This is a genomic window from Paenibacillus sp. JT22N1 (assembly GCF_059692155.1).
Genome location: NZ_JCAUAW010000008.1, coordinates 115,343 through 173,013, shown reverse-complemented (window position 1 = coordinate 173,013; position 57,671 = coordinate 115,343). Strand labels below are relative to the sequence as shown.

The window sequence follows — 57,671 nt, the reverse complement described above, 5'->3', positions numbered from 1 at the left end:
ATGTAAAGGCTAATCTCAGCAAAGCTTCATGGAACGTTCTTCGACTGCAAATAAAAAACAAGTAGCTAGATTTAAACCTAAAAACCGAAGATTAAAAAGAAGATCGAAAGTAAGTAGTAACTGATCCAAGATATCCGCGTGGACGTACCCGGATTCAATCAACAAGAGTCTGCCACCATACAAAAAAACGCAGCCGAGTTGACTGCGTTTTTTTGTATGTGAAGCCTAGAGGGATCGAACCCCTGACCTCAGCTCAGTCATGGATCTGTCCGGCTGAAACCATCTTGCTTTATGCTAGTCGGAATAATTTCTAACCATTCAAGCCGAACGGGAGCACCTTTGGCTTGAACTATAATGCGATGTGTCCCTGGCTCAAGCGTAAACGGTTCTCTGATATTTTGGTTCTCGCCATCTACCGAGATTGCCAAACTTCCGTTTTCATCAAGCTCGTTAAGGTGTACATTGATCTCATAAACAGTATAATCCGTAAACTTAGGCACATAAATTTCATAAGCAAGCCAATCGCCTTCAGCTAAGTGTACTTCTAGGCGCTCGTCCTCCTGCCATGCTTCTCCTTTACCATGTTCGAAGTTTGCTGTCTCCCTTGCACTTGCTACAAACCGAATGTCCGTGCGGTCATTGATGCGAAAGCCAACATTCTGATTCGACGGCTGCTGGATGCCATAACTGACACCTTTTCCCCGATACCCGTAGAAAATAGCAGGTATTCGAACAGGAGGTCTGCCTAACATGGCGTCAACAACATCGCGGTAATACACACATTGGTCGAAAGCTAAATTAGTTAGATATTCCCATAAGATCCGTTGTGCAGTTATCTCATCTGGCTTCGGACCGCCTTCTAAGTACTCGACAAGTATCTCCCAATCGCGGGGCACCCTAACGCTGCAAGGTGAATTATCCTTGCCCATCTTCTTCCAAGTCCAGAAATTCCATGAGATATTGTAATCTTCAAAAAGGCGGAAAGCACCGGTGTACCATGCTTTGTTATTCTCGCCGCCTTCACCCATGTAAATGGGCACGTTCCACTCTTCACGCTTATCTAAGTAGACTCTGATGCTCTCCGTATCTGGATTATTCCAATATTTATGAAACTGCAGCATCAGATTATCATCGATTTTCTCATCAAAAATCGACCAATCCGTTGCCCAATGAGCACCTTCTAGAATAATCATGTGTCGATCGTCCACTTCTCGGATCGCCTTGACGATGTCCCGGTAAAGAGGCATTACCTCGCCGTTATAAGCAGAGAACCAGTTGGGCAGCGGCTCATTGAGCAGATCATAGCCGGCAACAATCCACTCATCCTTGTAGTGCTCTGCGAGAAAACGCCATAACTGAACCGTAAGACGCTTATTATGTTCTTCTGTAAACAGCTCTGGCAAGTCGCGTTCAGAGTCGTCAATATTCGTACCCGTCTGGCCCCCAGGTGCCCCGTGCAGATCTAGAATCACATAAAGGCTGTGCTTACGACACCATCCGATAAGACGATCAATGAGTTGCAATCGATGCTCTTTCACCCGAAGAGGCTCGCCGTCTTCAATTAAAAATCTTGCGTTTATTGGCACCCTAACCGAATTGAATCCTTCAGCGGCTATCTGCTGAATATCTGCCTCCGACGTGTGAACATCATAGTAAATGTTCCAAAATCTTTCGGCCTCCCGTTCGCCGATCAGCTCTTGTATCATCTTTTCAATACGGCTCGGACGATCCCCCTGCTCCGGAAACATCCACATGTAGCCCTCTGGGAGCAGCCAGCTTCCGAAGCCGACGCCTCTCAGCAGCACCTCGCGACCTTCACCGTTAACGAGCCTCTTCCCGTCAGCTCTAAGAAAGCCAACAACTTCTTTCTCACGAATTGAGCTCATAAGTTTTCACCCCTATCCCTTTATTGCACCGTCTGCAATACCCTTCATAATGTATTTTTGCAGTAATAAGTAGAAGAGAACGACCGGCAACATGGCCAAAATCAATGAAGACAAGATGGCAGACCAGTCATTATTCCCGTATTGACCGAACAGCATGTTAGTGGATAATAGCAAGGTATACGTCTTATAGTTGGTCAACATCAGTAACGGCAGAAGAAAGTCGTTCCATATCCATAACAAGTTTAAAATCGCAATCGTAGCCGTAATCGGCAATAATAACGGAAATATGACGACAAAAAATAATCGAAACTCACCACAGCCATCAATGACAGCCGCTTCATCCAGATCGCGAGGGATAGACTTCACAAAACCATGGTACAAAAAGATTGCAAAGGCGACACCTGTGCCTATATATATCAACCCTAGACCCGTCGTTGAGCCCTGCACGGATAGCGCTTTAGAAATTTTAGTCAGCGTTATCATAATAGAGTGAAATGGAATTAACGTGGACATAACGAACAGCAGAAATATAAATGCACTTAACTTCCCGGGTGTCCTAGATAGTTTATACCCAGCCATCGACGCGCAAATGATAATGCCTAACAAGCCAACCGATGCGATATATATCGTATTTCCTAAGCTTCTAACAAAATTAGTCTTATGGAATGCGCCAATATAATTTCCTACTTCCAGATGGGTAGGCAGCGACAAAATATTATTCATCATGGCGCCTTCCGTCTTAAAGGAGTTCAACAGTCCCATGTAAATCGGAAACAACGTAAATATGGCAGCAGCAATGAGGATGAGCAGAATCATAAAGGAACCGATTCGCTTCATGATTCCACCTCTCTTCTCTTCATCAACCACAGCTGAATCAAGGTGATCAAGAACACGACTAGAAACAAGATCATCGCCTTAGCATTCGCGTACCCATATCGATTACTTGATTTAAATGCTTCTTCGAAAATATTCAGCGCGATGACCTGCGTTGATCTGCCCGGACCACCGCCGGTTAACGAGTAGACGGCATCGAATGCTTTAAACGAGCCGTTAAGGGTAAGAAAGATACCAATCGTCAGAGCCGGATAAATCATCGGAAGCGTCACGTATCGAAACGTTTTAAAAGCATTCGCTCCATCAATCGCAGCCGCTTCTTTCAGATGCTGAGGCACACCCTGCAAGGAGGCGATATAGATCACCATCAGATAACCGACACCTCCCCAAAGGGACACGATGACGATGGCGAAGAACGAATAAGCCGGATCACCGATCCAAGATTTATCTAAAAAGGCGAATACCGAATGTTCGGCTATATACGGAAGTACTTTGGTGAAAATAAATAACCACATATAGCCTCCTATGATCAAGCTGATCATATTGGGCATGAAAAAAATCGTCCGGAACCATACCTTGCTGCGCCGTCTGGATTCCACGAGAACAGCCAGAAGCAGAGCGATCACATTCTGAAGCACAACCATGAACACGACATATTTAAGGGTGAAGCCTACCGACTTTAGGAAGAACGGGTCCGCCGTCAATGCCTCGATGTAATTAGCCAATCCCACCATCCGATACGTGCGATTCAGTCCGTTCCAATTCGTAAGGCTGTACCATGCGCCCCCGAATGCGGGGGCGAGTACGAATACAGCGTAGAATAATAGAGCGGGAAACACGAAGGCTAATAGGATGACCGTCTTTTTTCGTTTCGTTGTCATTAGCCTATTTTCACTCCCGGTCACCATATATAGCCATGCTATTGCTGAGCCTTAATCGCGTCTGCCCATTTCTTATCCAGCGCTTTGATAATCTCGTCTTTCGTTACTTGCTTCGCGTAGTAGCTTTGCAGCAGCTTCGCTTGTTCATCGGTGACGCCATTTGGAAGAGACAGATCCTGATAAGCCTTCCCTTGAGATACGTAGGTCATCGCTTCATCGATCCAAGGGAACGATTTATACGTGTGAACCTTAGATACGGGATTGAACTTCAATTCTTGGAACAAGGCTGATGAATCCTTCGGATCAAGGATGTAATTTAGAAGATCCATAGCAACCTCTTTGTTTTTGCTTGTTGGAGATACCGCTAGAGACGTGGACGTTGATAGGTTGATCATCGTACCTTTCGGGTTATTACTCACGGGAAGCGGTGCTACGCCGAATTCAATTTTCGGGTTAACCTTTTGAATGGCTTCTGCTTGCCATGGACCTTGAACCCACATAGCCGCTTTTCCGTTAGCGAAATCAGTAGAGCCCTGGGCACTGCCTACTTCGAATGGCTTATCTGTCCCATTTTGCATAACAATATCAATAATATTGAATACGTCCTGTACGTCTTTGTAGGAGGCTTCACCCTTGTTCATCTTCTGGATCCAATCTGGATGTTCCGAAGTCACGATTCCACCGAGCGACAGCGCCATAATCAGCTGCGGAATCCATGCCTCTTGGAAAGACAACTCGAAGGGTGTCACTTTATTCGCTTTCAGCTTCTCTACAACCACTTTCATTTCATCAACTGTTTGAGGAGCTTTCAGACCTAAATCATTGAACACTTTCTTATTGTACAAATATCCCCATTCCAAGCTTTCAAGGGGTAATGCTACAATTTTCCCATCAAAGGTTACCGTCTTTTTAACGTTATCGAACAAGCCTGCCGCAAATGGCTGATTGGATAGGTCACTCAAGTAACCGGCTTTGTAATAGCTGGGGACGTCTGCTACAGCGTGCAGGGTGAATAAATCCGGCGCATCATTGGAAGAAAGGCGAGTCTGCAAGATTTGCTTGGCTTGATCAGGATTCGGCATTTCAAGATTAATGGTGACATCAATATTTTTTTCAGCTTTTTCCTTTGCCTTAAATTGTTCAAAATATTTGTCAAATTGATCCTTAAACCGCGGAAAGCCCATAAATACTTTCAATTCTACTTTCTTAGCTGGAGCAGGAGCAGATGCTGCCGGTTTCGAATCTGCCGGAGCCGGCGTAGCCTCTTTTCCGCCATTACTGGAGTTGGTGTTAGTGCCACAACCGACCATTGCGCCCAATAAGGTAACACTTAGCATTAAGTGAAGCGCTTTCTTCATTCTTCATTTCCCCCTAAAGAAGATTTAGTAACTACAATTTCAGTATAGAGGAGAAGGGTTTTATGAATCATTTGATGTTATTAGCATTCGTTATTGCACTTTATTGATTTCCGAGCGAGTCCTTACGCATTTCCCCAGGGGTGAGTCCAAAATGTTTCTTAAACACGCGATAAAAGTAAGCAATATCGATATAGCCCGTTAGCTCTGCTACTCGTTTGATGGCAAGTCGTTGATCCATGATTAATTCCTTAGCTTTCTCCATTCTCTTACGAACGATATAGTCGGATAAATTTTCCCCGATGGAAGCCTTAAATGTTCGACTTAGATGCTCCTTGCTCACAAAAAATTGATGAGCGACCGTCTCAAGGGAAATCGTTTCTTGGTAGTGGCGGTCAATGTAAGCCTGTACGTCCTCGGGGGCCAAGCGATTTTTATTTTTACGATACGCCTCTATGGCATCTATTGCATCAATTAACCAATCACGCAGGATGGTATGAATTTCTCCTAAAGAGTACCCACTTAACAATGCAGCACGTTCACGTCGGTTTTCGATCCAAGCTGAATCCAAACCATAATCCGTACCAGCTGTAAACTCTTCCAACAAGTGCAGAAAATCATGCGCAATTCTAGCCGGTAATCTCCCGTCCTGTGTTTCTGTATAACCTTTGGATAAGAGGTCCTCTATCTTTTCCAGTGTGTTGAGCACTGCGGGGCGATTAAGTTCCAAGAGATATTCATAAACCTGCTGCCGGTAATTCAAATAGGTGTCAAGCATCTTTTTATCCGTAAAGACGTGCGTATCCCATGAATTTTGTATGTGTAGTGAAGCTTGCAGCTCCTCCACGCACCGAGAAAGGGCAGCGTTCAATTCAACTGGATTGATTGGTTTCAAAAGATATTCAATGGCACGGGAACGTATCGCCTGCTTCAAATAAACGAAATCGTCAAAGCCGCTCATCACGATTATTTTAACTTCGGGGTATCGTTCATTTAATACCTTCAGGAGCTCCACACCGTCCAGTCCCGGCATTCGCATATCCGTGATCACGATGCTCGGATGCAGCGTCTCGATTAGAACGATTCCTTCCCGCCCGCCATCTGCTTCCCCAATGATATTCAGTCCAAGTTTGTTCCAAGCTCCCAATGATCTAACGACTTGTCTGGCCCATAGCTCGTCATCGATGATCAATACGTTCAGCATCCGTTTTACCCCCTTCCTCCTGCGTAACAGCAGCCATTACTAATACAACCAAGGTCCCTACACCTGTCTTGCTAAATATTCGAACACCGCAGCCCTTGCCGAATTGCAGCTTGAGCCGTGCATGCACATTCCTTAATCCGATTCCCCTTTTCTTTCTTACATCGTTGCTTCTAGCTCGAGGCGCCAATCGTCCATCTCTCAAATCCGATCGCAAATCGCTTAAACGCTGCTCGTCAACGCCTACCCCGTCATCCTTAATGAAGATATAGACTCGTTTACCTATGAGCCTTATCCGAATCTCGATATTCCACTTGCCTTCCTTACGCTGCAGTCCGTGTTCAAACGCATTCTCGAGAATCGGTTGGAGTGTGAATTTAGGAAGCCTTGTAAGAAGTGCCCTCTCATCTGTAGATACATGCATAAAGCAACGATCTGCGAAGCGTTGTTCCTGAATATATAGGTAATTTCGCATATGCTTAATTTCGTCTTCCAGAGGTACTAAGTCACCGTCAGCACTGATGGAATAACGTAAAAGCTCCCCCATTACCCGGGTAATTTCATAAATTTCAGGCGCATCCTTCACCAATGCCATTCCCCCCATCAAATTCAGGGTATTATTGAGAAAATGCGGGTTAATTTGCGCCTGCAGAGCCATTAATTGCGCATTCTTCAGATCGATTTCCTGTTGATATTCAACCTCGATCAATTCCTTAATTCGCTTCATCATGGAATTATAACCGTTTTCCAGCAATCCGATTTCGTCCCTGCTTTGGACCGGTGACATTTTAAAATTATGAATATGTGTCATCTTCATTGTTTTGGCAAGCTTGACAATCGGCCTGCTAATCCGAAGCGATACGAAAATGGAAAGCAAAATAGAGGCTATAGCAAATAGGGTTCCGGTTAAAATCCCTGCTTGGATCGTCGGCTGCGCGCTTTGATTGACTGTGCGAAGTGGAATAACCTTCACCACCGTCAGTTGACCGTCTCCAACTCGTTTTAAGAAATAGAAATCCGTCTTGGTTCTACGAAATGCCAATTCAAAATCATTCTGATCGAGGCTTTGAAGTTGGGACTGAAGCTCTGCGGCATCCATTGTCTCCGTTGAACCCGACAAAAGCTCCCCTTGATCGTTAATCAAGTAGACCGAGCTTTCTGATTCTGATTTTAAAATATCGCTGACTTCCCTCCATACTTGCTTGTTTATACGAACAGAAATACCGCCTAACAACATACGATCCTCAAATCGGTTCATACTGTGATAAGCATAGATGGCACTGCCGGATTGTTTAAAATACATATTGATGGGTGTTTGAAGCATACGCCCCCAGTTACCTTCCTGAATGTTTAAGGAATAAACGGTTCCGCTGTTTGCATAACTGACTGAAAATGCCTTCTGGATCGGATGAATATATAAATTCAACTCGTCTATCTTTCTGGAGTTTGCATGAAAGGCAGACGTTAGTGTGTTTTTGATATAATTTTGCGTGCTAAATTGTACCCCGATATCAGGGTTGTTCATATCATTAAGTCCAGCCATGAGCATTTGATTAATTTGTAAGGAGTAAAACAGAATATCGATTTGCTGATGGAGCTCCTCCAAATATTGATCGGCCCATAACATCCTCGAATTGTTCGCATTAATGATTTCCTTCTCTACGGAACTCCGTGTATTATTCGTGGCAATCCATGTGACGGTGACAACCGGCAGCGTGGTTAAGCAAATCATTAGTACCATCAATCGAAGACGTAAGCTTGTTCGCATCGTAGTAGAATTCCTTTCTGAACGAAGATAGCGCTTACCTTCATGTTACTTTATCTTTTACGGAATAGCATTCCTATTTTACCACATAAGAAAGTATAAGCTTTCGGTTCCCGAAAACCGCTTTCTTATTGACGATAAAACCTACCACTAAACGCGGTCGCTCATCTTTGAATGGCCTCGATAGAGGTTTTCTCATAATTTTCATGCAAAAGGGAATAAGCGCAAGTATCTCTTGCGCTCATGAATTAATGGTGCTTATTTAAAAAGCTTTCATAGCTTAATTTTAGAGCTGCTGAATGCAGATGTCATTCTAATTTATTGATTAACACTATTAGAACATATTGATTTCGTGAAAATATAATGAGCTTTCCCAAAAGCAAATAAGTTCGCTTAGGGGCACAGAAAACAAAAAAAATGAGGTGGCAAGGTTATTGCCTTCTCATTTTTTCTGTCGAATGCCAGGGAACGTCACCCGATCTTTCGTTAGAGGAACGTAGAGCCGCTATTTCGGAAATTCTGCGCATAAAATCGAATAAGAGGAACGAGAGGACGTTATTTGATAAAAAAAGAACGATCCAAAGGCAAAAATCGCGAAATAGCGCTTCTACGTTCCTCTTTATCCTGATTTCGGGGTTTTTCGTCCAAATAGCGCCTCCTCGTTCCCCCTCTACAGTAAGCATGATCACCGATTATGAAATCACCGGCAAATGCATGATTGATTTCGAAACGAGACGTTTCGAAGATCATTCAAACACGGATCCAGACCAACATTTCACCAGGCTGTCTGTTGCCCCACAAGTAATAGGGTACGGCTTTAAGCTTTACCGGCTCAGACATTTGCTGCTGTGCAAGCGGACGGTACGCCGTATTCTCTTGCCAGGAAGCTCGTTCATCGGCGCGACCTTTCGCTTCAATGACGACTGCTCCACCGAGCAGCTCGGTGTCATAATACGATTGCAGCTCCGCTTGGCGATCGATTGACAAATTCGGAAGCAAGCTGCCGTTGTCCGCTTCCTCCAGACAATAAACAAGCGGACCGCGTTCAATAGCAGCTTTACCCGCATTAGCCCTGATCTCAGGATGCGAGGTAATCAACTGCGCCTCAAGCACCGGCTCCCATTCCACGATGTCTCCCTGTGCCCATTGCCTATTTACGGTCGCATATCCATTCTCAACATCGTATTCCGATATCATGCCGTTAATTTTCATCATTGCTTGCCCATAGCACCAAGACGGAATGCGCAGCGCAAGCGTGAATCCAGCATCCGGAACAGCAGTTAATTCAAATCGTACATAACCTTCCCAAGGAAGACGCGATTGCTGCTTCAACGCCACTTGACCGACAGCTAGATCGAACTCTGCTTCGCTGCCGATGAACAGATGCGTATACACTTTGTTATCCTCTGCGGAAGTTGTATAAATATAATCGTTCAAGGATGTCAGAAGCCGCGCCACATTCGGTGGGCAGCAAGAGCAGCCGAACCACTTCTGCCGCACTGACTTCACATGCCTACGGTCCGGATTATTTAAGGAAGCCTTCGGCCATACTTCCAGGGGATTGACGTAGAAGTAATGCTTACCGTCCTGCGACATACTGCCTAAAACATTGTTGAACAGCGCCCGCTCTAGGACGTCGGCGTACTCGCTCTTCGCCTCCAGAAGCAGCATGCGGCGAGCGAAGAAGATTAGACCGATGGAAGCGCACGTCTCCGCATATACGGTATCGTTCGGCAAGTCGTGGTCGAAGGTAAACGCCTCACCGTGATGCGTCGAGCCGATGCCGCCTGTAATGTACATTTGCCGCTTCGTTGTGTTATCCCACAAACGACGGCACGCTTCGGTCAGCTCCCGGTCATTTGTCAGGCTTGCAAGGTCGGCCATCGCCGTATACATATAGACCGCCCGTACGGAATGGCCTACAGCAACGTCCTGTTCACGTACTGGCAAATGCGCCTGATTATAGGCTATCTGTTGGAGGGTCGGAATCGACATCTCTTTCTTCATCCAATGACTGTAGCCACCCCTTTGCTTGCATTCCTCAATCAGAAAGTTCGGCGACTGGCCGCGCTCGTCGATGAAAAATTGCGCTAACTTCAAATAACGCTCCTCCCCCGTCGCTTGATACAGCTTCACTAGCGCCAACTCTATCTCCTGGTGGCCGTCATAGCCTCTCAGTTTGCCTGGCTCGCGACCAAATACGGTGTCGATATAATCAGCAAATTTGCACACGACATCAAGCAGTCTCCGTTTTCCCGTGGCTTCATAATACGCAACCGCTGCCTCCATCATATGGCCTGCACAGTAGAGCTCGTGCGCTTCATGAAGATTCGTCCACTCGTTGCCCGGTTCTTTGATCGAGTAATACGTGTTCAGATAACCATTCGCGTGTTGGGCCTTGGCAATTAGCTCAATCAACTCGTCCGTGGTTCGCTCCAGCTCGGGGTCGGGTTGGCTTGCAAGCGAGTATCCGACCGCTTCAATCCACTTCGCCAAATCGCTGTCTTGGAAAACCATCCCCCCGAATTCGCCTTCCTCCATCCCAGCTGCAATACGAAAATTACGGATCGCATAACTCGGCTCAGCATCTGGAATACGGTCGTTAAGTGCCTCCCATTGATAGGGAATAACAGTCCCCCGCACCAACTCTGTAAATTGATTCCAAAACCCGTCCTGTATGCGTACACGCCTACTACTCTGCCGCTCACTCATTGATATCCCCATATGAATATCCTCCTAGAACTGTACATGATTTATATGACATTTGATTATCGCTCTCATCCAGTTTATCCTTGAATATATGGATGAACTACGAATAAAACAAACCTATTTTTTATAATATTTCACACTGCACTCGGAGGGTATCGGGAATGAACGAATCGGGAATCATTTGGATGGAGCTGCCGCCAGTGCCCTATTACATTACGACCGGCTTATCGACCTTAAGCCCAGGAGAGCAGCACCCGAGCCGGCGAAATATCGGCATCTTCGATCTGCTTTGGGTTGTCAAAGGGACGTTATACATCGGAGAAGAGGATAGGCAGTGGGAGGTAACGGAAGGACAGACACTACTGCTATTACCCGACCGTTATCACTATGCGGTGAAGCCCTGCGAAACGGAGACTGTTTTCTATTGGAATCACTTCGACTTTAAAGGGAATTGGCTCCAGACGGCGGACAATGCTGCAAACCCAGCTTACCCGGTCCAGCATGCATGGGCAAACCCCTATACAATTCGGATTCGGCAATATGCCTCACCGCCGGAGTTTTCCCTTGCCGAGTGCCATCTTCGCAAAATGCTCGCGTCGTCAGACCAGCATCGCTCGGCGTCCTTTTGGAACGAGCAGCAGCTGTTCATGGAGCTGCTGCGTCTATTAGAGGAAGGGTATAGTGGAAGCGTCGCCTCCCCTGCTTTAAAGCTCGCAGAGAAAGCAGAAGCTTATCTTCGGCAGCACTATCAGACCGAAATGACGAATGAATCACTTGCGGAGGCCCTTCATTTTCACCCGAACTATGTTGTTAGGTGCATGAAAGAGATCTACCATTGTACTCCAATGGAATATCTGCACGAGTATCGACTGGAACAAGCTAAGCTGCTGCTGATCAAAACCGATTGGCCGATCGGACAAATCGCCGAACGCGTCGGTTTCCAATACGCCCCATACTTCTCCAACTGCTTCAAACAGTATGCCGGCATCTCACCCTTGCGTTTCCGCAAGCAGTTTTCACATTAGTTTTACTAATTGTGGACCTTATGCAGTTTAAATCAAGATCGAGCTGATTTCATTTCTGCTAGAACCGTATCTTCATAGGCATGCTTTTCACCTCGAATGATGTCTTGGACATTTACAGGCTGACCCGTATGTCCGGACTCCAGGGCGGCGAACACGACTCCCAATGCTTCGAGTCCACGTTCAGCGCTGGAAATAGGCTGCTTTTGCTCAGCAATCGCTTCCCACAATTCAATGTAAGAGTGGGCAAAAGGGTTTTCTACAACTTCAGGCGCGTAACGCTGGATGATTTCGGAATGGGTAACAATTGATTTGTCTTCAAGTGTTACGTGTTGACCAGGACGCAGGCATCCTTTGCTCCCATAGATCCATACCCCATCAGTGATTTCAATATACTCTGTTCCTTTGCTTAGAATTTTTCACAAAAAAAATCCCTTACCACTGCCTGCTGCGGCAAATGTAAGGGACATGTTACTGATTAATTCGAGATCCAGATAACATTCTGATAATAAGCTCTACCTCCAAAGAGATTAAGACCGAAATTACCACTGCTGAAATGCGAATCGTTGACATCTATTACCGGCATGGAACCACCGTCAAAGTAAACTTTGATGTTAGTCCCGCTGGTCACAATTTTCACGTGATAGGTTTTACCGGACTGCAGCAGCATCGGCACGCTGGCAATGATTTGCGAACTGGTAAAGCTGCCGTTCAGCTTGTAGAGTAAACGAAGTGTTTTCAGACTTGGATCGACATTAAAGTAATAGCCGTTCGAGCCTATAGCATCACCTCGGAAGATGATCGATCCGGCTCCTCCCAACGCATCCAGCTTCATATCGGCTTCATAAGTGAAGTTGCCGCCTGTTACCGTGGACATATAGTTGCTGTCCAGATCAAAATAACCTGCAATCCCGTCAGCCGTCGGAATCCATTGCGCTTGGTTGGTTGAAGTCCATCCTGTCAAATTCGTGCTGAATGCAGGACCAACCTGTATGACGGTAGTGCCTACAATCGAGCCGGACTGTGTCGTTGCCGTAATAACAGCGCGTCCAGGACTGATTCCGCTGATATTGGCACTGCGGGTATCCACAGCTGAAACGGTGGCAATAGTAGAATTGCTTGTGCTCCAAGTCAAATTCTTGTTCGTTGCGGTACGCGGCAATACAGTCGTGTAGAGCTGCTGCGTCGAGCCAACGCCGATCTCCAGCTTGGGTTTATCCATCACAACTTTTTGCGGAATGGTTCCGCTAGTCGGTTCGTCGCGCCATGTATTTGTTAGTGAATACACACTCATAGAAACTACAGTCACATTGCCGCCTGTCGCATAGAAATTCAAGCCGTCACGGGCCGAATCCGGCAGTATAATGTCGGAGAAGACGACCTTGCCGTCATTGCCGAATACCTCAACGGAGGATTCATCGACATAGATGTGCATTTTCACATGGTTGCTTACTGGACTCACGACTACATCATTTCGCGAAGCAAAATTAGCTGTGAAATCAGTCCGGCCCGCATTCACACGGTCCACGAACATTTTGGAAGAAGGCGGCTGATAACCTACAACGGTTTTTTGACTGCCAAGTTCTCTAAGACTAAGCCCGAACTCGGAGGCTGTGCCTGATGTAGGAATCAGGAAATCAGCATCGATTTCGTAAGCGTTGCCTGATAAGCCGGACAACAAATTCGTGCTCGTCGGTGTTATGGTTACGTTGTTAAATGTAGTGGCTGTACCGCGAAGATTATTCATCTCAGTAACCGGTTTCTGGGCAAGCCGCACACCCTCTGGATACGTTACCAGTGTAAGCTCACGCGGTATCGACAATTGACCGCGGAACGGGAACGTTGGCTCACTGAAAGGATTATCCCAGTTGCTCATCCAGCCGATTTCAATTCGGCGTGCATTCGAAGGAATGTCCGAGAAGGTTATAGCCGCATACATATCTTTGCCATATTCGCTTCTAAGCACGGTGCTGGCCGGATTGTCGCTGGTAAAAGTCGACCCGTCGAAGGAACCTACAAAATATTCAGACGAGGAACCGTTCGTTTGCGTCGCTGGACCTGTACTAATCGAAAGCACCCATTTCTTGTTTGTCGCCCCCCCATCTACCCCAAGCTGGAAAAAGTCAGGGCATTCCCAGGTACCTCCATGAAGATAGCCTCCAAAACCAAATGAACTTGTATATGTCCAGGTGAGCAGGTTGGTGGACGTATAGAAACGGATATTATCCCCGCCAGATACCACCATCACCCATTCATTGTGGTCGCTGTCCCAAACAACCTTAGGGTCACGGAAGTCCCCTCCGCCGTTCACGCCGCCGGGATTTTGTACAATCGGATTGCCTGAATACTGCAGCCAGGTTCTCCCTTTGTCGGTGCTGTAGGCGAGACTGATTTTCTGATTGCCTCCGACTTTATCGGGGTCATAGTTCGTATAGAAAGCAACGAGACCAGAGCCGTCACCAAACAATCCTGTCACATTGTTCGTATCCACGACCGCTGAACCTGACCAGGCATTGCCCAAATCATTAAGGGGAAGCGCGATAGGAAGACGTTTCCAATGTGTAAGATCGGTACTTACCGCATGCGCCCATCGGCCTTCGTCCTGATGAAACAGATGATATTCACCTGCATAATAGACTAGTCCATTGGGATCGCTTGCCTTGCTTGCTTCCTGCGTATAGTGATACCCAGGACGGTACATTTCATTCGAATATGCGCTTAAATGGGTCAAAGTCACATTCTGAAAGTAAGCTGTTCCATTATACGTATTCAGACCAATTTGTCCGCTCGAATAGCTGCTGTCTGTGGCATTGATCTCCAAAGTCGCATAACCGTCCACATAAACTTTGATGGATGAACCGTTTGCGGTAATCTCAACATGGTACGTTTTTCCGGTATCGATCGTACACGCGGATGTGGCTATCGTCGTTCCGGTACCCGCTTTAAATAAACGGATTTGATCCAGATTTGGATCAATGTTCAGTATATAACCACTGGTAGCGCTTGCATTCGCACGGAAAAGAAGCCCTGCTGTTGCGAAAGGCGTACCGGCATCCACTTTCAAGTCGCCTTCAAGCACGAAATCGGACGCTGTGTTCGCTGCGATTCGGAACGCGTCCGCCGCCCCGGTGCTAACGGCTTTCACACCGTCCAAATGCGGAGTCCAGTTTCCATTGATGGCCGTCCAGCCTGCCAAATTCGTGTTCGCATCACTGATCAGAATTTTTTGGAATTTGGCGCTGCCGTTGAAGACATTCAGCCCGACAAAGCCTGACGAATAAGCTGAATTCGTAACCGTCAGAATCGGATCGTAGCCATCCTCCTGCAAATAATTGGTTTGCAAATAAACCTTGAGCACAGTGCCTTCAGCTTTCACCTTCACATGATAAACTTTGCCGGTATCCAGGGTGACTGTTTGCGTGCCAAGCGTTACATCGCCGTTGATATTGAACAGACGAAGCCTGTCCAGATTCGGGTCCATCTGCAGGCCGTATCCCTGTGTTGCGCTGGAATTCGTACGAAAAAGCAGCGTGGATACCGCGTAAGTGTCTTCAATAAGCACATCCGCCTCATACGTAAAATTATCCGAGCTCGTAGATGAGATTGCAAACGCATTTTGCTCGCTGGAAGCCGTCCCTCTCCAGCCTTGTGTCGTAGGCGTCCATGTCCCTGATGTCACATTCCAGCCTGTTACATTCGTCGTCGTTTCATACTGGAACGCATTCTGGAAATAAGCCGTTCCGTTATACACATGGTAGCCCAAGTTCCCTGTGGAATACTTCGTATCACTGACGGAAATCGCCAGCACGCTCCCTAGATATACTTTGATTTGCGGTCCGTCAGTCATTACCTTCAGATGATAAGCAGTACCTGTATGAATCGTTGTTGCGTACAGTGTTCCCACATCGGAGCCAGTAGCATAGTCAAAAAGCCTTACACGATCGAGATTCGGGTCTACGCTGACCACGTACCCTTTGGTACCGTCTTCGCTGGCTCGGAAGACAAGGGAACCTACGCCGAATGCAGAGGCGCTGTCTACTGTCACATCGGCTTCGTACACAAAATTAGTCCCGGATGTAGTCGTCGACATGGCAAAAGCATTCGTATTCGCTGCGCTTACTCCCTTAACTCCGCTGCCTGATTGGATAGACCAGGTTCCGGATATAGGTGTATAGCCCGGCATATTCGAATTGAAGCTTGAAGCGTAAGCTGTCGTAACTCCTAATGACGCCGTACATGCAACGAAAAGAATTAGAAGTGCTTTCAACATCCATTTAAACCGTATTTTCATAGATACTCATCTCCTAATTTTTATTTCACAGTAAATGTAAGCGCTTTTATATTTAGGAATGAGAAAAGCGCTTCTCGCGCTAATCTTGCAATCGATGACCTGCTTACCCTTTCATTGTTAACTTCCATGCGTCCAAGCTTTCCAGAGATACTTCTCCATTCCTGGCAAACAGCTTGATTCCCAGACTGTCAGGCTTCGGGTAAATGCGGTTCGTTACGGTTTTCAACCCGTTATTAGCAAATAGCTCAACAGAAGAGCGGTCAATGAATATCTGCAGCTTAATGCGGCCATCCTCTAGAGGAGTCAACAGCACTTCACTCACACCGGCTTCACCTGCACCGGAGTGACTGCGATCCACTTTCAGCTTGTAGTCGGCTGCTGAATAACTAACTTCCGTGTACTCGGAACCATCCTCTGAACAGCGCAGCAGCAAACCGAACTCAGCATCTCCTGCTGATTGATTCGTGTTAAAAACGGCGATAAGTTCAAGCGCATCCCCATGAATTTCTGGCAAAGGTACTTCTGTATCCGCACAGATGGACAGATTGCTGACAAGGTGATGAGTCCCACGCATGACTCTCAATTCCTCTACAGGCAGTATCCGCAGCGTTCCGTCGTCATCAGAAAGTATCAGCTCGCGAGGCAGGGTAAAAGCCCCCATCCAGCCATGCTCCTGCTCCGGCATTTGAGCGCCCCAAATATTCATCCAACCAATGAGAATACGCCTTCCCTGTCCGTCCACGAACGTTTGCGGAGCATAGAAATCAAAGCCATAGTCCAGCCGTTCCGCATAACGGTAGTCGAATAACCCGGTCTCGTAGCTAAACTTGCCGGTTAGATACATCGTCTTGGTCGTTCCCATATTCATAGGGGAAATCACCAGCACGTGGTCATCCCCGTTCCCCAGCGGAAACAAATCCGGACACTCCCACATATCCCCCATCGTGCCATCGCTTTCAGATGCGACCCCGATATAGCTCCAATCCCGCAGATCAGAAGACTTATACAGTAGTGCTTTGCCTAAGCCGTCTTTCCCGTATCCAATAACCATGTACCATATTCCGTCATGCTGCCAAACCTTTGGATCCCGAAATCCGAAGCCACCTTCCTCTGGCGCGCCAGCAATAACTGGGTTATACGCTGCTTTGTTGAAAGTAACCCCATCTGTGCTTGTCGCAATGCACTGAACCTCTGTGGGTGTGCGTCCATCGACATGCCCCGTGTAGATCAACGTCAACACACCGTTATCGTCCACAGCGCTGCCCGACCAGCAGCCATGACCTCCGCTTTCACCCGCATCGTAATTCTCCGATGGCGCCAACGCTACAGGCAGATGCTCCCAGTTCACCAAGTCTTTACTTTTGGCATGACCCCAGTGCATCGGTCCCCATTTAGACTCGTAAGGATAGTGCTGATAAAACACATGATATTCATGATTAAAATAAATCAGGCCATTTGGATCATTCATCCAGCCTGCTGGAGGCATCAAATGATAGTAAAGCCTGTAGTTCCCCTCTTCCACTGCTGCAGAAGCTTGCTCCAAAGCCTTATTTGCTAGATCGATTCGTTCCTCGTGAACCCTGTTCCGTTCCTTGTCTACTTGAAGACTCATCCTATTTCCCCCTCATTCCTGAACTTCTATAACACATTTTCTGCTCGCATTAATGCATCAATTTCTTCAATTGTACCAAGGGAAGGAATGGCACCTTTCCGAGTCGTCGCTAAAGCACCCGCTGCATTCGCGAATCTCAAAGCGCTGCATAGTTCATCTTCGCTCCAAGCCTGTAAAGGTTTTCCCAGCTTTAACACTTCATGTAGAAAAGCTCCAAGAAAGCCATCCCCTGCACCCGTTGTATCAACGGTATGAACAGAATAGCTATCCACCTTCCCCCACCAATCGTTCATTCGATAAAATGAGCCTTTGGGTCCCGCTGTTACTAATAGCAATTGAATGGAATAACGCTCCATCAATTGTTTGGACGCAAGCTCTATTTCCTGCTGTCCTGTCAAGAAGATGATCTCTTCTTCGGATACTTTCACAAGATCAGCCAGTTTCAAGCCCGCATGAATAGCCTCCCTAGCATGCTGTTCGTCCTTCCACAAAGAAGGACGCCAGTTGGGATCATATGAAATAAGCGCACCTTTCTCCTTGGCTTTCTGCACAGACTTAATCGTAGCCGTGTAGGAGGGCTCCACGGTCATCGAAATCGATCCAAAGTGAAAAATCCGCGTTCCCTCCAGCATGGCCAGATTCACCTCATCCTCTTTCAACAGCTGATCAGCACCGGGCTTTCGTGAGAAATGAAAGGATCTCTCGCCTTGCGAATCCAAATGTATGAAAGCCATTGTCGTATGGGCCTCGTCAGATCCGATAAGCCCAAGATCTGACACACCCTGCTGCAGCAAGGCTTCCCGCAAATACCTGCCAAAAGGATCATTTCCCACCTTCCCAATGAACCCGGTCTTCATGCCGAGCTTAGCCATAGCGGCCACAACGTTCACGGGAGCTCCTCCCGGATTACGCTCAAACACAGGCTGTCCGACGTCTGATAACCCTTGAGGTGTAAAATCAATTAAGTACTCCCCTAGTGCAACTGCATCATAGTTCATCTTAAGCTTCCTTTCTCCTCATTATGCAAACTCCTTGGATCAACCCTTAATACCTGACATCGTGATCCCCTGAATATAGTATCGCTGTAAGAATAAGAACAGCAGCAGAATCGGCACTGTCGATAACGTGTTCGCCGCTAACACTTTGGACCAATCCGTCCCTTCGTTTGAGGAAAACGTGGAAATACCTACTTGGATCATTTGCATCTTCTGATCATTGATGACAATGAGCGGCCATAGATAGGAATCCCAGTTACCAAGGAATGTCATCAAGCCGAGTGTAATTAATGCGGGAACTGCTGCCGGAAGCACGATGGATACGAAAGTGCGCGGTAAGCTAGCTCCATCAATACGTGCCGCTTCCATCATTTCGTTCGGGACCTCTGCGAAAAATTGCCGCAGCATAAAGATGCCAAACACGGACAACATCGAAGGTACGATCAGCGCTTTATAAGAATTAAGCCAGCCCAGATCATGCATGAGCAAGTAGTTGGGCACTAATGTAACTTCACCCGGTATAATCATCGCAGACATAAACAGAGCGAAAACGACCGTTTTAAATCGAAACCTGAGTTTAGCAAACGCAAACGCCGCCATCGAGTTAATGATAAGCACAAGCGCGGTTACGATCGAAGCCACGAACAAAGTATTCCAGATATAACGAAGAAACGGATTGCGCGCATTGAAAATGACATTATGAAAATTACGTCCCGTCCATTCCACAGGGATCAGCAGATGAATATTCAGAGACGTATATTTAAAAAGCTCCTGGTACGGACGAAATGAGCCGGCGACCATCCATAGGATCGGAGCGACAGAAATCAGAGCGATCACAATCATGATGATCATTCTTACGATGTTGGTTACCTTCTTCATGGCGATTCCCCTCCTCTTTTAATCAGCATCTTTGCTAAACAGCTTCATTTGGATAAGTGAAATGGCTAGCACGATCGCAAAAAGCACAAAAGCCGCCGCTGTCGCATACCCCATTCTCATTTGCGTAAAAGCCTGCTTATAAATATAGAAAACAACGGTTTCAGTCGAGCTGTTAGGCCCTCCATTTGTCAAGACGAATACGAGACCAGAAAGCTTAATCGCATCTATCGTCGTCATAATGACAACGAAGGCCATGGTCCGATTCAACAGCGGAAGCGTAATTTTGAAAAACTGCTGAAATCTCGATGCGCCATCCACTCTGGCAGCTTCGTACAGATCAGGGGAAATATTGTTCAGTCCTGCCAGGAAGATGATCATGAAAAATCCGGCGCCTTTCCAGATCCCGAGCACAATAATGCCATTCATCGCCGTGTCTGGATCAGATAGAAAGCTCGTAACCGGCAGGTGCAGAGCCTTGAGAACACTGTTCAAGAGTCCATACTCTTTGTTGTAAATCAGTTTAAAGACCGTTGCAGCCACCGCAGTCGAAATAATAACCGGGATAAAATAAAGCGTTCGGAACAGACCTGCCGCCGCTGTTTTCTTCTGGATCAATAACGCTAGCCCCAGAGCGATGCTCGTTTGAATCGGAATCACGATAATAGCAAAATAAAACGAATGCTTCAGACTGTTAAAGAAAGCTCGGTCCTTCATCAAATGCACATAATTATCCATGCCGACAAATACATCGCCTGCGCCTACTAACGAATAGTTTTTAAAGCTGATGATGAAGGCTTGCAGCATTGGGTAGAACACGAAGACAAGCAATAAGGCTATCGCCGGGAAAATAAACCAGAATGCAGTAGCTTGCTCATGCCTTCGGAAGCTTTGCGATTTTTTTTTAGTTTCTATCACTGTTTGTATCGCAGTATCCATGGTTCATCTCTCCATTCCACTTCTGTCAATTTGTATCGTAAACAAAAACCTTAAAGCTCGAAACCACACTGCCATCTGGGCTAATCGCTTTGATCTCCGCCTGTCCGGCCTGAACGCCCTTCACTATAGCTCCTCCGTCAACCACTGAAACTGTAGCTATCGCATCGCTGCTAGACTGCCATTTCAACAGCTGCGAAGCGCTTAAAGGCATGACCGAAGCTTCGACCTGCTGACTGCCATTCACTGGCACATCGAACGTACTTTTACTTAGCACAATCCGCTGCGGCTTCACGGCATTCACATCTTCATTGCGCCATACCGTTTGTATCGGATAATACTGCGCACTCTCCAGCGTGACGCTGCCTTCCAAAGCTGTTAGTTCCAGTCGGTTGCTCGTCGGATCCGGGAAAATTAGGCTGGAGACGACAACCTCGCCATCGTTCCCAAATACCTCGAGACTAGATTCATCTACGAAAAATCGGAGCTTGAGCTTGCCTTCCTTCAGCTTCAGCGGTGCCGAAACTTTCTCCGCGAAGCCCTTCTCGAACGAGGTGATGCCTGAGTGTGTTCGATCTACCGTCAGCTGCTCCGTCTTGGCATCGTAGCTGACGCTCGTTTCTTGTTCGCTGCCTTTTCTTAGTTTGAAAGCCAATTTTGCATTCGGCTGAACAGATAGTTCGGTAACCAACTCATAAGCTGTTCCCTTGATGGCGTCGAACGGATTGTTGTGGCCGGAGGTCAATTCTTGTTTAGGCAGAACAACTTCCTTGCCTCGCAAAGTCTGAAGTTCCTTAATCGGCTCCTGAATCAGCCGCAAACCTTGATCAGGGATATTCCTCAGCCTAAGCTCGCGTGGGATGGACATGTTCCCCTTCCAGCTGCTCGTTGGCATCGCAAATGGATAACGCCAATTCGACATCCAGCCCACCCAGATGCGGCGTCCATCTTTGGCTGGAATATCCGAATAGGACACAGCGGCATAGAAGTCTTTGCCATAATCCGTCCATAGCACATCCGATGGCTTATTATCATTCTTGAACGTTAGCCCGTCGAACGTACCGACGAAGTATTGCGCTGTGGAACCTTTCGTCGTGTTGTTACTGCCTATACTTACCGCCAGTACCCATTTCTTTGCTTTTGAGCCCTCCACTGACAGTTCGAACAAGTCCGGGCATTCCCAAACGGCCGCATGCGAGCCTTGATCGCTTCCGAATTCGCTTGTCATTTTCCACGATTTCAAGTCGGGCGATGTGTAGAAACGAACACGGTTATCGACAGACACAACCATCACCCAAGAACGTGTAGGCGCATGCCAGATAACCTTCGGATCTCGAAAATCCTTCAAGCCCGGATTCGGAATCACCGGGTTTCCTTCATATTTGGTCCATGTCCGGCCTTTATCTGCGCTATAGGCAATGCTTTGCGACTGAACACCGCCTTTGAAATGGGTAAATATCGCGACCAAGCCCGCTTTGCCGCCAAAAAATCCGCTCGTATCTTTGCTATCTACCACAGCGCTCCCAGACCAAATCTCACCTATAGAATCCCGAGCCAGAGCTACTGGCAGATGCTCCCAGTGGGTCAGATCCTTACTTACCGCATGTCCCCATTGGCCGCTATTTTGATAAAATTGGTGATACTCACCTTCGAAATAGACCATCCCATTCGGATCACTCATATTTCCTGATTCCGGTGATAAGTGATACTGAGGACGGAACTTTTCTGTATAATAATTCGGATCACTCGCATACGTAAAAGCTGAGCTTTCTGTTGCATCCGACGATCTGCCATCCTCTTTAACCAGAACAGCCACCCCCAATCCTAGAAGTACGACCGTGGCAGTACCAACTGCCCATAATCCTAATTTCTTCCGCATACTTCCTCCTTGTGCATGTCGCCATCATTTTCTGTATGGTAATTGTACCGAGTCGGCACGAAGAAAGATTTCAAAATCATCGGGAGTTGCCTTTCAATTTTATTAGCAGTAGTCTTTCCACCATATCAACGACAAATAAGAGCCTCTAAAGGCTCTTATTCCGCTCTTTCAGCCACTTTCTTCGCAAATAGAAGCTCCCAAAGACTCTTATTTCTCTTAGTAGCTAGTTTTCCGCCATATCAGCGACAAATAAGAGCCTCTAAAGGCTCTTATTCCAATCCTTTAGTCACTTTCCGCACAAATAGAAGCCCCCAAAGGCTCTTATTTCTGTGAGTAGCTAGCTTTCCCACCCTATCAACGACAAATGAGAGCCTCTAAAGGCTCTTATTCCGCTCCATTAGCCACTTTCTGCGCAAATAGAAGCTCCAAAAGGCTCTTATTCCTCCAAGTAGCTATCTTTTCACCATATCAACGACAAATAAGAGCCTCTAAAGGCTCTTATTCCGCTCCATTAGCCACTTTCTACGCAAATAGAAGCTCCAAAAGGCTCTTATTCCTCTAAGTAGCTATCTTTTCCATAAGCGCTAAATAGAAATAGGCTGCCCTCATGGTCTAATTGACCTTTTGGAACAGCCCCATTCAAATCTGCATCAACATATGTAAGCAAGCTACTATACTTTTTTACTTAGTAGTTCTTCCCGATACTCCTTTGGTCCTTTGCCATAATATTTTTTGAAAGCTGTGCTAAAGTAACTCGAACTGGAGTAGCCAACCAGCGTAGCAATATCCGTAAGCTTCAGTTCATTTTCTTCCAGCAGCACCGTGGCCTTACTTAGACGCAATTTCGTGACATAATCACTAAAAGTAACGCCCACGCTCGTCTTAAACAAGCCGGACAAATAGGTCTCGTTAAGATGAAACATGTCCGCAAGAGAAGCCAACGTGAGCTCATAGGAGAAGTTCTCATCCACATAGTTACGAATCGCTTCGATTATTTGCTGACCACTGGAGAACCTCGTTTTCCTCACTTCATTCATCACCAATTGCGCCATTTCATGAAGCTGCTCCAACACTTGCTCCCTTGAGGAATAGTCTCTCACTGTCATCTGACAGTTCCATAGATAGCTTTGCAGCGAAGCATCACCAAGTTCGAACTTCTTGGCTATGGCATTAAACAGCAAAATAATCCGGAGCGTCAAAAAGGTAAATACAAACATCGGCGTGTCTCGATCAGCGGAGAAAATGGTATGCAGCTGCTTAGTAAATGCAGGCATATCCAGATTTTCAATGGTTTGCATCAGCTTTCTCTCTACTTCCGGTGAAAACGCGTGTGTTAATGCCAGCATATTCCGGTTTGGCTCAGCCTTGTCTGATTGGATCGTGCTTTGGCTCCAAGCCAGCATGCTCGATGCGTAACCATCCTTCAGCTGCCTCAGCCCGGTGATGGACTCACCTATGCCGACTACACTCTCAACTCTCAGGTAGCTTTTGATATTCCGCTTGAGCTTGCGCACGAAGTCATCCATGAAACGATCATGCTGCTCAGGATCTTGAATAAGGATCAGAAAGTGTATCATGGCAGGATGACTAATGGAATAAAAAGGATAAACCTGCTCCCAGTTTTCAGCAGACTCCCGGCAAATCATCTGGAATGCCAGATAGAGTAAGTCTTTCCGCTCACTCCAATCGTCCAAACGTCCTTGTGGAATTCTCATCTCCACCGTCACAAACTGCGCATGTACATCATCTATGGTCAAAGAAGACAGCTGTAATTGCTGCATCCGTTCTTTCACGGTTGATACACTAAACCATTCATCCTTCACCAGCTGCCAAATTAATTGCTCCTGCATCAGCTGAAGCTGTTGATGATTCTTCATTTCCTCCTGGTCTTGTTCGCGTATTCGATTACGGTCATCTTCCAACTCTTCGGACAGTTTGGCAAGGAGTGCCGTTAATTCGCTGCGCACCACAGGCTTTAGCAAATAATCTTTCACGCCCAACTGGATGGCCGCCTTCATATATTCAAAATCCGAGTAGCCCGAAAGCACGATGATACGAAGATGGGGGAACTTCTCCTTACTAGCTTTGATGAACGCTATACCGTCCATTTGCGGCATTCGGACATCCGTAATCACAACATCGGGCAACGGCTGCTCACTAAGAAGCTGCATGGCTTCCAGACCATTAGCTGCTTCGAATTCAATTTCGAATCCGGCGGATTTCCAATCGATTTTGGCTTTAATACTGTTTCGTACACCGACTTCGTCATCAATCAGCATAATTCTATACATCTATGTTGTCAGCTCCTTAACAGCGGAAGGTACAAGGTCAATTCCGTCCCTTCGCCCAACCTGGATTGTAAGCCTAAGTGAAATTGCTCCCCATAATTCAACCGACATCGTGATAAAACATTGCGAAGTCCGATACTTTGGCCCTCGCTGCTAAGAATGGTAACGGAATCACCCGTCTTAATCTCTGCCAGTAAATCTTGTACCAACTCGGGGGACATGCCAATTCCGTTATCTTTGACGCAGATCAGCAGTCTTTCGTCTTGTACCAGAGTCCGCAATGTAACCTGTGCAACGCCGGCCTTCTCCAGACTATACTTAACTGCATTTTCCACAAGGGGCTGAATAATGAACTTGGCAATCATGACATCATCTGCCGCGGGATCTTCCTCGATCACGACTTGCAATCGCTCTTCATGTCTCAAATAGAGAATGAATAAATAGTCCCGAATATAGCTCATTTCCTCGGCTACTCGGACCAGATCGCTGTTCAGGTTCAGCGAATACCTCATCATTTTGCCTAATGCCTCGGTGGCGTCCATCACTAGGTCTTCCCGCTTCATAGCCGCCAGACCGCTAATAATTTCAAGTGTATTATTATAGAAATGTGGGTTAATTTGCAGCAGCAGCGCCTTATATTCGGCATTCTTTCTACGTAAATTCGTTTCGAATTCGGTTTCGATCAAATATCTCAGCCTGTGCGTCATTTGCTCGAAAACCCCCGTCACATAGCCTACTTCACTATGTCCTTCCCTGACTTTCGGCATCATATGCAGAGCCTGATTAAATTCGCCGCGCTGTACATGCTTCATTGCTTTGCCCATCACACTAAGCGGTTTGGTAATGCCTGCGGACAACCAGAAGGCCGTCAGCATGGCTACAATAAGCAAAAGGGCGGTAACCAAAAGCATCGTTTGCCTGATATGAGTGATCTTCTCGTACAATTCTCCTTCGGGAACGGTGCCTACAATGGTCCAATTTTGAGCAGGCAATTTGCGGAAAAAGAGCAGATTCGTACTCCCTTTATCCTCTATAGGGAAAATCCCGCTAGTCTCTTCCTCGAATCGTTTATCGATTTGCTCAAGGCCACTCCTTAGAATGTCCCGATCCTCTGACATATTTTGATCCAGCACACTATTTCCTTCACTCGTTAGCAAAATCACTTTCCCAGTCTTCCCGACCCGAATCTTCTCAATCGCATTTCGAAGCAAGGTAGTGGGGTAATTGACTTTAATAAACCCGACATTCTTTAACGACTGCAGCTGCACCAGTGGAAAAAGAAAGCTGTTAATCGATCTTGCTCTCATGAATTCGTCCGACTGATCAATATCTTTATGCGCTGTTGTCCAGCGCTTGTTGGCGGTCATAAATGCCGTAAACCACTCGCTATTTTTATAGGTTCTATCTTGCGTCCACAATCCTCCAGCATCCTCGGCAAAAGCGCTGATCGAAATGCCATTAGAGTTGTTAACTGCATACGAAGAAAAATACTCTCGCAATCTCTGCTTCGTAAGAACACGCTCCTGAATCGTATTATCCGGATTCAAATGAACGGTAAGCCATTCCTGCGTCGTTCGGCTGCTCACGACCTGATTGCCCGTATCCTCAACCTGAGTAAGCAAAGTCACGACATGCGAAGCAAATTGTTCGATGGTTTGAGCGGTTGAAGATTCAATCGACGCTTTAATCGTTTTCGTCGCTTCCTCACTAAGAATATAAGCGAGTGCCGCAAAAGGGAGGATTAGCAGAATAGAGAAAACAGCCATCAGACGGCTCCTCAATGAAAAAAACATGAAATCCCCCGTTTCTTATCCAATCATCACACCATCTATTTATCATACACGTCAACCTTCTTAGGAAACAACGACAAAGAGACGATCATCGAAATGATTCGTCTCTATGATCTTCTCAACCCTACTTTTTCTGCTGCGCCTGCACATCCGCATAAGCCTTATCGATGGTCGTAATCGCTTCTGCAATGGATGCATCAATATTCCGTTTGCCGATGGTGACATCTTCAAACATTTTATTCACAGCATCAGACATTTGCGGGAAGATCGGCGTAATCGGACGCGGTCTGCCGTACTTCTGATTTTGAATGACGAAGATGTTCTTCGGATACTCGTTCAATTCCGGGAAAGTCTTCGCTGAAGAGTAACGGGATGGAATATCTTTGGTCATACCGGCATAGGTCTTTTGTCCTTCCTCACCAGTTACCCAGTTGACGAACTTCCAAGCTTCATCTGGATGCTTGCTCTTCGATGAAATGCCCAGCGCCCAGCTGCCATTCGCTACCGCTTGTGCAGTTCCTTTAGGCAAAGGTGCAATGTCATAGTCTTCGCCAAGCTTGAAATTCGGGAACTTCTCTTTCAGATTCGCCAGAGACCATGAACCGTCAATCGTAATGCCCAATTTACCGTTCGGGAATGGATCCGGCGGATACTCCAGAGCAGATACTTTATCTTTATTATAAAGATCTGAGAAGAATTGAACGGCTTTCTTCGTTTGAGGTGAATCCAAAAAACCTTTCGACGTTTTACCGTCAGGACTCATAATCTCCCCGCCAAGCTGCCAGATGATCGGATACTTGAAGTAGGCTGTACCTCCCGCGTTCCCGAAGCCCTGTGCAGGATCTATACCAAAGATGCCATTTGCTGGATCATTGATTTTCTTTGCAGCATCCAAAACCTGATCCCATGTCCATGGCTCATCCGGATTTTTGGAAGGAAGCGGAATGCCCTTCGCTTGAAACATCTTTTTGTTGTAGAACATGGCAATCGAAGATTCCGTTAATGGCGCCATATAAATTTCATTTTGATACGTGTAAGTCGCAAGTGTTGATTTAGGAACATCATCGATATTCCCGTCAGTCTTGAAGTATGTGGTCAAAGGCTTCAGAGCACCGGCATTTGCGTACGAGCCTACCGTAGGAGCATCTAACGCCATAATATCCGGCGGGCTGCCTGAAGCGATGGAAACTCGTAATTTCGTGTCATAATCCGAATACGGAATCGGTGTCATTTCTACAGAGATGTTCGGATACTTTTGCATGAAGGAAGCAACAAGCTTGTCATAGGCTGCATTTTCCGTATCATTCCCCGAGTTTCTCCAGAACGTAAGCTTTACTTTCTCTTCTTTTTTTACAGCATTATCCGTTTGGTTGGGTACTGCTGACGACGTATTTCCGCCATCACTTTGCGTTGAACATCCCGCCAATAAACCACCAACTACGAGAGCGCTTACTACTGTTTGGCTTAGCTTTTTCAAATGTGAATGCCCCTTTCATTTATCTGTTGTTGTTCTTGTCATCATCATATCAAAGGGGCCGGGATATTAAATTCAATATTCTCTGCTTAGAACTTATAAAATTATCATGATCCTGGTTATTGTACAAGAGCGTAACGAGCTTCATCGAACATATTATCTACGTCAAAGCTATATTATACACCAACAAAAAGTGTTCATTGAACTTTTGGGAAATACGTTGATCCCACGTTCGTAATCCTATCTGCCCCCAGAAAATACGTTTGGGTCTCGTATTACTTAGTATCAGCTGCAGCTAGAACATTTTCAAAAGGTGGTCATAATCATGATAGTAAAGTTAACAAAAGAACCCAAACGCTCCTACCTTCTTGCCAAAAGCTTCATGATCAGCATACTCGTTTTTAGCGTGGGTACCGGTAGCGTTTTAGCATCGGAGATTACAACAACAACAACAACACCGTCGTCCAATCCCGCATCCGTGAGCGTCACCCAGAATACGGCTTCCTCCTCACAAGCAGGCACGACTTCGAATGAATCCAAAACAGAGACTCCAGATCTTTTGCCAGGAGACTTCTTCTACTTTGTAAAAACAATGTACGAAAACATTCGATTGGCCCTAACTGTCAATGACGTGAAAGAGGCGCGACTACTTACCGCATTTGCCCAAGAGCGACTTGTGGAAGCGAACGTCTTATTGGCTCAAGGAAAAACGAAAGAGGCGAATCTATCTCTCCAGAAGTCGCTGGAAACTCAGCAAAGTGCTGTTCAAAAAACAGATCAGGCTTCTGGAATATCGATAACCGTAAAGACTACACAAGTAGAGACTATGACACAAGCGGCTACTAAAGATGAGGATTCAACACAAAAAGAAACTGCAACAACAGCCGCAGCGAAGCAGGGCAGTGAGCAAACAGCAGATCCCGAGCAAACGGAAGCCGAAGATGTGATCAATCCTGTAAAAGAAGTGAAAAATCCGGAGCAGGTATTGAAGGTAAAGGCCGATTTACAACACAATATTGTAGCCTTGTCCTCCGCTTTGGAAAAAGTGGGAAATCCGAACGCCCAACTGGCTTTAATGAAAAATATAGAAAAGGCGTTTGCTCATCTGGATAAAAAACTGTCCAAAATCGAGAAAAAAGAGAAGCTGGGGCAGATGAATGAGAACGTAACAGCTAAGGTAGAGCAGCCCCCAGTTGCTTCACTGGTTCCATCTCAAGTTCCCACACCAGCTTCAACACCAGTTTCAAACGAGCCTGTCTCGGACCAAAAGAAACAGGAAAGCTTGGTAACAAAATCAGATCATACGAAGAAGGATGAAGACAACCAGCATATGAATAAATCTGATAAAGCAAAAGAGAAAAAGAACGATAGCCAACACAAAGGTGGCGAAAAAGGGAACGGCAACGGACACGATAAAAATAAAGGTAGCAAACAAGAATAAAAACCGCTACTCGCCCCCTTTTCAATATATAAATACTTAAGACTCGCAACCTCTGTTGTGGGTCTCTTTCTATTATTCCGCTATTAAATGGAGCAAAAAACGTGTATGTAAAATAAAAGGCGGCTCCTTCCATTCGAAAGATGGAAAAGAGTCGTCTTTTGTTTCGCAAATTTTGAGATTCTGAAAAACCTGAAAGTATACGTATTGGCTTACATGAATGATTCGAGGCCGTAGAGCAAGCGAGCACGATCACAGTCTATTGGTTCATTTATAGGTGTCTCTAGGAAATAGTCCAACTGCCATTTCTGAGTTTTTTGAGCTTGGCGGCTTATAGTCTTGTCCCACGGTGGGTACACTCGTATTGCTCGTTTACCGCCTTCACCTTGATTTGATACTATATTTTGATTGAATAGAACCTGCTTTGGAAATACAAATTGGCCAAAGTTATTCCCATTGCGGGTACTAATTACGAAGAAATCGACTGGATCTGATACGTCATACGGTTGGATCGTTCCATCTCCAATTCTATGCCATAGTGTCACAAACTGCCCCACCTTTGTAGGCGTGATTTTAGCGACACGAAATCTAATGGAGAGAGAATCTAAATGAAATAAATAGGCCCCATATTCAGCATTTTGAGCTTCTAAAAGCGGTCGAGAGCAATCAAACCCGCACACGTTATAGACGAGATTCTTGGTAGCTAGTAGGTCACTATGAATTGTGTCTGATAAATCACGATTTTTCTTATCCATCTATTCAAATCTCCTATGCTCAACCTTATTCTACATAAAAGAATACCAAACATTTGTTCCCAATGAAACAATTTATTTCATAATCCTTCAGCACCTGCCGAAGGATTGATTCTTGCGTTAATCGTTGTATTAGTGGTGCAGCATGACTAAATTGTCAGTTTGGATATCGACCCAAAATATTCTACAACTACCTCACGGAATTCCAGAGCAGCCCGCGAAATGTACCGACTCCTGTGCCATAATAAAGCGATCTCCCGTACCAATTCGTGATTCTCTACTTGGAGATATTTGATATGTTCCAGTGAAGACCTTGCCGTGCTTGGTATGAAGGCTATGCCAATTTCTGCTTCCACCAGAGCGCTTAGCCTTGCAGGTTCATCTCCCTCATACACATATTTAGGTGCAAATCCAGCCGATTTGCATATAGAGTCCACTAGATCGCGAGTACCATAACCTCTCTTTACACCGACAAACCATTCATCCCTTAGTTCTGTCAAAGATACGCTGCCTCGGTCTACCAGCCGATGCCCCTTTGGAACAGCTACAAGGATCGGGTCAATGAACACGATTTGACATTCAATGTCATCCCCTTGTATAGGAGGTGAGGACAAGCAGTAATCGACCTCTCCTCTATGAAGAAGCGTAACCATTTCATTCGTGGTTAGCATTTGCACATGAAATTGGATATCGGGCCGCTTTTTCCGAAACTCTCGAAGGATACTTGGCAACGTGCTTGCCGTGGTCACCGCCAATTCGAGTGTGCCATGTTCATGGCTGGATAAATCGCTAAGCTCCTGCTTCCCCTGTTCCAATTCAAACAAAGCCCTTTCCGCACGCCGAAGGAATCTGCCTCCGAACTCATTCAAGCGCAGCTTCCTCCCTGTTCGATCGAATAGAGGGACCCCTAGATCCTCCTCCAAGCGTTGAATCGTTTTGCTTAATGACGATTGCGTAACGTGCAGACTTCGTGCAGCTTCGGTCACATGTTCCAATCGAGCTACCGCGAGAAAATATTGCAGTTGAAGAAGTTCCATTTTCGCACCTCAATTCATTCCTTCAAGTCAATGAAATCATAACATAAAATGCGTTGGAATAAATAATTGATTTCAAGTACGATGACATCAATACACTTAGAGGGGTGACCAAAAATGAATGCTCGCAGCTGGTGGTTGATGATTTCCGTTGGCCTTGGGATACTGCTGAACCCATTAAATTCTTCCATGGTTTCAGTTGCTATTCCAAGGCTGCAAAATGTGTTCCAACTTGACTTTACAGGTGTTTCCTGGATTATTTTTTCTTTTTACATTGCGAGTAGCGTCGCTCAACCCGTCATGGGAAAGGCCAGCGATTTATTCGGTCGTAGGAAGATATTTCTTACCGGGCTTGTTGTAGCCTTCATTGCATCATTATTAGCTCCACTATCGCCAAACTTTGGGTGGCTCATCGTATTCCGCATTGTGCAATCCATCGGAACAAGCATGATGGTTGCGGTTGGAATGGCCATTGTGCGAATTCATATTACGGATAAACAAGCGACTGCGCTGTCTGTTTTATCCATATTCCTATCCGGAGCGGCAGCAATTGGACCCTTTATTGGCGGGGTCATCATTCACTGGTGGGGCTGGCCTGCTATCTTTTTCGTCAATATTCCGTTCGTGTTGGTGAGCTTTCTATTATCTTGGCAGAATATTCCTAAGGACGAACCGTCAACATCCGTTGCACGGAGCATGTCCTTTCGTAAATGGTTTGCTTTGATTGATGCGTCAGGGATCCTGCTATTCACAGTAGGTCTGGTTGCCCTGCTCACCTCCTTACTGTCAGCAAAATCATCTGGGCAAATCTCATTAAGTAATGTTATTGTCGGGCTGATAGGCCTCGTGCTACTCGTTGCTTTCGTACGACATGAGTTAAAAGCGAAGTCACCCTTTATTCCTTTGCGCACATTTGCTAAATATCCTGCGATGACTTGGGTCAATGTCGAATTCATGCTCGTTAACGTACTTTTTTACTCGCTCTTTTTCGGGCTCCCGTCCTACTTGCAAACGGTACGTCATGTCAGCGAGTTCTATACAGGGATTCTCATGCTAAGCTTAGGCTTATGCTCGCTAGTTACTTCTCCAATAGCAGGACGATGGATCGATAAATCAGGACCCAGGCCGGCATTGCTGGTGTCCGCAATTCTGATGACACTCGGGTCAGTGTGGATCGTGACATTGAATCAAACTTCACCGGTTATCAGTGTGTGTTTGGCTTTAGCAGCATTCGGTATTAGCAACGGGTTGAACAATGTCGGTTTGCAAGCAGCCTTGTTCAAAAGTTCTCCAAAAGAAATAATCGGTGTAGCATCCGGATTATTTAATACATCAAGATACCTGGGAACAATTCTCTCTTCATTGTTGATTGGCATCGTAATGGGAAATAAGTTCAGCTTCGAGGGATTTCAAGTGCTTGGGATTATCCTCACGGTAATTGCATTGTCCTTGGTATTCATGAATCGGCGACGCCGGGAGTCAAGGCAATTGCAAGAGTCCGTAGGGTCATCAAGTTCAAATTAGATAAAAGTCAAATCCTCGTGACTTATTGTCTGAACAACTATGAACTAGCCAGCGGGCAAGCGTAAGCATGTAAACGATTAGATAAGGGAGCAATCACAATGACAACATACAAATCCATCATAATCGGCCTGAAAGTAAAGGTTAACGCAACGGGTGCCGAAGAAATTCTCGAAACCGACAGCATTTTCGTTGCGATCGGCCATAAGCCGAACACCGATTTCCTCGGCGGACAGCTCGAAACCGACGAGCTCGGCTACCTGATCGTTAAACCCGGTACATCTGAGACGAGCATTCCTGGTGTATTCTCTTGTGGCGACGTGCAGGATCACAGATACCGTCAGGCGATTACCGCGGCGGGTAGCGGCTGTATGGCCGCGCTCGATTGCGAGAAATATCTTGAAGACTTAAATTATGTTGGGAGGGAGGTGACTCACATGAATTGGAAAGAAATCACGACGCTCGAAGAATGGAACACCGTGGTGGAACGTTCCGTCGAACGCGGACAAGTGGTGCTGAAACATAGCACAGCTTGCCCGATTAGTTCCAACGCTTTAGAAGAATATAATCAACATTTGCAAGACAATCCGAATAGAGATGTCGATTATGTCCTCGTGAAGGTAATCGAATCCCGTCCGGTATCGAACCAAATCGCCGAAGATCTTGGTGGCAAGCACGCATCACCGCAAATCATCTACATCAAAAATAAAGAGAAGTACTGGACTGCCTCGCATTGGGCGATCACGACCGAGCATATGGCGACAGTGCTGAACTAAGCGCGGGTTCGCCAAAAAAAGCACAGCCTGAGCAGTATCGCTCGCTGTGCTTTTTCATCAAAGAAGGTGGAGAGGATTTTTATTCACAATTTATGGGTCTAATAGCCCAGGCACAATTATCTTTTACGATAGAGTGGATAAGGCACTGTTGTTGGGACCTTGATGAGGATCAGCCGCATTATCTCTTCATCCGGGTTCGTAATTACTACCTCTGTCTCTGATTCAGCAGCTGCAAGGATGAAATCTTTATGATGAAACTGTACAGGTTGCTTCGATGTCCCTGACTCACCCCATGTTCCCTGCCCGCGTATGACTAAAGCCGTTAATGAATAACCGGCATCAATCTTATGTTGATAATGGGCGCCGCTATTTACTTCAACATCCCACATTTCAATATCAGTAACCAATTGTACGGGAGCATCTATACCAATTACCGTTTTCACTTTATATCCTGCTGCATGGCTTACTTGTGGAAATTCTTCATGCTCATACTGGCGATAGGTTGGCTTTCTCCGAACAGCTTCCGTCAATTCAGGTTCAAACCAAATTTGAAAAAGCTCCGCATCGGCACTTATCTTTTCTTGATGACTAACACCAGAGCCTGTTTGCATGACCTGCGCCCCGCCTGCACCCACTGTGCTGTCAGTACCCAAGGTATCCCCATGAAAGGCACTGCCTTTTACCACATAAGTCATAATCTCAAAGCCTTGATGAGGATGCAGGCCGATCATGGCTTCGGCACTTGAAGTGGCCCATGCCCAATAAAATAAGGGACCCACTCGCTTGATAACCGATCCTTCGCCTGGAAAGCCGATTGGCTTTTGTTCTTTGATTTTCCCACCGTCAAATTCACCAATTCCCTGCATGGCAGGTGTGTACACTCGTGCTTGCATATTGAACAACCTCCTAAATTTTAATTTTATCTCATGCGTCCAGCCTACCCCTCCAGCACTCCTTTTCCCAATTTCTTAAGCAGTTCAATCGCCACTTGCTGCTCCTCTTGCGTAACAGCATTCATTAAAGAATGGATTTTAGCGGCATGTTCGGGAAAGATCCGATTAAACAATTCATTTCCAGCGTCCGTTATTTCAGCATAGATCACCCTACGGTCTTCATTTGAAGGCACTCGTCTTAAAAGATCCTTCTTCTCCAGTTTGTCGATATTGTAGGTTATACTGCCGCTTGTAATTAATATTTTCTCTCCAATTTGCTGCAGAGGAATTTTCCCCTTCGCATATAACACTTCGAGAATCATAAATTCTGAAGATGACACACCGTATTGTTTCGCATCCTTAACAGCTTGTTCGGTGATCGCTTTGTAAGCCTTGGAAAGAACAACAAACAACTTAAGGGAAGTCTCGTGAGCATCATCAAGTTGAATGGGCATTATAATCACCTTCCAAAAATATCTTTGATTTAAACATCTTTAATTTAAGATAAATATATACCTTGAACCAAGTTAAGTCAACATGTATGGGAAAAATACTTAGCACGCTCCTCACTTGTGTGCTTCCCAACTAAAATAAACACGAAGGAACAGGAACTGTTCCAATTTCGTCGAACCCTAATAAAGAATATCTTCTTTAGGGAGCAAACGAGATGACCGATGAGAAGCACCTGATGATCATAAAAAAATATAAAAATCAGATTATTGCGAAGTGGGTTCGTGAGTTCATTCATAGTTATCCTGAATATGACAGAAAAGTTCTGAAAAAAGATGCGGATGTCTTCTATAAATTCATGTCAGACCTTCATATTCCCGCGGCAGAGCATTCTCTCTTCCTAGCAATCCCTGAGTCCCAAAAGCTGTTTTTGATGAGAAATGTTTCTATTAGCCATGTTGTGCATAGCGGTCAACTGTGGATTGATGCCATTTTATGGTTCATTCAAGAAAACCCTAGAGGAAAAACGATTCCCATGAGTCTGACTAGGAAAATCATTGCTCGGGTCAGCTTATATGAAAGACATTTTCTCCATCAATACAATACCGTTACCAAAGAGCTGCTGTCGGGGCAAGAAAAGACGATCACGGAGCTGCATGAAGCTCGCCTGACGATTATCGGGAAGATGGCGGCAAGCATGGCGCATGAAATCAGAAATCCACTGACAGCCATACTTGGTTTTTTAAAAATCTTACGCAACCAAATATCGATTCAAAATTACCAAAAAATCAACTCATACCTGGATACGATTGAAAGTGAACTTCTGAACATTCAAATGCAGATCGCAGGATTCCTCAGTTTTTCAAAAAAGGATACCATCGAGGAAAGATTTGATGAGGTGTCTTCTACATCTATCATCGACAACGTCCTAGCATTGATTTCGCCTAGATTGGTAAACGATAATATTGAGTTAATTTTTCAGCAAGGGGAAGACATTAAGCTCGAGGTTCAAAAAATTGCCATTCAACAGGTTCTTTCAAATATTCTGAATAATAGCTTAGACGCTTTGTCAGAAAAGGAAGGCGAGAAAAGTTTAATGATCGCTTCCAGGCTGGAAGAAGATGAATTCTTAATTATCATTTCCAACAATGGACCTGAAATCCCCCCTGAGATAAAAGACTCCCTATTCATTCCTTTTGTGACAAACAAAAAAGATGGCACCGGTCTTGGACTAGCCATATGTAAGCAAATTATGACCAAAAATAATGGAGACGTCACGTTTGATTCTAGTCCGAATGAAACGTCATTTCGCTTAAGTTTCAAACAAAAGTGATATGGACCTTTGCTAATATAGATTAAATTGACCATTCGTCAAAAAAAGAATGGAATCGACATCACATTTGGTTCGACCAACCCATGTTATTAATCTATTCTGTCACTTACAATTTATTAGAACGGCAATTTCTCTTAAATTGAAGGAGGGCTATTATGAAGCGTAAGTGGACAACCCTGGTCGTATCCAGCATCTTGGCTGTCTCAACAGTAATGGGTGGCGGCATATCTGCAATGGCAGCATCAAAGAGCAGTACAGGTGGAACAACAGTTTCAGCCAAAACCTATGTAATCGCATTCTCGAACCAGCTTCCGACTGGTTATGCTGCAATGATTCAAGCGGCAGGCGGGCAAGTTGTTCGGGCCATTCCTGAGATTGGTGGACTGGAGGTACGTTCGTCCAGCACCGAATTTATGACCAAGCTGCAGGCATTCAAAGATATTGCTGCTGCCAACGTTCAGATGGTACATAAGCTAAGCGATGGTACCGTAGATCCCTCCGCAGCTGACAGTCAACCAGTTACAGATATTCCCCAGCCGGAAGCAACGAGCAGCTACTGGGATTATCAGTGGGACATTAAGAAAGTGACGAATGACGGAGCTTCGTTTGCGATTGAAACCGGCGGCACAGGCGGCACACATAAGGCCGTTGTTGGCGTTATCGATAGCGGTATTGATGCCAATCATCCCGACTTAAAAGCTAATTTCCTCGGAGGCATGAACTTTGTACCCGCAGGAACAGATACCAGTGAAACCGGTGATCCTAACGATCTACTGGACCGCGAAGGACACGGAACGCATGTGGCTGGATCGATTGCCGGGAACGGCAAAGTAAGAGGGGTCGGCCCAAATCTTGGCATTCGCTCCTACCGCGTATTCCCCGGCGGACAAGGTGCGCCTACGGCCTGGATTGTAGCTGCTATCATTCAGGCGGCGAACGATAAGGTTGACGTCATTAACATGTCGATCGGCGGATTTGACTCCCAAAAGTATTATGTAGATGGAACCAAATATTCGGATGTTGCTGACATTTTGCTTTGGAAACGTGCCATTCAATATGCTGTGAACCATAATGTAACGGTGGTAACGGCAGCTGGTAATGAAGGCCTCAACCTACGCGATAACAAAGCGATGACCGCTTATCTAAACGCTACCTACGGCTCCCCTGGCGTCGTATTTAAAGGGAAAACAACAGAAACACCTGGCCAAATCAATGGTGTCATCAATGTTTCTTCCTCGAACAAGTGGTCGACGAACAGTATCGCATTTTACTCCAATTATGGGTCAAATCAAATCGATGTAGCAGCACCAGGCGGCGACAATGGGCCCGTATATGCTGCTACTCTGGATTTGAACCAACGGGATTTCCATTATCGCGCACTAAGCACATGGCCTACTTATTTGCCTTCGTACTTCACTTCTAACCTGCATAGCTATGCGCTGCTCCACGGTACATCCATGGCAGCTCCGAAAGTGGCTGGCATTGCAGGCGTCATTAAAGCGGCTCATCCAGAATTGAACCCTGCTCAAGTAGCCGCGTTAATCGAAAAAACAGCAATCGATTACGGCCCAACCGGTAATGATGCTTTATACGGCGCAGGTGAAGCGAATGTGTACAATGCTCTAGTCAAATAAGTTCATGATCAAACAAGCCCAGTGCCAAATACGGCACTGGGCTTATTTGATCTCTTACATACCTTAAAGTATAACTCCCCTACTCAATACCAACTTGTAAATACAGAAGAAGTTCCATAGGCTAACGGAATTGCTGCACCGACCATCAGTACAGGTCCCCACCAGGTGAAGAAAGAGATCCCCATACATAGGCTAATTAAGATCAGCGCCGGCAGCACAAGGATAGGAATTGCAGATTGGAGAGCTTGATGTTTAGCTGTGTCCTGTATTGGAAAAAGAGTCAAAAACGGAGCTGTTAATTCATCTTTACAGAATGATTTTCTCCAAAATGCCAATAGGCATGCAGCAATGATCCAGACCGTAATTTTAAGGGCTCCCGGCAAAATAAACATAGCTGCACTGATCACAGCGACGAACTGTATCGTTTGTTTCCACTGTGTACCATTTCTAAAAAAGGATTTCGTTAATAAATCAGCGATTCCGTTGCTAGCACCTTTCCCTTTGAACAAGCGCTGCGATTTCCCGAATAAAAGAGGATACTTCCGTGTCGGTTTTCTTTTCCGCTCGACAACACGAATTAACATCAGAGAGACAATTCGCATCCGCGAATCTCTTTCTCTGGCGATATCAGCGAAGAAAGCCCCTTTCTCTTGCAGCCGTATTTTGCTTAAGAAAACTACCAGCACTAGAAAAAGAAGAATAGCCGCACAACTATAGGAAATGTTATGACTAACCTCCGTAACTAACACTTGATACAAGAAGAATAGACCTACAAAAACCACAATCCGCAACAACCAAAGCACAATGCCATTTAAACGAAGTGTAAGTAGTTGACGAAGCAAGCCTAAGTTAATTTTCAGCAAATAGGTAAGCAGCCATAAACAAATAACTTGTAACACGCTATAGGAATACATTTGAACTAATAAAGGAAGAAATACGAGCATCAATATCAACGTCGTGATTCCCTGCAATACAAGAGAGTATCTATAGCCGAGCAGCATAAGATGCCGGAACCATTTCTGGTTCTGTCGGAGGAAAAGCTGGTCCCCTTCCTCAACAAAGTATCGAATGGTTCCCAGCCATGTGAATACATAGAAGACCGCCGTAATCATAAACATCGATATCCAACTAAACCAAGATGGCTGAGTCGCCCACCAAGAGTAATATTGATAACCAGCCACAATCATCAGTGGAATGACAAAATAAATCGCAATAACCCAATCCACAGCCATTCGCAAAGCCCGATACTGGAAATGCCAATCCGAACGCACTCTTCGTGTGAAAACCTGAAAGCTGCTCTTCAACCCATTGTCCCCCTTCATAGTAAGGAATGGAAGCAGTCGAACAATGGCGCGTCAGGCATGCCGCATTGCAGCTGAATATCCTGCAGTGTTCCATTAGCTACTAATCTGCCACCTGAAAGAAGCACAAATGAACTGCAAATCCGTTCTGCTGTATCTAACACATGGGTACTCATCAGAATACCTGCACCGCGTTTGCGTTCCTCATCCAACATCCCTAAGAAATCTTTAATCGCTTTCGGATCCAATCCAATGAAAGGCTCGTCTACAATATACACATCTGGTTTATTCAAAAAGCCGAGGATTAGCATAATTTTCTGCTGCATCCCTTTGGAAAATTTCCCAGGCAGTTGATGCTTTTCATCTAACAATCGGAACCGATGCAAGAGATCATCTGCACGCTCTAGGAAAACCGTTCGATCCAGATCGTAGACGGAAGCAGCAAATTCCATATGCTCCCACAACGTCAACTCATCATACAGAATCGGATGCTCCGGAATGTAACCATAGCTTTTTCGTTCACCCATAAAGGAGATTTTGCCCTTGAAATCCTTCAATAAACCAAGGATGCTCTTAATTGTCGTGCTCTTCCCAGCTCCATTTGGACCTAATAGACCCACCAGTTCACCTTGTCGAACATCAAAGTGAACATTTTTAACAATATCTGGCACCTCATCATAACCAGCCTGATCGATATGTACTTCTAATACAGCTAAACGTTCTTCTGACATTCCCGGTCACGATCCTTTCTACTCTCATCATATATCACGGATCTGTACATTTCCAATATCATATCATGGATTGATTTACGGAATATGAATGTCTGGGCTATACACCAAATCCAAACCTGATGTTAAAATAAAGGAAATGGTTCTTTAGTCCTGGGAGGTTATACATGTTTTCCTTTGTCCGTCTGCTCTTTTCCTCTTTCCTTCAGTACAAACTGCAGACTGCACTTCTGCTTGCCGCTCTCCTTGTTGAGCTGGCCTTCGAAACGTTCATACCGCTCAGTTACAAATTCATTATTGATTTGGCCATCGTTCCGCAGCAGTATAACCTGCTTCTACTGATTCTATCATTGATGGTTTCCGGCGCACTCGCTTCTGTCGTTGTGGGCATGTACCGTGATCGCATGTTCGCTGGTCTCGGCTCCCGCATCGTAACGAATTACTATAAGCAGCTCTTTGAGAAGCTGCAGAGCCTCTCTACCGACTTCTTCCATCGAATGGGCGGAGGCGACATCGTTTCTAGGTTCAATAATGATCTCATTTCCATTGATACGTTTATCAAGCTCATCCCCTACGCGCTTTTATCCATACTAGGGCTTATTTTGAACGTAGCGGTGCTATTCGTCCTGCAATGGCAGCTTGCGCTGCTTGCGGTGATTGGATTGCCGCTCTGTCTAATTGGCCCGAAATTATTCGGTCATAAGGCTTATGATGCCAGTTATCAGTTAAAAGAAGAGCAGGCCAGCATCGCCACTGCTGTACAGGAAAATGTGAGTGCTCAACCGGTCATTAAAGCGTTCGGGCTTCAACCGTTAATGATTGGACGCTTTGCCGATCGTATGCTGCAATACGGGAAGTTATCAACCCAATCCAGTTTTTTAAATTTCCTGATCGACCGTACGACCAATTTGGGCACGATGATTTTGAACTTGATGACGATTTGTGTGGGATCGATGCTAGCTTACTTCGGCATCCTCTCTATCGGTTCACTGCTCGCCTTCAGCGCGATTCTACTAAGCCTCAGCTACTTGGTTGCGGCTATAACCTGGCTTGCACCTCAATTTATTGAAGCGACATCCGGTATGCAGCGGGTCCGTGAGCTGCTCGATGAGCAGCCGAGCGTTCCCAGCAACGAACAAGCCGATCATCTGCCGCATTTTGAACGCGACATTGAATTTCGCAACGTCACGTTCGCTTATAGCCCAGAGCAGCGCAGTTTGAACGGCATCAGCCTTACGATTCCCAAAGGCACCTTTGCTGCATTTGTTGGAGCCAGCGGTTCCGGTAAAAGCACGATTATTAACTTGCTGATGCGCTTCTATGATCCGCAGATGGGCTCCGTGCGCTACGATGGGACCGACATCCGTCAAATTGCGCTGCAATCGCTCCGTTCTCAAATCGGGATCGTGTTTCAGGAAAGTTTCCTCTTCCGATCCTCCATACGTGAAAATATTCGTCTCGGCAAGCCCGAAGCTAGCGACGAGGAAGTGATGGAGGCAGCACGCTTAGCCGAAATCCACGATTTCATCGTGAGCCTTCCAGATGGGTACGATACGGATGTAGGCGAGCGGGGTGGACGTCTATCCGGCGGTCAGCGGCAGCGCGTCGCGATCGCCCGTGCCATCATTCGCAACCCGGCCATTCTTATCCTGGATGAAGCGACCTCGGCACTTGACCCGTCCACAGAGGCAGCCATCAACAAGACGTTACAACACATAACGGCCACTAGAACCGTCATATCCGTGACCCACCGTCTCGCATCGGCTGAGCATGCTGATTGTATCTATGTGCTGAATCAAGGCGAAATTGCCGAACAAGGCAGTCACCAGGAATTACTCAAGCTGCCGGAAGGACGTTATAAGCAATCGTGGACAAAGCAGACTGGCTTCGACATTAGCGAGGACGGCTATCACGTAGAGATTAGTTCGGGGCGGCTGAAGCTATTTCCGATTTTTTCAGAAATGGATGAATCGTTATTACGGGATATCTCCCACTTTTTCGTGACGGAATCCTATGCCAAAGAGCGGACGATCATCGACGAAGGTGATCTGGGGGATAAGTTTTACATTATTGTAAGGGGCAAGGTCGAAGTATTGAAAAAGAACAGCACCGGAACCAATGATCGGCTTGCCGTGCTGTCCGATGGCGATTTCTTTGGGGAAGTGGCGTTACTTCGCAACATTCCCCGAACTGCTACCATTCACACACTAACACCAGTTGTCTTTATCACGCTGCAGCGTGAATTTTTCCAAGACTTAATGAAGCGTGCTCCTCATTTGACAACATTCTTGGAATCACGGTCAAAATGAATGGCTCGAATGGAATCCACCAATCGCTGCTCTTTGGCAGCGATTTCTACTTTATCTTGAAATTCCGGGCGAATGAGATGCGCCAGTGGCTGTACGACCTCATAGTAGTGCTGGAAAGCATCTAACGCCTGAGCATCCCATACATAAGCGTATTGCTGCAAATCGCCGGGCATCACCCGCGTTCGGTTGGTCCCTTCCTCCGGGAAGCACTCAAACGGTTCATCCACATTCAGCGAGCCGTAATCGTCGGTTAACTGCTCCCCAGGATGAATGTCACGAACCGCGATTTCAATCTCATACGCCGTTCCAATACAGTTAGCATGGAAGCTGTGGTTCACATAACGACCATTATCCCAACAAAGTATGTACTTCCCATCCTGATTGCGGTAGGAGTACTTCAGAACTAGTTTCTTCCTATCTTCCTCGAGCGCCTGAACCGCTTCTGGCTCCAGAATTTGATCCAAATCATCGAGCGCCCAAGTAATTGTCCCTTTGGGAATGAGTCGGGTAGCGAAAACCCCGAAACCGATCTTGTCATCAATGTATCGCAGTTCCGTATGCGGATGCATCATGTCCATACACTCCTTGTCGAAAATGGGCGGTATTTGTCTTTTTATATTATATTATCGATTAACTCGCCGATTCCTGCTTTTCCCAAGGAATTCATGATTCAAAACTCTCAATTAATTGCAGGTCCCCTATTTGCTGAATTTAGAAGGTTCCGGTTCCCGATAAGCATCGACAAGGAACGCTGCGTGATCTTTGATGCTCTCGCGCAACGATTGTGGCTGTAACACGCGTGCGTAACGCCCCCAACTGAGTACCCATTGCAGAATATCTTTTTCATTTCGACAATGCAGCGTCGCAAGGACATCGTCCTCTCGTTCCTCCAAATTTGTTAAATAGAAAGAGGGATTTTCTCGAACCCAAGAAGCTGCCTCTTTTGCGAACGATACGGTCACTTCTACTAGAAAGTTTTGTTCTGGCTCATACTCACTCATCCGAAATTCGGAGGGACGCTCAAAGGTACTTGTCAACAGAGTAACAGACTCCATACGTTCCAAACGAAATTGACGCAATTCATTGCGCATGGTGCAATGACCCACGAAGTACCAGATTCCTCTCAGATGAACGAGTCCGTAAGGATGAGCGTTTCGTGTACACGAGGGTTCTTCGGATGCATAAGGGGAAGATCGGCGGCTTCTATACGTAAAAGAGAGCTCACGTTGTTCCAAAACGGCTCTGCGTACAAGCCCTAATATTTCTTGATCGGATTCCGTGATGTTCGGGGCATGAAAAGCTTCGTCCAAGTTCAGAAGATGAATACTGTCACGCAGCTGTTGAACCTGTATCCGTTGCTTTTCAGGCATAATTGCCTCTATTTTCTCTTGTGCTGCATGTGCAACTTCAGCATATGTGCTGTCAAAAGTAGTAGCTACATAGTCGCTCCCGAGTAACAGCATGGACGCCTCTAGAGCCGTCAATTGAATCGGCGGTAGAAAGAACCCTTCCATGAGCTCATACCCAATACCTGGTGTAGAGCGCAGTGGTATGCCTGAAATCGAGAGGGCCTCCATATCACGGTACACCGTACGGATGCTCATTTCGAAGCGGCTTGCCAAATCTTCGGCACGCACTACCCCTTTTCTCTGTAGTTCCAGAAGAATTGCAAGCATACGATCAGAACGTTTCATGAAAAAAGCCTCCGTCTTGCTCCTGACAATACGTTGTCATGAGCAGGTTGTTATAATGAACATATTCTCACTTCAAGTAGGAGAATCCTACATCAGAAAAGGAGAATTATCTCAAGACTATCAAAATTGGTACCGCCAGCCAATAATTTACAGCTGACTAACCATAAAAAGAGGAGCAATTAAAATGTGGAAATTCGATCACAGCGTTACAACCGATGCAAAGGCGGAAACCATTACAGCCGAAAGGGCGGGATGCGCTGGCATACATGATCGTGGAAGTAAAGCCTTTACGGTCTTTTTCAGACATAACACATATGCCTGCGGCCGGCATCAGTATTAGTTTCTCACATGACATCGATTCGAAAGAAAACGGTACGAGGGTAACTCACACGATGACCATTACCGGTCCAAATGCTGAAACTTTAGGGCCACAAATCGGAGGAGAAATTTCACAACGTATCCCTCTACGGCCCAATCACTTGTCCAGTTGGCCAGAAAAATTGAACTCGAGGCTGTGTGATTTATATGGAAAATAATAATCTTCGTTATTGGATCGGAGTCGTTTCTAAATCGCACGTCATGAGAGGAGTAGAAGGCGGCTTTGCACAATTGTGTCACGGAAAAGCCGCTCCCTTAAAGCGAATGAGACAGGGAGATTGGCTAATCTATTATTCCCCAAAAACGGATTTAAACGGCGGTGAACCTTTACAGGCATTTACAGCAATTGGACAAGTGAGAGATGACGAAGTGTACGAGTATCCTATGAGTGAATCCTTCATTCCATATCGACGCAACATAGATTATTATGAGTGTACGGAGGCTCCCGCCCATTCCCTCTTGGAGAGAATGAGTTTCACCAAGGGAAACCGAAATTGGGGATATCGCTTTCGCATGGGACACTTTGAAATTGATCTAACGGATTTCACAATAATTTCAGAAGCTATGAGAAAGCAATGATTTTTCTACAATTAAATTCACAAATGAATAAAGTGGGATCCCTTATTAAAATATTGGATTCCACTTTTTGTGTTTAGAGTTTGTCCCTCATACTTACAAACAGAAAAGACCCCTCACGGAGCCTCTCTGTTCAACAATAATTATAGATGATAATGATAGATCGATTTATACCGGTTGAGTCTTTTTCAAATACGCACGCCAAGTAATGCACCACTGCTTCGGATCATCTAAGGACGATTCATCGTTCCGGTGAACGGTGCTGTTATGCGGAGCTGACCGCACAATTTCCGGCTGTGTGTAGGCTTCATTCGAGATATGCTCCAGCGCATGGATGTATTCGTCCAGATCCTCTTTGGAATAAGACTCTGTCGGCTCCAAAGTAAACGGCTGCTTCACGATATATGGATGATGAGACGTCCAGTAATGCAGGCCGAAATCACACATGCGGCGAGTAATATCCTCTGTCGTGACACCTGTTTCATCTGTAAGCTGCTTCCAACTGTAGCGAACCTGCTCAAGGCGGCGTCCTTTGATATAAGGTGCGCTTGCACCGCGGATTTGCAGGATTTTGTGATAAAGATAATTGTTGTTCAGAACCGCAATTTGGGCGACATCCTTCAGTCCGTCTGGACCGAGGCTCATAATCCAAGCGTAGGAACGCAGTACAGTCTGTGCAACCCCATGGAAGCTGCGAACTTTACCAATGCTGTCTCCCGTCTGATTCTTCAGAACATAACGGCTTCCGTCGTAATCTACGAGCGGTCCAGGTAAGAAACGTTTCAGTTCCTCGCTTACACCAAGAGCACCCGTAGCCGGACCGCCGCACATATGAGGAGCCGCAAACGTCTTATGCAGATTGAAGAAGCACATGTCAAAGCCCGCTTCTTTCGCTCTCGTGATGCCAAGCAGGCCGTTTGCGTTGGCCTGATCGTAGAAGCAGACTCCACCCGCTTCGTGAACAATGTCGGTAAACTCGCGAATGCGGTGGTTATAGATGCCAGTGTCCTCCGGGTTCGCAACGACAAAACCAGCTGTTCGCTCGGAGATTACACTCTTCAGCTTCTCTAGATCCGGGAAGCCGTCTTCGTCTGGGTGCAGCGTTATGATTTTGTAGCCCTTGACCGCAGCTGTCGCAGCTTGGGAGGGGTGGGAGAAAATCGTCGTAATGATCTCATCCCGCTGATCTCCCTCACCTCGCGAATCATGATAAGCACGAACGATGGATGCCATCGCAAGCAAGGCTTGCGTGCCGCTGCTCGGTTGGAACGAGAAGGCATCCATCCCGCTGATCTCACGCATGGCAAGGTCCAGCTTATAGAAAATCTCCAGCATGCCCTGAACAGAATCTGCGTCCTGCAAGGGATGAAGCTCCATCATATGGGGCGTACGGATAAGCATTTCGTTGATGCGCGGAATATACTTCATCGTACAAGTGCCTTGTCCGATCTCAACATTCATATCGGAGCCAAGAGTCTCCTGGGACAGGCGCAAATAATGCCGAAGTACTTTGGCTTGACCGATCTCGGGTAAAGCCGGCGCTGATTTTCGCTTCATAGAAGAAGGTATACGTCCAATGCCGTCTCCCACCTCAGCTGCAATGGCAGCCTCCGTTCCTGGCGGAATAACCCCTCGCTCACCCTGACGGTGAAGCTCAAATATAACCGGCTCATCCCATTTGGCTTGATGAAAATTACGGACTTTATGGTCTCTGCGAATTCGTTTCATGGCGTTCCGTCCTTTCTCTATATAAGTCGATCACGGTTTGCGAACAATGGTTTGAATGGTGTCTGCTAGACGATCTAGATCAGCCTGCGAATGAATTTCAGTTACGCAGTAGAGGGCACATTGTCCCCATGCCGGGAAAGAAGTCGATAAATCTTTGCCTCCGAATATTCCCGCTTCTGACAGGCGCGCATTAATTTCAGCGACAGTTAGGCCTGTTTCGTTGAAATCAACAACAAACTCCTTGAAGAAAGCTGTTTCTGCGAACCGAAGGGAAATGCCTGGAATGGCGGAGATTTTCTTGGCCGCGTATTGCGACTTCTGCATGATGGTCTCGCCGACTTCCTGCATACCGGTTGGTCCAAGCAAGGACAGGTAGACACCTGCGGTTATGCCCCATAATGCCGTCTGGGTACCAACGGACTCCTTCCCTTTCTCACGAAGCGCGAAGGATGTGCGCTCATAAGCTACATCGCCGAAGCCATATTCGCCTTCAACCTCCGTCGGCACGATGCCGAAAAGCCGGGAGGGATATTCCATGACATATTTCTCTTCATCGCGCGTCGCGATAAACCCGGCTTGCCCGCCGCCATAGTTCATATGCATCCCCAGCGGCTGCAAATCACCACAGACGATATCTGCGCCATATTGGCTCGGAGGCTGAAGAACGCCAAGTGAGATCGGGTCCACACCAACAATGGAGATGGCATTCACGGAATGAGCAAGCTCCGAAATTTCATGTCCTTGGTCTTCGATGATGCCGAGGTAACCCGGATTCTCAAAGTATACCGCAGCTATTTCGCTAGATAGCTTGCTGCGCAAATCATTCAAGTCCATTTTGCCCGTTGCCTCGTTGATTTCAACAAAACGCAGTTCCATCACGGGTGTACAGTAGTTGCCCATGATCATGACTTTGTCAGGGTCGACTGACTTTGGAAGCAGTGCAACACTGCGGCCTGTCATGCGGCCCGCCATCCGAATCGCTGTTGAAGCCGCTTGTGCCCAGTCGAAGGTAGGGACATTAACGACGTCCATATCAACCAGCTCAGCCATTAGACTTTGATACTCGAACAGGGTTTGGAATCGTCCATGATCTTCATAGGGTTCACCGGCATAAGCCGTAACGAACTCGGAACGCTGATTGATTTCGTCACAGACAGCCGGAATAAAATGCTGCCAGCAGCCTGCTCCGAGGAAATTCAAATATGCGGCACCGTGTTTGTTCTTGGCGAGCAGACCATCAATATGACGGCGTAGCTCATATTCCGTCATTGCTGGCGGGAGGTTCATCTCCCTATTCAGCTTCAAGCTGTCTGGAATGGCGTCATGAAGCTGATCCATCGAGGTCAGGCCGATTTCCTTCAACATCGCATCACGAACCTCAGGCACGGTATTCGGTATATAAGGATGGGCATAAGTTCTGTTATTAGGCAAAGGTAACGCCTCCATTCATCGTTGTATACTTACAAGGTAGTTTAAAAAATCCACTCTCATAACGAAGTAATTCAGGAAGTGTATCGACATCGAATCTTGAACGAATCCGGGAAGTCCGGTACTCACGTAGCAAAGCTACACTCCGTTCCTCCTTCTCCGGATTTCGTCCAACCTTCTCGATTCTGAAAGCGGACTTTTTAAACACGAACTTATAGATTCTTAACTGCAAAGCGGGAGCTGGACGGAATCGCCCTTAAGCAATGCCCCCGCCATCCACAACAAGCACACTTCCCGTTACCCAAGAAGACATGTCACTCGCTAGAAACAGGACCGCATTAGCGATATCTCGCGGTGTACCGAGCCTCTCCAGCGGGCGTCCGCCGGCCGAGGCGATTAGGAATTCGGCCTCGTTTCGCTGAAGCTGCTTTGCTTCATCACGCAGCAGCGGCGTGTCCGTATCGCCTGGCGATACGCAGTTCACGCGAATGTTGGCGATGCCATGATCGATAGCCATAGCCCGCGTTAAATTCACAACGCCAGCCTTGGCAGCGCAGTAGGCAGCAGCGCGGTCTCCGCCTTTTAGGCCCCAACCGGAGCCAGAGTTAATGATGCTGCCTCCGCCCTCTCGCTCCATGATCGGAATGATATATTTGGACAGTAGATAAACGCCCTTCAAGGAAACATCTATTACCAAGTCCCAATCACGTTCTTCCAGCTCAACGACCGTTTTACGACGAATAATCCCAGCATTGTTGAACAAAATATCAATTCGTCCGTGTGCAGCATCAATTTCTGCCGCAACACGCTGACAATCAGCAGAAGAAGACACATCACAGCGATAAAAACTTGCTTGGCCTCCCTGCTGTTTAATTCCAGCCACCGCTTGTTCACCCTGCGCTTCGTTAATATCTAGAAGGACGGAATATGCTCCAAAGCTGGCCAGCAGTTCAGCCGTCGCAAGACCAATCCCTGAGGCTCCGCCGGTCACAACTGCTATTTTTCCCGTTAAGTTCAATACGTCATGTGCGTTAAGCATGGTTTGTACCCTCCTGTTGTAGATGTTTCACTTTCGCTTCTAGTCTCATTTGATGGCTCAACCGCTCTGGTGAGGCATCTTCGGATAGATATGGCTTAAGCAGTATCTGGAAACGGAATGCTTCTGAGTTGACTGTGTTCTCCGGAGACTGAGCCGGTCCACAGCTGTTGCTGCCCAGACCATTCTGCCTGTAATCCAAGTTGAGTGTAATGAAATCCCGTGGAACAAGATCACTAGCATGTTTGGCTGCTTCTATGTCAGCATCGGTATAGCGTCGTGCACTGAATTCAAGAGTCGGTACTCCTACAGCGAGTAAGCCGATTCCGGCACCGTCTGTCATGGATACCCACCTTACATCAGTGCGGTTGCCGTTTTCCTGCGGATAAATATATGGCGTGAATAGTTCATCTACAGACTTCCGATACACACCAAACCGTCCTGCTTCTTTACTATCGGAGTAGTTCTCTCCCGGACCACGTCCGTACCATTTAACAGCGTCCATGTCTCCCGGTATCTCCATTTGGAGTCCAATCTTCGGAAGCATAGCAGGCGGCTTGCCTTCTGGGACGCCTTGCACGTCGATCACGATAAGACCTGAGCCCGTTATGGTGTAAGTCGTTTCACATCGGAAGCCCCAGTCGAATACTGGAGGTGCAATGCGAGACTCCCAAATTACACGAATCGTCTCCTCATCAAGCCGCTCCCAGCGACAATCATCAATTCGTTCGCTGAGCCTATTGAGATGCGCCTTGTACCAGTCGGGAAGGACATACATATCGTTATCAATTGGCGCACGCCAAAAGTTAAGACGCGGCCCCGTGTTCACTAGCTCTTGGCCATTCATTCGCAGCGAACTGATTCCTGCTTGCCGGGTGTCTAATACGATTCGGAATGAATCGTTCGCGAGGATGAGCTGACGCCCTTCCTCTGTGCAGGATAAACTCCGCATATGCAAACTAGCTGCTTCAGAAGCGGATGAATCATCTACGTTCCCAACTGCTTCTAGAGCGAGTTGTGCCCAAGCTACCTCATGTCCTTGCTCACCCCAGATGCAATCTGCCGCAAGCGTGAAGCCGACATTCAACCAGCGCTCAGCACCCTGATCCAATATGGCTAACTGCAGATCTGCTTTTACTGGAACATACAGCTCTGCACTTTCACCAGGGCCAACTCGCGGCAGAACAAGCACACCGCTTTGGACGGTCCGCCCATCTACGGTCACACTCCAATCTGCATAGAGGTGATCGAGCATTACAAAATCGTAGCGATTCATGATACGTATGCGATTATCTTTTATATACTCGACCCTTACAGGCTCAATAATTTTCTTGTATTCAATAAGACCTGGGGAGGGTGTCCGATCTGGTCGAACAAGACCATCAATAACGAAATTGCTGTTGTTCGGCACATCGCCGTAGTCTCCGCCGTAAGCGTAGTCGTCTTTACCATCAGCCGTCTTCCTGCGGATTCCGTGGTCGATCCATTCCCAGACGAAGCCGCCCTGCAGTCTTCTATAAGCATCGAAGGTATCAAAATACGGCTTGAGTCCGCCTGGACCATTCCCCATGGCATGGGCGAATTCGCATAGGATATGCGGTTTAGGATGATCAGCTATCTGACCGAAGCCTACCATCTTCTCAACAGAAGAGTACATGGTGCTCACAATATCGCACACTTCCGCTTCACGATCTTCTTCATAATGAATGAGCCGGGTTGGATCTGCTTGTTTGCACCACGCCGACATTGCTCGGAAGTTCCAGCCGAAGCCGGACTCATTGCCAAGTGACCAGAACAAGACGGAAGGATGATTCTTATCGCGCTCTACCATGCGGCGTACGCGGTCGACATATGCTTCCTGCCAAGCAGGATCATCGCTTAGCCGTGAAATATTGCCCAGAGGCTCAAAGCCGTGAGTTTCCAAATCGGTTTCTTCCATGACATATAAACCATATTCGTCGCAAATATCGTAAAACCGCGGATCATTCGGATAATGAGCAGTTCTGACCGCATTAATGTTATGCTGCTTCATCATCTTTACATCTTGAATCATGGTCGACAGCGTCACTGTGCGTCCTGTATCCGGATGGTGATCATGACGGTTTACACCTTTCAGCATGATCGCCTTGCCGTTCACCAAAAACTGGCCGTCCTTCACTTCGATCTTGCGGAAGCCAACTCGCTGAGCAACCGTCTCCACCACTTTATCGTTCTGATCCACTACGCCTATCGTCAAATGATAAAGAGTAGGAGCTTCAGCACTCCAAAGCGCAGGTTTCGTGAGTGGAATTGAAAATTCCAGAATCGTCTGATCAGCAGCGGCGACTGTGATCTGTTCTTCAGCTGAAACAACGAATGAACCTTCACTATCCAGCAGCTGCAGTTGGAGTTTTCCTTGCAGCGCATTTCCATGCAGTTCAACTTGAACTGATAAAGTCGCATCGCTGTAGTTAGCGTCCAGTTCGGTAACGATTCGATAGTCCACGATCCGTATGGAGGACGGCTCCGAAATCAGATACACATCCCGGAAAATACCGCTCATATACCACATGTCCTGGTCTTCCAGATAGCTGCCGTCTGACCATTGATAGACGCGCACTGCCATACGATTGATTCCCTGCTTTACATACGGTGTCAGATCAAATTCTGATGTCAATCGGCTTCCTTGACTATAACCAACGAATGTCCCATTGACCCATACATGGAATGCACTATCCACGCCATCGAATTTCACTGCCAGTTTTCTGCCGTCCCAATGCTGTGGAAGCTCAAACTCTCGCACATAGCTGCCTGTCGGATTATCGTTAGGCACATGCGGAGGATCTACCGGGAACGGATAATATAAGTCCGTATAATGCGGATTGCCATATCCCTTCAGCTGCCAGTGGCTCGGAACTTGGATCTCATCCCAGCCAGACAAGTCATAATTCTCTTTGTAAAAATCATCCGGCGCCCATTCAGGCCCCTTCGCATAATGAAACTTCCAACTGCCATTCAATGATTTGAACCAAGGTGAGCTTCCTCGGTCATAGCTCAAAGCTCCGGCTTGATCGGAATGTGGGATAAAATATGCCCGGCTTTTCGCGCGATTACGCTCTAACACCGCAAGATTATCCCAATCACGTGCCGCTTTCTCGTTACGCATGGCTGCTTCTCCTCTCGAATCTCTCTATATGAGTCTCTATTGATCTTCTGTTAAAAAAAACCTAATCTGGTCCACACGACGCGTATCCATTGGAATAAGGAGACCGTCGATTCATTCATCTAATCTTGCTTTGCATTGAGGTGTCTTAGATCGGGTTCAATCTTCAACTATGCTCAATTGAGGTTGCTAGATGAATGAATCCATGTTCGCGGATGAATGATGTTGTAGAAAGTGCAACAATTGCTACCTAAATCTCGCCTTTTTCCATTAGTTGTTGCATAATGTACAACAATTAGGTCCTAAAAAGGCCATTTCGCAACAACTGGGCTAAAAATGTTGTACAAACTGCAACTTCAAGTTGCAAAATAGCCTTTAGGCGTGCAAATTGTTGTATAGAATACAACATTGGTAACCACTATAGCCCATCTACCCCTTAATCCCCGTACCCGCGATTCCACCGACAATGTAGCGCTGCGCGAAGAAGAACACGGCCAGCGGCGGAATGGAGATCAAACAGGTTATAGCCATAATGGACTGCATATCGACGCCAAACATCCCTTTGAACTGCGACAATCCAAGCGTCAGTGTATATTTCGACTGATCATTGAGGAAAATTAGAGGTCCCAGATAATCGTTCCAACAGCTCATAATCTGAAACACGCCGACTAAGATGAGCGATGGTCCCATGAGCGGAACAATGATCCGCATAAGAATAGCAAATTTGTTTGCCCCATCGATCGTTGCTGCCTCATCTAACTCGCGAGGAAGCGTCAGAATGAACTGTCTCAGCAAAAAGATATAATAAGCCGAACCGAACCACGACGGAACAATAAGCGGTTTGAGCGTATTAATCCAGCCGAGGTAGTTAAACTCCATATACTGCGGGATCATGGTGACTTCCCAAGGGATCATCATTGTAGCAAGCACAATCAGAAACAGCAGATCGCGCCCTATAAATTGGAATCTCGCAAACCCGTAGGCTACAAGCGTACAAGATATCAGTTGGCCGAGCGTTGACATCAACGTCACGATGACGGTATTTTTCAGGAATAAGTTAAAAGGCTGAATCGTCCACGCATCGGCGAAATTACTGAATTTCCAAACCGAAGGAATCCATTTTGGTGGGAAAAGGTACAGCTCCGCTGGCGATTTCACCGCCGTCGTCACCGCCCAGAACAGCGGAGCGACGAACAGCAGCGAGCAGATAATCAGCATCGTATATACGATTATCCGTTTCATGCAGATCGCCTCCTTCCGCTGGATTTCACTTTCTTCTGTGACTTTTGCTTCATTTCGCCTTCATAGAACACCCAAGCCTCAGACGACTTGAATACAAGGAATGTCAGACTTAGCACAATAAGGAACATGAACCATGCGTTTGCTGCGGAATAACCCATTTTAAAAAACTTAAATGCATTCTCGTACATATACATCGCGTAGAAATACGTTGATTTCATCGGACCGCCTCCAGTGAGCAGAAGCGCGAGGGTCAACTGTTGGAACGCCGCGATAATGGACGTAATCAGATTGAATATAATTGTCGGGCTGAGCATCGGAATCGTAACGCTGAAGAATTGTCTGAGCTTACCCGCTCCATCTATGGAAGCGGATTCGTATAGATCCTTCGGTATCCCCTTGAGCCCTGCGAGAAAAATGAGCATCATCGAGCCTTGTCCCCATAGGCTTGCAACGACCATCGCAACCAGAGACCATTGTTTATCATTCAACCAGTTCGGACCTTGCACACCGAAGATCGACAGAAAATAATTTAGAATGCCGTAATCTCCGCTGTACACCCAGGACCAGATCATAGCTAGCGCCACGCCCGAGATCACAGAGGGCAGGTAGAACGCGGTTCGAAAAATCGCGCTGCCGCGAATTTTCTGATTGAGCAGAATCGCAAGTCCAAGTGCAACCGCTATATTGAGCGGAACAAACAGCGCTGCGAACTTGATCGTCACGCCGAATGACTTCCAGAACAGCGGATCTTTCGTAAACATATCCACATAATTGCCTAAACCGATAAAGCGCACTTTACCTACAATCGGCCAATCGAAAAACGAAATAATAAGCGAGAATAACAACGGCCCTAAAGTGAACACTAGGAATCCGAAGATCCATGGGAAAATGAAGAGGTAGGGAGTTACCCCACCCCAACTTCGTTTCCTTCTAGGTTTGAGGTTGGCCATTGGTTTCCCTGCGTTTGCTTGCTGCGGGTAGGTCTGAGCCATCTCCCTAACCTTCTTTCTGTAGAAATGTTATTTCAAATAACGCTCACTGTCTTTGACTGCTTGATCCAGCGATTCCTGTGCATTACTGCCAAGTACGGTTGCTTCTACGGCCGAAGATAGCTGACGATTTACTTCATTCCACTTTGCATTGAGCAGGAATGCCGGCGAATTGTCGGAGCGCTGCAGCATCGTGTAAAACGGCTTGTACAGAGGATCTTGATCTTTCTTTAGCTCGTTTACGACACTTACTCTGACCGGCAAATCCGCTACGCGCATCTTGATCGCTTCATTGGAAACATAATATTTGATAAACTCCCAAGCGAGATCCTTCTGTTTCGAATCCTTCGCAATAGATAAGGCAGATTCAGCAATCACGCCTTTGACTGGTTTACCTGGAAACGCAGGCATCTCCACTGTCCCTACATCAATCCCTGCTTCCTTGAACGATTCCAGCGGCCAGATACCGCTTTCCCACATGGCGATTTTGCCGCCTTTGAAAATATCCTCACCGCTTTGTTGTCCTTTACCTCCGGCCAGCACGGCCGAACCGTTCTTGACCATATCCCCGAACATTTGAATGGCTGCGGCTGTTGCTTTGCTATTCATGAAGCCATTAATGGTTTTGCCGTCATTAGAGATAAAGGAACCGCCGTTACTCCATACAAATCCTTGCAGATCGTACGTATCGTTCTCTGCCCGAACACCGAAACCATACTGTTTCTTGGCTTTATCCGTCAGCTTCTTGGAGATATCCTGGAAATCATCCCATGTCCAGCCGTCCTTCGGATAAGGAACCTTGGCATCATCAAACATCTTCTTGTTGTAATACACGACACGAGTCGTGAAGCCAGCCGGGATTCCATAGAGCTTGTTCTCGATCGTCGCGTAATTGAACAACCCTTTGTAGAAATCATCCTTTTTCAAGTCCTTGTCTCCGTCAGCGTAGCTGCCGAGCGGCTCAAGCGATTGATGATACGTTGGGAAATCCCACATGTACATGACATCCGGAGGATTCGTAGCACCGAAACCCGCAGCTAGCTTCTGGTCGAAACCGTCAGCGTACGCTTCTACCTGGACCTTCGTTCCCGGATGGTTCGCTTCGAACTTCTTCGCGATATCCTGCTCGATCTTAAGCGCATCCCCGGTATCCCATGTAGCGAATCGAAGCGTCTTCTCTTTGGCAGCATTGTTCCCGTTCGCCGGTGTTGTTGTCGCCTTGCTAGTCGTACCCTCGTTATTACCGACGCATGCTGTAAGCGCAGTCATCGTCATTGCAGTCGTAAGAACAATGAGTGAAAGTTTCTTGATCATTCTGTCAGCTCCCCTATCAGTGAATGAGTATATAATAATTGAACCGCTTTCATCATAACTAAAATGAAAGCGGTTCAAAACCGATAACTATTCGAATGTTTGTGCGTTTTTGTTCGATTCACTGAGGTGGGTGTCCATATGTTCGGACGGTACCGTCTTTATGTTCGGCGCGGTACTGACTTGGCGTTTGGCCTGTGCAGCGCTTGAACCATTTGCTGAAATATTTGCTGTCTCCAAGCCCCGTACGCTCAGCGATATCCTGAATCGTCAGCGGCGTATCCTTTAATAATCCGTAGGCCAGCTTGAGCTTACGTTTGTATTGAAAAGCCACGAAGCTGTCTCCCAGCGTTTTCTTGAAAATGATAGAGAAGTGGCTTCGGCTGAGACCAACCTGTCCAGCCACATCGCTGACAGACCACTCAGCCGCTGGATTGTCATGCAGAAGCTTAACCGCTTTCCAGATCGGCTCCGGCCAATCTGTGGCCGTTACGCCATAGGCTTTCTCCAATTCTGCTGCTTTATGCAGGATTAACAATGCTTCAAGACGTTCCTCCGTGCTTGTGAGCGGCCCTCTTTTGGCCCATTGCAGCTTCGCATTCTCGCTCTTTCTCTCCACAAGCAAGCTTTCCGCAGCATTCAGAAGCGATTCTGGCACTATATAGTAGCAGCGCTCATCCCCATAAGGAATGACTGCCCCTTCACATAGCTGGCGATCTTCCTCTAGCGCTTCCTTTAACAGATCAAGCCATGACCCCTCACACCCGGAAGTCTTGATCAGATAGATGTAAACCGGCTCACCATGGAAAGACCACACCTCGCGGGTACGTTTCCCCATCTCTCCAATAAGTTTGTCATTATGGCCATTCAGCCAAGCATAGAGCAAGGTACCCAGCCGCTCATCCTCGTCTTCGCTGTCAGCTACTTGAGCAGCTGTTGGTGCCGAAGGAGCTATCGCAAGCTCATGTTGAAATTTCGCCAGCATGCCTTCCAGCTCCTCATCCTCGAAGGCGGTTTTGAGCAGATAGCCAGCTGCTCCCAGCTTCATTCCCTGTTGAGCGTACTCGAAATCCCGGTGGCAGCTGAGCAGAATGATTTTCGTATCGGGAGCTGCTTCCTTGACTCGGCGTGACAATTCAATACCATCCATTTCGGGCATAACAATGTCGGTAATGACTACTTGAGGCCGATGCTCAAGGAAAGCTTCCCAAGCTTTGCGGCCATTTGGGGCGTCCGCCACCACTTCCATCCCATATTTATCCCAAGGAACAGTGGAACGAAGTCCTTTACGGACAATGCTTTCGTCATCTGCAATGATTACCTTAATGGTCTTGATTGTTTCCATGCGGACTCTCCTCCTTCTTAGGCCATTCCATGATGATCGTAGTCCCTTCACCCTTGATGGATTGCACCTTTAACCCATACTGCAGTCCAAAATGTAGTTTGAATTTCTGATCGGCATTTTGCACACCCAGTCCTCCCCTACCCTTACGCTTCGTATCGCTTGGCCGAAGAAGGCGCTTCAGCTTATCCGCTGAAATGCCCACTCCGTTATCAGATAGTGTAAGCAGCAAATGATTGCCTTCTTCCTGAACGGTTAAGCGGATCACTCCCTTGCCATCCTCGAAGCCGTGGAAGAAAATATTCTCGAACAACGGCTGCAGTGTCATGCGGGGAATCAGATAGCGCTTGAGCAATTCATCGCATGTCAGTTCATACTCGAATACGGGGCCATAACGGACCTCTTGGATTTTCAGAAAATGCTCAATCATCCGCAGCTCTCGGCCAAGCGGTATCAGCTCCTGCGAGATATCCAGATTGCCTTCGAGTACCATCGTGAGATGGTACAGCATTTGGCGGATATCCTCCGCTCCCTGAAGCCTGGCTTTCCATTGAATGGAGTTAAGTGTATTAAAGAGCAGATGCGGGTTGATCTGATAATGAAATGCCTTCAGCTCCGCCTCCTTCTTGAGCCGTTCGCTCCGTTCAACCTCGCCAATCAAAGTCTGTATGCCGCCCACCATATTGTTAAAGCTCGTATCCAAAATGCCCAGCTCATCCTTGGCTTCTACTTGAGTCCTCGTATGCAGCTTACCGAAGCTGACCTTCTGCATCGCATCCTTAAGACGGCGAATCCGTGCGGTG

Annotated in this window: 45 protein-coding genes and 1 pseudogene (2 of these 46 running past the window's edge); 11 read left to right on the top strand and 35 right to left on the bottom strand. The window is 46.6% G+C overall.

What is annotated here, in order from left to right; genetic code table 11:
- A protein-coding gene (gene arfA, locus AC58UU_RS17275) for an arabinosylfuranosidase ArfA (protein WP_497317618.1) crosses the window boundary here: on the top strand, positions 1 to 65 show its 3' end. It extends 1,447 nt beyond the left edge of the window; only the last 65 of its 1,512 coding nucleotides appear in the window; its start codon lies beyond the left edge, outside the window; its stop codon occupies positions 63 to 65.
- Between the two features lie 192 nt (positions 66 to 257).
- Here the strand turns inward: arfA and AC58UU_RS17270 are convergent, their stop codons facing one another.
- From AC58UU_RS17270 to AC58UU_RS17240, 7 genes are all read right to left on the bottom strand, one after another.
- Entirely contained in the window at positions 258 to 1,886 is a 1,629-nt protein-coding gene (locus tag AC58UU_RS17270; RefSeq protein ID WP_497317616.1) for a cellulase family glycosylhydrolase, read from the bottom strand.
- 12 nt (positions 1,887 to 1,898) lie between these two features.
- Positions 1,899 to 2,723 carry a carbohydrate ABC transporter permease gene (locus tag AC58UU_RS17265; RefSeq protein WP_497317614.1) on the bottom strand — a complete coding sequence of 275 codons (825 nt, stop codon included), beginning with the start codon at positions 2,721 to 2,723 and terminating at the stop codon, positions 1,899 to 1,901.
- Positions 2,720 to 3,601 (bottom strand): carbohydrate ABC transporter permease, encoded by an 882-nt coding sequence (locus AC58UU_RS17260; protein WP_497317612.1) that lies wholly within the window; start codon positions 3,599 to 3,601, stop codon positions 2,720 to 2,722. The genes AC58UU_RS17265 and AC58UU_RS17260 overlap by 4 nt, the downstream gene beginning before the upstream one ends.
- Positions 3,602 to 3,639: 38 nt before the next feature.
- The gene (locus AC58UU_RS17255) at positions 3,640 to 4,959 is read right to left on the bottom strand and encodes an ABC transporter substrate-binding protein (RefSeq protein ID WP_497317610.1); all 1,320 of its coding nucleotides are present in this window, start codon (positions 4,957 to 4,959) and stop codon (positions 3,640 to 3,642) included.
- A 100-nt stretch (positions 4,960 to 5,059) separates the two neighbouring features.
- On the bottom strand, positions 5,060 to 6,160 hold the full coding sequence (locus tag AC58UU_RS17250; protein WP_497317608.1) for a response regulator: 1,101 nt from the start codon (positions 6,158 to 6,160) through the stop codon (positions 5,060 to 5,062).
- Positions 6,135 to 7,925: a sensor histidine kinase gene (locus AC58UU_RS17245; RefSeq protein ID WP_497317606.1), complete on the bottom strand. Its 1,791-nt coding sequence runs from the start codon at positions 7,923 to 7,925 to the stop codon at positions 6,135 to 6,137. The genes AC58UU_RS17250 and AC58UU_RS17245 overlap by 26 nt, the downstream gene beginning before the upstream one ends.
- Positions 7,926 to 8,672: 747 nt before the next feature.
- Positions 8,673 to 10,646 (bottom strand): glycoside hydrolase family 127 protein, encoded by a 1,974-nt coding sequence (locus AC58UU_RS17240; RefSeq protein ID WP_497317604.1) that lies wholly within the window; start codon positions 10,644 to 10,646, stop codon positions 8,673 to 8,675.
- Between the two features lie 146 nt (positions 10,647 to 10,792).
- On the opposite strand from AC58UU_RS17240, the gene AC58UU_RS17235 reads away from it, so the two are divergent.
- Complete coding sequence (locus AC58UU_RS17235) at positions 10,793 to 11,656, top strand: helix-turn-helix transcriptional regulator (protein ID WP_497317602.1); 864 nt, start codon at positions 10,793 to 10,795, stop codon at positions 11,654 to 11,656.
- Positions 11,657 to 11,688: 32 nt separating this feature from the next.
- Here AC58UU_RS17235 and AC58UU_RS17230 read toward each other — a convergent pair whose 3' ends face one another.
- From AC58UU_RS17230 to AC58UU_RS17185, 10 genes are all read right to left on the bottom strand, one after another.
- Entirely contained in the window at positions 11,689 to 11,883 is a 195-nt protein-coding gene (locus AC58UU_RS17230; RefSeq protein ID WP_497317600.1) for a hypothetical protein, read from the bottom strand.
- Between the two features lie 248 nt (positions 11,884 to 12,131).
- Positions 12,132 to 15,944, bottom strand: coding sequence for a GH32 C-terminal domain-containing protein (locus AC58UU_RS17225; RefSeq protein ID WP_497317598.1), 3,813 nt, complete (start codon positions 15,942 to 15,944; stop codon positions 12,132 to 12,134).
- 103 nt (positions 15,945 to 16,047) lie between these two features.
- Complete coding sequence (locus tag AC58UU_RS17220; RefSeq protein WP_497317596.1) at positions 16,048 to 17,556, bottom strand: glycoside hydrolase family 32 protein; 1,509 nt, start codon at positions 17,554 to 17,556, stop codon at positions 16,048 to 16,050.
- A 26-nt stretch (positions 17,557 to 17,582) separates the two neighbouring features.
- Positions 17,583 to 18,554 (bottom strand): carbohydrate kinase family protein, encoded by a 972-nt coding sequence (locus AC58UU_RS17215; RefSeq protein WP_497317594.1) that lies wholly within the window; start codon positions 18,552 to 18,554, stop codon positions 17,583 to 17,585.
- Between the two features lie 39 nt (positions 18,555 to 18,593).
- Positions 18,594 to 19,430, bottom strand: coding sequence for a carbohydrate ABC transporter permease (locus AC58UU_RS17210; protein ID WP_497317592.1), 837 nt, complete (start codon positions 19,428 to 19,430; stop codon positions 18,594 to 18,596).
- A gap of 18 nt (positions 19,431 to 19,448) precedes the next feature.
- Entirely contained in the window at positions 19,449 to 20,366 is a 918-nt protein-coding gene (locus AC58UU_RS17205) for a carbohydrate ABC transporter permease (RefSeq protein WP_497317590.1), read from the bottom strand.
- Positions 20,367 to 20,391: 25 nt separating this feature from the next.
- Complete coding sequence (locus AC58UU_RS17200; protein ID WP_497317588.1) at positions 20,392 to 22,242, bottom strand: GH32 C-terminal domain-containing protein; 1,851 nt, start codon at positions 22,240 to 22,242, stop codon at positions 20,392 to 20,394.
- A 671-nt stretch (positions 22,243 to 22,913) separates the two neighbouring features.
- Positions 22,914 to 24,533, bottom strand: coding sequence for a response regulator transcription factor (locus AC58UU_RS17195; protein ID WP_497317586.1), 1,620 nt, complete (start codon positions 24,531 to 24,533; stop codon positions 22,914 to 22,916).
- A gap of 8 nt (positions 24,534 to 24,541) precedes the next feature.
- Positions 24,542 to 26,296, bottom strand: a complete 1,755-nt coding sequence (locus tag AC58UU_RS17190) for a sensor histidine kinase (RefSeq protein WP_497317584.1) — start codon at positions 26,294 to 26,296, stop codon at positions 24,542 to 24,544.
- Between the two features lie 148 nt (positions 26,297 to 26,444).
- Positions 26,445 to 27,797, bottom strand: a complete 1,353-nt coding sequence (locus AC58UU_RS17185; protein WP_497317582.1) for an ABC transporter substrate-binding protein — start codon at positions 27,795 to 27,797, stop codon at positions 26,445 to 26,447.
- A 322-nt stretch (positions 27,798 to 28,119) separates the two neighbouring features.
- Between AC58UU_RS17185 and AC58UU_RS17180 the strand changes: the two genes are divergently transcribed.
- A complete protein-coding gene (locus tag AC58UU_RS17180; protein ID WP_497317580.1) occupies positions 28,120 to 29,235 on the top strand; it encodes a DUF5667 domain-containing protein in 1,116 nt (371 codons plus the stop codon).
- Between the two features lie 209 nt (positions 29,236 to 29,444).
- Here AC58UU_RS17180 and AC58UU_RS17175 read toward each other — a convergent pair whose 3' ends face one another.
- Together AC58UU_RS17175 and AC58UU_RS17170 are read right to left on the bottom strand one after the other, a co-directional pair.
- The gene (locus AC58UU_RS17175; protein WP_497317579.1) at positions 29,445 to 29,987 is read right to left on the bottom strand and encodes a MepB family protein; all 543 of its coding nucleotides are present in this window, start codon (positions 29,985 to 29,987) and stop codon (positions 29,445 to 29,447) included.
- Positions 29,988 to 30,133: 146 nt separating this feature from the next.
- Positions 30,134 to 31,021, bottom strand: a complete 888-nt coding sequence (locus tag AC58UU_RS17170; RefSeq protein ID WP_497317577.1) for a LysR family transcriptional regulator — start codon at positions 31,019 to 31,021, stop codon at positions 30,134 to 30,136.
- Between the two features lie 114 nt (positions 31,022 to 31,135).
- On the opposite strand from AC58UU_RS17170, the gene AC58UU_RS17165 reads away from it, so the two are divergent.
- From AC58UU_RS17165 to ytxJ, 3 genes and pseudogenes are all read left to right on the top strand, one after another.
- Positions 31,136 to 32,542 (top strand): MFS transporter, encoded by a 1,407-nt coding sequence (locus AC58UU_RS17165; RefSeq protein WP_497317575.1) that lies wholly within the window; start codon positions 31,136 to 31,138, stop codon positions 32,540 to 32,542.
- Between the two features lie 122 nt (positions 32,543 to 32,664).
- Positions 32,665 to 32,943: pseudogene (locus AC58UU_RS17160) on the top strand (FAD-dependent oxidoreductase); the annotation flags it as partial.
- Positions 32,944 to 32,976: 33 nt separating this feature from the next.
- Complete coding sequence (ytxJ, locus tag AC58UU_RS17155) at positions 32,977 to 33,315, top strand: bacillithiol system redox-active protein YtxJ (RefSeq protein ID WP_497317835.1); 339 nt, start codon at positions 32,977 to 32,979, stop codon at positions 33,313 to 33,315.
- Between the two features lie 116 nt (positions 33,316 to 33,431).
- On the opposite strand, the gene AC58UU_RS17150 is transcribed toward ytxJ, so the two are convergent.
- Together AC58UU_RS17150 and AC58UU_RS17145 are read right to left on the bottom strand one after the other, a co-directional pair.
- Entirely contained in the window at positions 33,432 to 34,208 is a 777-nt protein-coding gene (locus tag AC58UU_RS17150; protein ID WP_497317573.1) for a pirin family protein, read from the bottom strand.
- 44 nt (positions 34,209 to 34,252) lie between these two features.
- Positions 34,253 to 34,702 carry a MarR family winged helix-turn-helix transcriptional regulator gene (locus AC58UU_RS17145; RefSeq protein WP_497317571.1) on the bottom strand — a complete coding sequence of 150 codons (450 nt, stop codon included), beginning with the start codon at positions 34,700 to 34,702 and terminating at the stop codon, positions 34,253 to 34,255.
- 212 nt (positions 34,703 to 34,914) lie between these two features.
- Here AC58UU_RS17145 and AC58UU_RS17140 point away from each other — a divergent pair, with 212 nt between their 5' ends.
- Both AC58UU_RS17140 and AC58UU_RS17135 read left to right on the top strand, forming a co-directional pair.
- Positions 34,915 to 36,030: a sensor histidine kinase gene (locus AC58UU_RS17140; RefSeq protein ID WP_497317569.1), complete on the top strand. Its 1,116-nt coding sequence runs from the start codon at positions 34,915 to 34,917 to the stop codon at positions 36,028 to 36,030.
- A 155-nt stretch (positions 36,031 to 36,185) separates the two neighbouring features.
- Entirely contained in the window at positions 36,186 to 37,664 is a 1,479-nt protein-coding gene (locus AC58UU_RS17135; RefSeq protein WP_497317567.1) for a S8 family serine peptidase, read from the top strand.
- Between the two features lie 83 nt (positions 37,665 to 37,747).
- On the opposite strand, the gene AC58UU_RS17130 is transcribed toward AC58UU_RS17135, so the two are convergent.
- Both AC58UU_RS17130 and AC58UU_RS17125 read right to left on the bottom strand, forming a co-directional pair.
- Entirely contained in the window at positions 37,748 to 38,968 is a 1,221-nt protein-coding gene (locus AC58UU_RS17130) for an ABC transporter permease (RefSeq protein ID WP_497317565.1), read from the bottom strand.
- A 14-nt stretch (positions 38,969 to 38,982) separates the two neighbouring features.
- Complete coding sequence (locus AC58UU_RS17125; protein ID WP_497317563.1) at positions 38,983 to 39,696, bottom strand: ABC transporter ATP-binding protein; 714 nt, start codon at positions 39,694 to 39,696, stop codon at positions 38,983 to 38,985.
- Between the two features lie 164 nt (positions 39,697 to 39,860).
- Here AC58UU_RS17125 and AC58UU_RS17120 point away from each other — a divergent pair, with 164 nt between their 5' ends.
- Positions 39,861 to 42,002 carry an ATP-binding cassette domain-containing protein gene (locus tag AC58UU_RS17120; RefSeq protein ID WP_497317561.1) on the top strand — a complete coding sequence of 714 codons (2,142 nt, stop codon included), beginning with the start codon at positions 39,861 to 39,863 and terminating at the stop codon, positions 42,000 to 42,002.
- Here AC58UU_RS17120 and AC58UU_RS17115 read toward each other — a convergent pair.
- Both AC58UU_RS17115 and AC58UU_RS17110 read right to left on the bottom strand, forming a co-directional pair.
- A complete protein-coding gene (locus AC58UU_RS17115) occupies positions 41,966 to 42,574 on the bottom strand; it encodes an SET domain-containing protein (RefSeq protein ID WP_497317559.1) in 609 nt (202 codons plus the stop codon). The genes AC58UU_RS17120 and AC58UU_RS17115 overlap by 37 nt on opposite strands.
- 126 nt (positions 42,575 to 42,700) lie before the next feature.
- Positions 42,701 to 43,696, bottom strand: a complete 996-nt coding sequence (locus AC58UU_RS17110) for a helix-turn-helix transcriptional regulator (RefSeq protein ID WP_497317557.1) — start codon at positions 43,694 to 43,696, stop codon at positions 42,701 to 42,703.
- Between the two features lie 184 nt (positions 43,697 to 43,880).
- Here AC58UU_RS17110 and AC58UU_RS17105 point away from each other — a divergent pair, with 184 nt between their 5' ends.
- Together AC58UU_RS17105 and AC58UU_RS17100 are read left to right on the top strand one after the other, a co-directional pair.
- Positions 43,881 to 44,036: a hypothetical protein gene (locus AC58UU_RS17105; RefSeq protein ID WP_497317555.1), complete on the top strand. Its 156-nt coding sequence runs from the start codon at positions 43,881 to 43,883 to the stop codon at positions 44,034 to 44,036.
- Between the two features lie 185 nt (positions 44,037 to 44,221).
- Complete coding sequence (locus AC58UU_RS17100; protein ID WP_497317553.1) at positions 44,222 to 44,653, top strand: EVE domain-containing protein; 432 nt, start codon at positions 44,222 to 44,224, stop codon at positions 44,651 to 44,653.
- A 165-nt stretch (positions 44,654 to 44,818) separates the two neighbouring features.
- Here AC58UU_RS17100 and gcvPB read toward each other — a convergent pair whose 3' ends face one another.
- From gcvPB to AC58UU_RS17050, 10 genes are all read right to left on the bottom strand, one after another.
- Positions 44,819 to 46,378, bottom strand: a complete 1,560-nt coding sequence (gene gcvPB / locus AC58UU_RS17095) for an aminomethyl-transferring glycine dehydrogenase subunit GcvPB (RefSeq protein WP_497317551.1) — start codon at positions 46,376 to 46,378, stop codon at positions 44,819 to 44,821.
- A gap of 30 nt (positions 46,379 to 46,408) precedes the next feature.
- Positions 46,409 to 47,824: an aminomethyl-transferring glycine dehydrogenase subunit GcvPA gene (gene gcvPA / locus AC58UU_RS17090; protein WP_497317549.1), complete on the bottom strand. Its 1,416-nt coding sequence runs from the start codon at positions 47,822 to 47,824 to the stop codon at positions 46,409 to 46,411.
- Complete coding sequence (locus AC58UU_RS17085) at positions 47,802 to 48,038, bottom strand: hypothetical protein (RefSeq protein WP_497317547.1); 237 nt, start codon at positions 48,036 to 48,038, stop codon at positions 47,802 to 47,804. The genes gcvPA and AC58UU_RS17085 overlap by 23 nt, the downstream gene beginning before the upstream one ends.
- Positions 48,039 to 48,062: 24 nt before the next feature.
- Positions 48,063 to 48,845 (bottom strand): SDR family NAD(P)-dependent oxidoreductase, encoded by a 783-nt coding sequence (locus tag AC58UU_RS17080; protein WP_497317545.1) that lies wholly within the window; start codon positions 48,843 to 48,845, stop codon positions 48,063 to 48,065.
- On the bottom strand, positions 48,838 to 51,987 hold the full coding sequence (lacZ, locus tag AC58UU_RS17075) for a beta-galactosidase, LacZ type (RefSeq protein WP_497317543.1): 3,150 nt from the start codon (positions 51,985 to 51,987) through the stop codon (positions 48,838 to 48,840). The genes AC58UU_RS17080 and lacZ overlap by 8 nt, the downstream gene beginning before the upstream one ends.
- A 426-nt stretch (positions 51,988 to 52,413) precedes the next feature.
- The gene (locus tag AC58UU_RS17070) at positions 52,414 to 53,226 is read right to left on the bottom strand and encodes a carbohydrate ABC transporter permease (protein WP_497317541.1); all 813 of its coding nucleotides are present in this window, start codon (positions 53,224 to 53,226) and stop codon (positions 52,414 to 52,416) included.
- On the bottom strand, positions 53,223 to 54,176 hold the full coding sequence (locus tag AC58UU_RS17065; protein WP_497317833.1) for a carbohydrate ABC transporter permease: 954 nt from the start codon (positions 54,174 to 54,176) through the stop codon (positions 53,223 to 53,225). Before AC58UU_RS17065 ends, AC58UU_RS17070 begins: the two co-directional genes overlap by 4 nt.
- A gap of 69 nt (positions 54,177 to 54,245) precedes the next feature.
- On the bottom strand, positions 54,246 to 55,529 hold the full coding sequence (locus AC58UU_RS17060; protein ID WP_497317539.1) for an ABC transporter substrate-binding protein: 1,284 nt from the start codon (positions 55,527 to 55,529) through the stop codon (positions 54,246 to 54,248).
- Positions 55,530 to 55,647: 118 nt separating this feature from the next.
- Complete coding sequence (locus AC58UU_RS17055; protein WP_497317538.1) at positions 55,648 to 56,871, bottom strand: response regulator transcription factor; 1,224 nt, start codon at positions 56,869 to 56,871, stop codon at positions 55,648 to 55,650.
- On the bottom strand, positions 56,849 to 57,671 hold the end of the coding sequence (locus AC58UU_RS17050) for a sensor histidine kinase (protein WP_497317536.1). The gene runs 914 nt beyond the window's last position; 823 of the gene's 1,737 nt are visible here — the last part of the coding sequence; the start codon falls outside the window, past its right edge — the gene reads right to left on this strand; the stop codon is at positions 56,849 to 56,851. The genes AC58UU_RS17055 and AC58UU_RS17050 overlap by 23 nt, the downstream gene beginning before the upstream one ends.

Coding starts and splice junctions, on each gene's coding strand:
- AC58UU_RS17100 (WP_497317553.1), top strand. CDS start 44,222: ATGGAAAATAATAATCTTCGTTATTGGATCGGAGTCGTTTCTAAATCG.
- AC58UU_RS17270 (WP_497317616.1), bottom strand. CDS start 1,886: ATGAGCTCAATTCGTGAGAAAGAAGTTGTTGGCTTTCTTAGAGCTGAC.
- AC58UU_RS17265 (WP_497317614.1), bottom strand. CDS start 2,723: ATGAAGCGAATCGGTTCCTTTATGATTCTGCTCATCCTCATTGCTGCT.
- AC58UU_RS17180 (WP_497317580.1), top strand. CDS start 28,120: ATGATAGTAAAGTTAACAAAAGAACCCAAACGCTCCTACCTTCTTGCC.
- AC58UU_RS17070 (WP_497317541.1), bottom strand. CDS start 53,226: ATGAAACGGATAATCGTATATACGATGCTGATTATCTGCTCGCTGCTG.
- AC58UU_RS17150 (WP_497317573.1), bottom strand. CDS start 34,208: ATGCAAGCACGAGTGTACACACCTGCCATGCAGGGAATTGGTGAATTT.
- AC58UU_RS17170 (WP_497317577.1), bottom strand. CDS start 31,021: ATGGAACTTCTTCAACTGCAATATTTTCTCGCGGTAGCTCGATTGGAA.
- AC58UU_RS17105 (WP_497317555.1), top strand. CDS start 43,881: ATGTGGAAATTCGATCACAGCGTTACAACCGATGCAAAGGCGGAAACC.
- AC58UU_RS17065 (WP_497317833.1), bottom strand. CDS start 54,176: ATGGCCAACCTCAAACCTAGAAGGAAACGAAGTTGGGGTGGGGTAACT.
- AC58UU_RS17220 (WP_497317596.1), bottom strand. CDS start 17,556: ATGAGTCTTCAAGTAGACAAGGAACGGAACAGGGTTCACGAGGAACGA.
- AC58UU_RS17245 (WP_497317606.1), bottom strand. CDS start 7,925: ATGCGAACAAGCTTACGTCTTCGATTGATGGTACTAATGATTTGCTTA.
- AC58UU_RS17240 (WP_497317604.1), bottom strand. CDS start 10,646: ATGGGGATATCAATGAGTGAGCGGCAGAGTAGTAGGCGTGTACGCATA.
- AC58UU_RS17175 (WP_497317579.1), bottom strand. CDS start 29,987: ATGGATAAGAAAAATCGTGATTTATCAGACACAATTCATAGTGACCTA.
- AC58UU_RS17225 (WP_497317598.1), bottom strand. CDS start 15,944: ATGAAAATACGGTTTAAATGGATGTTGAAAGCACTTCTAATTCTTTTC.
- AC58UU_RS17115 (WP_497317559.1), bottom strand. CDS start 42,574: ATGATGCATCCGCATACGGAACTGCGATACATTGATGACAAGATCGGT.
- AC58UU_RS17120 (WP_497317561.1), top strand. CDS start 39,861: ATGTTTTCCTTTGTCCGTCTGCTCTTTTCCTCTTTCCTTCAGTACAAA.
- AC58UU_RS17215 (WP_497317594.1), bottom strand. CDS start 18,554: ATGAACTATGATGCAGTTGCACTAGGGGAGTACTTAATTGATTTTACA.
- AC58UU_RS17165 (WP_497317575.1), top strand. CDS start 31,136: ATGAATGCTCGCAGCTGGTGGTTGATGATTTCCGTTGGCCTTGGGATA.
- AC58UU_RS17125 (WP_497317563.1), bottom strand. CDS start 39,696: ATGTCAGAAGAACGTTTAGCTGTATTAGAAGTACATATCGATCAGGCT.
- gcvPA (WP_497317549.1), bottom strand. CDS start 47,824: ATGGAGGCGTTACCTTTGCCTAATAACAGAACTTATGCCCATCCTTAT.
- AC58UU_RS17190 (WP_497317584.1), bottom strand. CDS start 26,296: ATGGCTGTTTTCTCTATTCTGCTAATCCTCCCTTTTGCGGCACTCGCT.
- lacZ (WP_497317543.1), bottom strand. CDS start 51,987: ATGCGTAACGAGAAAGCGGCACGTGATTGGGATAATCTTGCGGTGTTA.
- AC58UU_RS17260 (WP_497317612.1), bottom strand. CDS start 3,601: ATGACAACGAAACGAAAAAAGACGGTCATCCTATTAGCCTTCGTGTTT.
- AC58UU_RS17205 (WP_497317590.1), bottom strand. CDS start 20,366: ATGGATACTGCGATACAAACAGTGATAGAAACTAAAAAAAAATCGCAA.
- AC58UU_RS17255 (WP_497317610.1), bottom strand. CDS start 4,959: ATGAAGAAAGCGCTTCACTTAATGCTAAGTGTTACCTTATTGGGCGCA.
- AC58UU_RS17195 (WP_497317586.1), bottom strand. CDS start 24,533: ATGTATAGAATTATGCTGATTGATGACGAAGTCGGTGTACGAAACAGT.
- AC58UU_RS17135 (WP_497317567.1), top strand. CDS start 36,186: ATGAAGCGTAAGTGGACAACCCTGGTCGTATCCAGCATCTTGGCTGTC.
- AC58UU_RS17145 (WP_497317571.1), bottom strand. CDS start 34,702: ATGCCCATTCAACTTGATGATGCTCACGAGACTTCCCTTAAGTTGTTT.
- AC58UU_RS17200 (WP_497317588.1), bottom strand. CDS start 22,242: ATGCGGAAGAAATTAGGATTATGGGCAGTTGGTACTGCCACGGTCGTA.
- AC58UU_RS17140 (WP_497317569.1), top strand. CDS start 34,915: ATGACCGATGAGAAGCACCTGATGATCATAAAAAAATATAAAAATCAG.
- AC58UU_RS17110 (WP_497317557.1), bottom strand. CDS start 43,696: ATGAAACGTTCTGATCGTATGCTTGCAATTCTTCTGGAACTACAGAGA.
- AC58UU_RS17235 (WP_497317602.1), top strand. CDS start 10,793: ATGAACGAATCGGGAATCATTTGGATGGAGCTGCCGCCAGTGCCCTAT.
- gcvPB (WP_497317551.1), bottom strand. CDS start 46,378: ATGAAACGAATTCGCAGAGACCATAAAGTCCGTAATTTTCATCAAGCC.
- AC58UU_RS17080 (WP_497317545.1), bottom strand. CDS start 48,845: ATGCTTAACGCACATGACGTATTGAACTTAACGGGAAAAATAGCAGTT.
- AC58UU_RS17055 (WP_497317538.1), bottom strand. CDS start 56,871: ATGGAAACAATCAAGACCATTAAGGTAATCATTGCAGATGACGAAAGC.
- AC58UU_RS17210 (WP_497317592.1), bottom strand. CDS start 19,430: ATGAAGAAGGTAACCAACATCGTAAGAATGATCATCATGATTGTGATC.
- AC58UU_RS17250 (WP_497317608.1), bottom strand. CDS start 6,160: ATGCTGAACGTATTGATCATCGATGACGAGCTATGGGCCAGACAAGTC.
- ytxJ (WP_497317835.1), top strand. CDS start 32,977: ATGAATTGGAAAGAAATCACGACGCTCGAAGAATGGAACACCGTGGTG.
- AC58UU_RS17060 (WP_497317539.1), bottom strand. CDS start 55,529: ATGATCAAGAAACTTTCACTCATTGTTCTTACGACTGCAATGACGATG.